We start from the raw sequence: 57,345 nt of genomic DNA, 5'->3' as shown, positions 1-57,345 counted from the left end.
GCTGCGGCAGGCCGATGTCCACGCAGTTCATGGACACCTGTGCCATGGCAAGATTGCCCAGAGTGCTGCCGCCGACCTTATCGGAACGGTTGGCAAAATACTGCAGCGGGACACCGGCGCGGGCGGCAAGTTCCTTTGCCACGGCCATGCTCATGCCGTCGCTGGTATACTTCTGGCCGGCGTGCACCTTGACCACAACGCCCTCGTTCATGTAGGTGCAGTTGTTCACATCGGTATATTCCGGGTGGTTGGGGTGCACGGCGTGGGCGTTGTCGGCGCTGAACATGAAGCTGGAGGCCACCGCACGGTGGAAGTCCTCATCGCCGGGGCAGACGTTCTGCGCGATGCGGTGCAGCACGTCGTACAGGAAGGTGGAAGCTGCGCCCTGCTTGGTGCCGGAACCCACTTCTTCGTTGTCGAAAAAGGCGGCAACATTGATGGACTGGGCGCTGTGTGCTTTCAGGAAACCCTTCAGGATGCCGAACACACACTGCTGGTCATCCAGACGGCCGGAGGAGATGAACTCCTCATTGCAGCCCCAGACGGCGGCCTTTTCGCGGATGCAGAGGAACAGGTCGCTGCCAAGGATCTGCTCTTCTGCGACCTGCAGCTCAGCGGCGACCAGCTTTTTCAGCACGCCTTCCTCGGCGGCACCGCCCAGCAGGGGCAGCATATCCACCTGCTTGTTGTAGGAAGCCCTGTCGTTGACCTCGCGATCCATGTGGATAGCTACGCTGGGGATCATCAGCAGGTCGCGGTCCAGCGTGAGCAGGCGGGAAGTGATGGCATTGTTCTCCTTTATCAGCACGCGGCCTGCCACCGACAGCGGCCTGTCCATCCATGTGGAGCAGATCATGCCGCCGTAGCCCTCGGTGTTCAGCTTGGTGTACTTCCGGCCCATGTGGATCTCGGCGTTTTCCTTGATGCGGAAGCAGGGGGAATCCGTGTGGGCAGCGGCCACGTTGAAGCTGTAGTTTTCCAGCTGTTCTCCCATGCGGAATGCAAGGATGCTGGAGCCGTTGCGGCAGACAAAATAGCTCCTGCCGGGTTCCAGCTGCCACCGGCGGCTCTCCAGCAGCTCGGAAAAGCCCTCCTTCAGCAGGATGTTCCGGACGGATGCAGTGGTGTGGTATGCGGTAGGATTGCCGTCAATGAAGGACAGCAGCTCCTGTACTTCTTTTTCGATCATAGGGAGACCCTCCATGGATTTATCGATTTGGATGCTCCTATTCTACTTCTGCTGTTTGCGCTTTGCAATAGCCGGTCCTGCGGGCGGGGAAGAATTTGTTTTACATTGCGCGAGTTCTATAGTATACTATTCCTGTTGGTAAATATCGAATCGACAGGAAAGGCAGGGAACCGTCATGGAACGCAGTGATCCGCGCTATCAGGCGTATGTAGAAATATTAAAGGAAGAACTGATCCCGGCAATGGGCTGCACCGAACCTATTGCGCTGGCTTATGCCGCAGCCAAAGCCCGCGAAGTGCTGGGCATGCTGCCCGAAAGCGTGCAGCTGCAGGTGAGCGGCAGCATTATTAAGAATGTGAAGAGCGTCATCGTGCCCAACACCGGCCACCTGAAAGGCATGGAAGCCGCTGTGGCAGCGGGCATCATTGCCGGTTCGGCAGACAGAGAGCTGGAAGTCATCTCCGAAGTCAGCGAGGATAAGAAGGCTGCCATCCGGGACTATCTGCAGACGGTGCCCATTTCCATCCAGCACATCGAGCAGGGGCATGTGTTCGATATCATCGTTACCGAGCGCAGTGGGGATTCCTACGCAAAGGTGCGCATTGCGGATTTTCACACCAACATCTGCCTGATCGAAAAAAACGGCCGGGCGCTCTACGAAAAGCCGCTGCTGAACGAGGAGGCCCGGCGGGACAGCCGGGCCGACCGCAGCCTGCTGAACATGAAGGACATCTGGGACTTTGCCGAGACGGCCGACCTGCAGGATGTGGCGGACCTGCTGGAACGCCAGATCCGCTATAATAACGCCATCGCAGAGGAGGGTCTTCTGGGCGACTATGGCGCGAACATCGGCCGGGTGCTGCTTTCTACTTACGGCAATGATGTGTCCATCCGGGCCAAGGCCAAGGCGGCCGCCGGTTCGGATGCCCGCATGAACGGCTGTGAGCTGCCGGTCATCATCAACTCCGGCAGCGGCAATCAGGGCATCACCTGCTCGGTGCCGCTCATTGAATATGCCAAGGAGCTGCACAGCGGCAAGGAAAAGCTTTACCGTGCCCTTATCATTTCCAATCTGGTGGCCATCCACGAAAAGACCGGCATCGGCACCCTGTCCGCCTACTGCGGCGCAGTCAGCGCCGGTGCGGGCGCTGGCGCGGGCATCGTATATCTGTGCGGCGACGGCTATCAGGCCGCCATCCACACGGTGGTCAATGCGCTGGCCATCGTGTCCGGCATCGTGTGCGACGGCGCAAAGGCCTCCTGCGCGGCAAAGATCGCTTCCTCGGTGGACGCGGCCTTGCTTGGCTACAACATGTACAAGTGCCATCAGGAGTTCAAGGGCGGCGACGGCATCGTGATGAAGGACATCGAGACCACCATCAAGGGCATCGGCCGTCTGGGCAAGGACGGCATGAAGGAGACCAATGAGGAGATCATCCGGCTGATGATCGAGTAATGAAGAACTGAAAACCAGCCTTTCGCAGATGGTAAATGTCTGCGGAAGGCTGGTCTCTTTTATAGCGCTTTTGGTGGTGTTGGGTCGTCTGTCCGGTTCAGAAGATAATCGGTCGATGTTTTGTAAAGGTCAGCCAGCTGAACGAGGGTAACGGTGGGAATGTCGCGCAGGCCTTGTTCGTAGCGGTTGTATTGCGGCTGCGGCATATGCAGGATGGCAGCCAGCTGGCGCTGGGTCAGGTCGTGATCCTCGCGCATATCACGGATGCGGCGATAATAGGCCATAAAAATATCCTCCTGATATCTGAATGGATATCTTGACAGTACCGCAGGAAGATGCTATTCTGAATGTATGATATCCAAATGGATATCAAAAACACTTGCGAGTGAACCCGTATAAGTCATAAACAGAGACAGGAGGACATTCAAATGAAGAAAGTTGTACGGCGTGAATTTTTGCGGATCGCGGCTGCCGCTGCATTGGTGTGTGCAGCAGCTTCGCTGACGGGATGCGGTCAAAATGTGGAAAAACTGGTGGTTGGTGACTGGTATCTGGAAGGCTCTGACCGGCTGAGATTTACGATTTATGATGACGGGACGGTCAATATCCCGGGTACTTATGGGACGGGAAAATGGTCGATCGTAAATGACAATCAACTGAAGATCTCTGATTTCTACGGGGAGTCTACGGTGCTCAAGATCGAGGACATCGACAAGGATTCCATGACCTGCCGGCAAATTTATGATGGTCGGGAAGATGAAGAGACGATCACCTATTGGCATAAAGCGGAAGATGCAGTGAAGCACTGAGAGTCAAAAAGGAGAACTGGATATGAAGTTTCCGAGAATGATTGCGGTACTGGGGCTGACATGCGCACTGCTTTTAAGCGGCTGCGGAAGCGAAGAAACCAGCAGCCTTTCAGAATTGATGGCATCCAAGAAAAACGGAACACAACAGTCGCCGCTTACAAAAATGCCTGAACATATGAAAGATATGTACGGGATGGGAGAAACGAGCGATAGTGCCCTCGAAAACGAAACTTACTCGACATTAAAGGAGGAAATAGGAGACTATAACGGCTGTAGTCTCCGTTACCCGAATTTTGAAGAACTGTCGGTTGGGATGCTTTACAAAGGAGAAGTGCATAAGTACTGCCTGTTCGATAAGGAAGGACGGGTGCATTGCATTTTTGATGATGACGTAAACATCGTGTCTGGATTCTATAATGGTATGTGCTTGACAAGTACTGGTGTGATGGCAAAAGAAGATGATACATTCTTTCGGCCGACCTATCTGTCGGATGACGAGACTATAGTTCGATATGCAAAAGACGATGATGGTGTACTTCTCTGGACAGTAAAAAGGGAAGACTCAATTAAAGGAACGACAGCCATTCTGACGGCTTGGGATGCGAATGGAGAAATTCGTTTTCAATGCGACACTACACGGGATGAATTCTCGGAGATGAATCCTGATACTGTATACAATGATCTGTCACAGAATCAGTACGAGTCGATTGGTATTTCACAGGCATTTGCATACTGTGGGGGGAGTGTATATCGGATCAGGAGCGATCTTTACTATGTGTTTATGAACATCGACACGGGAAAATTCTTTTCGGTGCGGGAACCCAATGCATATCTGGTGCAGGTGGAAGGAAACCAGATGATTCGAACACAACCGGGACTGAGAGCGCTTGATGGTGACTTTAATGAACTCCCAGAATGGAAAGCAATAAAATCAAGACGAAGCGGAACACCGGTATTAAGCGAAGGGCTGCTCTATCTGGATGTTAGAAGGGATGCAGATGATTTTGAAGATTATCCATCGGGATTTTATGATGTTCATTTAAACCGTATAATAGATCTCAGTGAATACGATGTTCGGCCGATCAATGAAAATTCTGAGCCGCGGTTTATGAACGGTTATGCCGTCCTCCAGTTGCGAAATCCCGATGGTGTACTTTTTTGGGGTGTTATGGACAAAAATGGAAATTGGACATCTCAACCTCAGAAAGGGACGATCAAATATGTTTTTCCGACAGCAGATGGTGTTTTGATCAGTACTTGTGAAGAAAACACAGACATGTATCAGACCTATAATCAGAATGGCGCAAAGCTGCAAAATTGGGATGGTCTGCAATTTAATGGTTACTATGGGTATGCAGACAAGAAAACAACGTATGGCAGTTACGAGGTTTATGATGGCTTCCTTTATACAGATTTGAGCGGACACATTGCAAAAATCAGCAGCGGTGGAACATTTGAAATGCTATCCTGATGAAATAAACATGTTCTAAAAGAAAATCAGTGAATGGAAAAGCAGACTTTCTCGGAAAAGAAAGCCTGCTTTTCCGCTTCAGAGCAAAAAATCATACAAATCCTTCTTTATTTTGTCATAACTCTTCCGTATAATAAGAAGTGGAATACTTTGCTGCTCTGCCCGCCCGGCGGGCATTCGATAAAATGGGAGGAAATCATTATGGCCAACGAAAAGATCCTCGTTGTGGACGACGATACCAATATCTGCGAGCTGCTGCGGCTGTACCTGACCAAGGAGGGCTATCAGGTCACGGTGGCAAACGATGGCGAAGAAGGTCTGGAAAAGTTCAATCAGGTCAAGCCTGATATGGTGCTGCTGGACGTGATGATGCCCAAGATGGACGGTCTGGAAGTGTGCCGCCGCATCCGCAAGGCGGGCAACACCCCGGTGATGATGCTCACGGCCAAGGGCGAGACCTTTGATAAGGTGCTGGGCTTGGAGCTGGGTGCAGACGATTACATGGTAAAGCCCTTTGATGCCAAGGAAGTGGTGGCCCGCATCAAGGCGGTGCTGCGCCGCTGCCAGACCACCACGGCTGCTGCCGTGAGCACCGAGGGCGTGATCGAATTCGACAACCTGCGTCTGGACATGAACAGCTATGAGCTGCGGGTCAAGGGCAAGGTGGTGGAGGCTCCCCCCAAGGAGCTGGAACTGCTGAACTGTCTGGCCTCCCACCCGAACCGCGTCTACACCCGCGACCAGCTGCTGGACGAGGTGTGGGGCTTTGAGTATTACGGCGACAGCCGCACCATTGATGTGCATGTCAAGCGCCTGCGTGAGAAGCTGGCCGGTGCTTCCGATAAATGGGAGCTGAAGACCGTATGGGGCGTTGGCTATAAGTTCGAGGTGCGTCAGTAATGCGCAAAAGTATCTCGGTGGCGTTCTTCTCGCTGGTGTCCACCCTGATGGTGCTGGGCATCGTGCTGATGGGAGCTTCGGAGTGGGTGCTGTTCAAGAACTACTTCGCCAAGGACCGCTACGAAACACTGGATCAGGTGGTGGGTGTCACCCAGCGCACGGCCCAGTATCTGGTCCAGCAGGCGGAGCTGCCGGAAGGCGATGAGCTGGACGCACTGAGCACCAAGCTGGAGATCATCGGCGAGAGCGCAGAGGCCTATTTGTTCTTTACCGACAACGACGGCCGGGTGATGATCGCCTCCAGCCCGGACAAGCTGGAGAGCCTGACCGTGCCGGAAGAAATGATGGAGAAGATCGACGCTTCCGATGCGGACTACTACCATGTGTTCGGCACGCTGGGCGGCATGCTGGACGGGAAAAGCTACATCACGGTCAGCGAAATGCGCAATGAGCACGGCCAGCCCAGCGGCTACCTGTTCCTGTGCTCTTCCGGCGAGCAGCTGACCCAGTTCAAGCAGCAGTTCTGGTCCAACTTCCTGCTGTCGGCCTGTGTGATGCTGCTGTGTGCCAGCATCCTGACCAAGATCCTGATGCGCCAGCTCACCGACCCGCTGCAGAAGGTGACGGATGCCGCCCAGCGCTTTGGCGGCGGTGATCTTTCCGTCCGTGTGGAGGGAGTGGAAGGCGAAGGCGAGGCAGCCGACCTTGCCCGCACCTTCAACCGCATGGCAGACAACATCCAGATGAACGACAACTCCCGCGGTCAGTTCATGGGCAACATCGCCCACGAGCTGCGCACCCCCATGACCACCATCAAGGGCTTTGTGGACGGCATTCTGGACGGCACCATCCCGCCGGATATGCAGAACCACTACCTGCAGCTGGTCAGTGAGGAAACGGGCCGTCTGGCACGGCTCATCCAGAACATGCTGGATCTTTCCAAGCTGGAAAGCGGCGAATATCAGGTGAATGCCCGGATGTTCAACATCTGGGAGACGATCACCGGCGTGGCGCTCTCGGCAGAGCAGCGCATCAACGACGGCATGATCGACATCGACGGCCTGACCATGGACGAAAAGGTGCTGGTCTACGCCGACCCCGACCTGATCCATCAGGTGGTGTATAACCTGCTGGACAACGCCATCAAGTTTACGCCTGCGGGCGGCACCATCCGCTTCGGGGTGGAAAAGCTTGGCCCGGAAGCCGAGATCTCCATCTGGAATTCCGGTCAGGGCATCAGCCCGGAAGCGCTGCCCTACGTGTTCCAGCGGTTCTACAAGGAGGACCGCTCCCGCGGCCTGCACGCCCGGGGCGCTGGCCTTGGCCTGAACATCTGCAAGGTGCTGGTGAACCTTTCCGGCGGGCAGATCCGGGTGGAGAGCCAGCAGGGCGAGTGGTGCCGGTTCGTGTTCACCCTGCCCACGGTGGCCCCGAACCCCGGCGGCATGAAGCGTCTGCCGGACGAAGCCGGCGGTGAACCCACCGTGGAAGACCCTGCAAGCATGAAGCCCGTAGAATGAACTTCCAGCCAGGCTGCCCCGGACCCGGGGTGGTCTGGCTGTTTTGGCGTGGGGAAACTTTGCCGCCGATGAAACTCCCCCAGTCATCTCGCTGCGCTCAATGCCAGCCCCCTCTGGGATGGGGCCCTTGGCATGGCGGTAAAGCTTCCGGTTAAAGTGCAAATCTTCCGGGCGTGCCAGAGGCTCCCTCTCCGAGGGAGCTGGCAAAGCCGTCAGGCTTTGACTGAGGAAGTTTACTTCGCAAATGGACAGATTTTTCCAAATACGTCATTTCCGTGAAAAAGCCGTTGGCGGGTTTGATTTTTTGCTCGTTTTCATGTAAACTAAAAGATAACCATGCCCATGCTGTTTTTGCGGTTTGAAACCGCCAGCACAATGGGACAAATGGGAATAAGAATTTATAAAATAACGGAGCGTAAAGATAGAATATGGCAATCGTAAGTCCCTCGATCCTTTCTGCTGATTTTGGCAAACTGGGTGCAGACTGCCGCATGGTGCTGGATGCCGGTGCACAGATGATGCATTACGACGTGATGGACGGCCACTTTGTGCCCAACATCAGCTTTGGCGTGCCGGTGCTCAAGAGCCTGCACAAAAATCTGCCGGATGCCTTTTATGATGTGCACCTGATGATCAGCCATCCGCTGCAGTATGCGGAAGCCTTCATCAAAGCCGGTGCCACCCTGTACAACTTCCACCTTGAGTGCGAGGACGATATCCAGGCCACCATCGATGCCGTCCGGGCGCTGGGCTGCAAGGTGGGGCTGACCATCAAGCCCGGCACCGAGCCGCAGGCGCTGGCACCCTATCTTGACCAGCTGGATCTTGTGCTGGTGATGAGCGTGGAGCCCGGCTTCGGCGGGCAGAAGTTCATGCCCTCGGCGCTGGACAAGCTGCGCTGGCTCAAGGCAGAGCGCGAAGCGCGCGGCGCACACTATCTGCTGGAAGTGGACGGCGGCGTGGACAATGCCACCGCGCCCCAGTGCGTGGAAGCGGGCGCTGATATTCTGGTGGCGGGCAGTGCGGTGTTCGGCGCAGCAGACCCTGCTGCAGCCGTGCAGCACCTCGCCAGCCTTTGAAAGGATAACCATTTATGGATGAATCTTTGATCCGGGAGCAGGAGGCACAGCTCCAGAAGACCGGCCGCTACTATAAGCATATCTGCTTTATGGCGGTGCCGGTGCTGTGCATGGCCTGTTTTCTGTACGGTGTGCGCCCGCTGCTGCTGTGCGGCATTGCGGTGCTTACCGGCAACCTGTGCGACCGTCTCGTTTCGCTGCTGCGCCGCCGCGTGTATCAGGGCGGTGACTTTTCCAACGAGAGCTTTGCGCTCGTCATTGCCCTGCTGATGCCGGTGACGGTGGATCTCTATGTTCTGATCGCCGCAGTGATTGCCGGTGTGCTGATCGGCAAGGAGATCTTTGGCGGCTACGGCAGCTACCCCTTCAACCCGGCTGCTGTGGGCTATGTGGTGGCGGCTGTGTCATGGCCGGAACAGGTGTTCCGCTATCCGCAGCCCTATACGAACATCCCTTTGTGGGACGCTTCCATGGTGCCGGTCTCCAGCGCCATTGAGGACACCCTGCGCAGCGGCGGCATGCTGAACATCGGCTCGCTGGCGCTGGGTCTGGGCGAATATGCTGCTCCCATGGGCACCGGCGCTGCGCTGGTGATCCTTGCCTGCGGCCTGTTTTTGTGGACCCAGAAGGATGCCCACATGTCTGCATCGATCAGCTTTCTTGTGACCTGTGCGGTCATTGCGTTCTTCTTCCCGCGGCAGGCGGGCCTTGCCGACAGTGCCGTGCTGTCAAATATCCTGCCCCGCCTGCAGTGTGTGCGGGATGAACTGCTGACTGGCGCGATCCTGTTCAGCGCGGTGTTCCTGATCAACGAGCCTTACACCTGCGTGCACCACCGCATGGGCCGTGTGCTGTACGGCGTGCTGGTGGGCGTTGTGAGCATGGGCTTCCGCTACTATGGCGTGTACGAAACCGGTGTGTGCTTTGCGCTGCTGGCGGTCAACAGTGTGTCGGCATGGATCGACCGCACCGAGGCAAAGCTGTATCACCTGACCCATCTGCAGGCAGATGCCGGAAAGGGGGCAGCACAATGAGACGCGCAACGGCTGAACTGATCGTAAAAGATCCCAACAAGTTTGCCCACCACGACCGTGTGTTCCTGAATAACCCGGTGGTCATGCAGGGCATGGGCCTTGCCCCGCTGGTGGTGCTTGCCACCAGCGGCCAGAATGCGGTGATGCTGGCGGTGGCGGTGGCGCTGCTGCTGGTGCCCTCCCGCGTGCTGGCCTGTCTGCTGAGCCGCCTTGTGCCCCTGCACGACGAGGACCCCGCCCCGGAAACGCTGCAGAAAAAGCTGCTGCCCCGTGCACTGGTGTACGGTTTCAGCACGGCGGTGGTGTATCTGGCGGTGTATCCCATCCTGAATATGCTGTTCAGCACCAGCCTGCTGAGCCTTGGCATCTATCTTCCCATGCTCACGGTGGAGCCGCTTCTGACCTACCGCTTTGGCCGCGTGCAGGAGACGGTGCGCAAGGCTGTCTCCAAGGGCCTGCGCATCACGGTGGGCTATGCGCTGCTGCTGGTGCTGCTGGGCTGCGTCCGTGAATGGCTGGCCGCAGGCACCATGTTCGGTGTGGTTGTCAGCCGCCCGGTGCTGCCCATGGCAAGCATGCCGGCAGGCGGCTTTATCGTGCTGGGCGTGCTGTGTGCCGTATGGCGTGCACTGGCCCAAAAGCGTAAGGCATATCTCACCAAAGAGGCACGCAACCTTGTGGATGTGCATTCCCAGAAGGAGGCGGACCGCGAACAATGAGAGATGTTGTAACAACAAGTGCAGTGTTCTTCAGCTATGCACTGCTGGCGGTGTTCGCGCAGAACGCCGTCTTTACCCGTGCACTGGGCGTTTCGCGTCTGGTGCAACTGGTGGGCGATGACCGCACCAGCAGCTGGCTGTTTGGTATGCAGCTGTGCATCACGCAGATGCTGGTAACGCCGTTTGCGTGGTATGCCGGCAGCCAGATCACGCCGCTGGCAAACCGTGCCCAGCTGCGCCCGCTGGTGTATATTTCCAGCATTGCCGTGGTGTGCGTTCTGGAGCACGCCGTGCTGTGGCTGGCGAAGGGCCTGCCGCACCGCAGCGCATTGCTGCGCATCGTGCCGCTGGCGGGCCTGAACAGCTGTGTGCTGGGCACTGTACTGGTGGAGCGCACCCAGAGCTTTACGCTGGGGCAGAGCCTTGGCTTTGGCCTTGGCAGCGGCCTTGGCTATGTGCTGGCGGTGCTGCTGGTAACGGAAGCCCGCCACCGCCTGCGCAGCAAGGCCATCCCGGAAGCATTCCGCGGCCTGCCCATCACGCTGGTGTATATCGGCGTGCTGGCACTGGCGATCTATGGTTTCACCGGACATTCTGTGATCCTGTAACATTGGCAGGGAGGAGAATCGACAATGGCAAAGTATAAACGTCAGAAGGTCAAGCGCTACCGCCGCAGCTTCTACAGTCGCGGTACACGCATCAAAAAAGGCATCGGCATCGTGGTGCTGGTGCTGGCGGTGCTGGGCGCAGCCTGGCTGGCAGCACCCCACGTGCTGGACTGGGCTACCCACACCTGGTATACTGTGGTGAAGAACCGTGATCTGGAAGCTGAATCGGCATCCCGCGCAGCCGCCTCGTCCGAAGCAGCTGCATCCTCGGCGGTACAGGAAGCGGCTTCGTCCCAGCCGGAGCCGGAACAGCCCAAGGAGCTGGACGGCAAGGCCATTACCGGCGGCAGCTGGGCCACAGTGGATGTGAGCACCCTTGCCGATGATGCGGCCATCCGTGCAGCGGCGCAGCAGCTCAAGGCGCAGGGAGCGGATTACGGCCTTGTGCCCCTGAAGGATGCCGACGGCAGCATCCATTATGCTTCGCAGGTGGCGGCGGCTTCCGGCAGCGTTGCCGGGACCACTGTGGACCCGGCCCGCATCGCGGCCATCTTCCGGGAGGAGGGCATCATCCCGGCGGCACAGCTTGCGGCCTTTACCGACCCGGTGTCCGGCTATACCGACCGCAGCATGGCCGTGCATTACAGCGGCACCCAGCTCTGGCTGGATAACGTCAGTGCCAAGGCCGGCGGCAAGTCCTGGCTGGACCCCAGCGCAGCATCCGCTGTGCAGTATGTGGGCGACCTGATCGACGAGCTGCACGGCATGGGCTTTGAGCAGGTGGTGCTCACTGGCGTGCAGTTCCCGAACATCATCACCCGCAAGCAGGAGTTTGCAGCGGCGGGCGGCAAGAGTCAGGAGGGCCGCGCTGCCCTGCTGGCTGCGGATATCAGCACATGGCAGGCCCGCTTTGACGGCAGCGTGGTACTGTGGCTGAGCTACCCGGCCCAGCAGTGCACCGACGCTTCCGATGCACTGGGTGCACCGGCTGTGAGCCTTGGAATGCACAACCTGATCGTCACGGCGGATACGCTGGACGCGGCGGCACGCGGACAGCTGCAGCAGTCTGCCGCCGAAGCCGGTGTGCAGAACGTTGTGATCTGCAGTACCGAGAGCTTCCAGTAAAAAGAACATGGATCGCTTTGGTTATTGTAAAAGGGAGAGATCTACTATGAACACGAAATCCTGCTTTGCACCGGCCCACATCCTTCTGCCTTCGGAGCAGATCCCGCTGGAAAAGTGGGGCTGCATCGCCTGCGACCAGTTCACCAGTGACCGGGATTACTGGCAGAAGGCCGAGGCCGTTGCAGCGGGCAGCCCAAGCACCCTGAACATGATCCTGCCGGAGGTCTATCTGGAGGACGGCGATGCCGATGCACGCATTGAGAAGATCCATGCCGCCATGGATGACTATGCCCGGAACGTGCTGACCCGCGCGGTGGACGGCTTTGTTTACGTGGAGCGCACCGAGCAGAGCGGCAAGGTGCGGCAGGGCCTTGTGGGCATGGTGGATCTGGAAGCCTACAGCTACCGCCGCGGCGCACCCTGCGCCGTGCGTCCCAGCGAAAGCACGGTGGAAAGCCGCATCCCGCCCCGCATGAAGGTGCGCACCGGTGCCGCGCTGGAAACGCCCCATATCATGATGCTGGCGGACGACCCCGGCTGCACCCTCATCGAGCCGGTGGCGGCGCATAAAGCCGAACTGCCCAAGGTATACGAGGGCGAATTGATGCTGGGCGGCGGCCACATTGCGGGCTGGGCTGTGGAAGACCCTGCCCTCATTGCGCAGATCGAAGATGCGCTGGCTGTGCTGGGCAGTCAGGAAGAATTCGACAAAAAGTATCCGGATGCCACCCGCCGCGACCCGCTGACGCTGGCCGTGGGCGACGGCAACCACTCGCTGGCCACTGCAAAGGCCTGCTGGGAGGAGCTGAAAAAGACACTCACACCGGAGCAGGCAGCAAACCATCCGGCCCGCTGGTGTCTGGCCGAGGTGTGCAATGTGCACTCGCCTGCGATCGAGATCGAGCCGATCCACCGCGTGCTGTTCAATGTGGACTGCGCAGCGGTGCTGCTGAGCCTGATCACGTGGAGCGATTCCAATATGGCCGGCTGCAGCTTTGGCGGCAGCAAGCAGCAGCCCTTCACGCTGGCCGGGCCGCACATGTCCAACGTGCTCAGCTTTGAGGACCCAACCGCACCGCTGACCGTGGGCACCATTGACGAATTTATCGAATACTATCTTGAGCACCACAAGGAAGCCCGCGTGGACTATGTGCACGACGAGCCTGCTGTGCGCGCCCTGTGCAAAAAAGGTGCTGTGGCATTCCTGATGCCGCCGTTTGCCAAGAGTGACCTGTTCAAAGGCGTTGTGATGGGCGGCGTGCTGCCGCGCAAGACCTTCAGCATGGGCCACGCAGAAGAAAAGCGGTACTATGTGGAGTGCCGGAAAATTACGGAATAATTATTGGAGAACCATGACATTTAAAGAATTGAATCTGTCCGCCCCGCTTCTGCGCGCTGTGCAGGAGGCAGGCTATGAGACCCCGTCGCCCATTCAGGCGGCGGCGATCCCGCCGGTGCTGTCCGGCCGGGATCTGATGGGCTGCGCCCAGACCGGTACCGGCAAGACGGCTGCTTTTGCGCTGCCCATGCTGGACCGGCTCACGGCCAATGCGCCCCGCAGAAAGGGTGCCATCCGCGCCCTGATCCTGACCCCTACCCGTGAGCTTGCTTTGCAGATCGGCGAAAGCTTTGATGCCTACGGCAAGTATCTCAAGCTGCGCAGCACCGTCATTTTTGGCGGCGTGGGCCAGGCACCGCAGGTGGAAGCGCTGAAAAAGGGCGTGGACATCCTGATCGCCTGCCCGGGACGGCTCAACGACCTGATCGGTCAGGGATTTATCGATCTCTCGAACCTTGAGATCTTTGTGCTGGACGAAGCCGACCGGATGCTGGATATGGGCTTTGTGCACGATGTGAAGAAGGTAATCGCAAAGCTGCCCGGGGAGCGCCAGAACCTGATGTTCAGCGCCACCATGCCAACCGAGATCGAACAGCTGGCGGCCGGCATCCTGCGCAAGCCCGCCTTCGTCAAGGTGGACCCGGTGTCCAGCACCGTGGACCGCATCCAGCAGAGCCTGTACCATGTGGAAAAGGGCAACAAGAAATTCCTGCTGCCGTGGCTCATCAAGAACCTGCAGCCCCCGGTGGTGAACGCGCTGGTGTTCAGCCGCACCAAGCACGGCGCGGATAAAATTGCAAAAGACCTCACCAAGCAGGGCATCCCGGCGGCGGCCATCCATGGCAACAAGAGCCAGACCGCCCGCGTGACCGCGCTGGAAAACTTCAAGGCCGGTAAGACCAAGGTGCTGGTAGCCACCGATATCGCCGCCCGCGGCATCGATATCAGCGAGCTGTCCCATGTGTTCAACTACGACCTGCCCGAGGTGCCGGAGACTTACGTGCACCGCATCGGCCGCACGGCCCGCGCCGGTGCCGACGGTACGGCGGTCAGCTTCTGTGCACCTGAGGAGCAGGAGTATCTGGCAGGCATCGAAAAGCTGAACCGCCGCAAAATTCCCGTGGTGAGCGGCCACCCGTGGGACGGCGTGCCCGCGCCGGTGCGCCCGGAGCCGCCGGTGCGCGGCAAAAAGCCCAAGGCAGCCGCCGCTGAACCGGCAGAAAAGCCTGCCGCAAAGCAGCCGAAGCCCGCAAAGGCCGAAGCAAAAAACGCAAAACCTGAAAAAAAGGCTGCACCCGCACCCAAGGTGCAGGCAAAGCCCGCAAAAACCGAAAAAGAGGAACCACTCATGGATGATACCAAGCGTACAACCGGCGGACGCAGCAATGACCGCCGTTCCAATAATAACAGCCGCCCGCGCCGGGAGCAGAATGCTCCTGCCCGCGGCAGCAATGCGCAGCCCAAGTTTGACCCGCATTTTGTGAGTGCCCCGGAGGCCACTCCGCTGCGCCCGGCCAAAAAGACTCCGGCTGCACCCGCCGCCCCGGCCATCCGCACGGCTGCACAGCCTGCTCAGCAGAACAGCAGCATGCAAGGCCAGAAGAGCCGTCGCAATGACCGCAGCGACCGTCCGGCCCGCCAGAACAGCCAGCCTGCCGCCCAGAGCCAGAGTGCAGAGCAGGGCCGCGGTGCAAACAACGGCCAGCGCGGCCGTCAGAATGCGTCCCGCAATGCACAGCCCGCACCGGCCCGTGCCCCCAGAGCGGAGAGCAGCCGCCGCGGCCGTGCCGCTGCTGCAAGGGACGAAGACCCGGGCCTTGTGCTCATCAGCCGTCGTCCGCCGCAGCAGAAGTTCACGAACTTTGAGGAGTATATGAACGCCCACGGCGGTGCAACTGCACCCATTGAGGACCACAGCGACGAAGTATGAGCAAAAATGAACCGTTTGCCCCATGGCAGTGCCCGCTGTGCGGGGAAAAACTGACCGGCGACAGCACCCTGAAATGCACAAAAGGCCACTGCTTTGACCGCGCCAAGGAGGGCTACTGGCATCTGCTGCCGGTGCAGAGCATGCGCACCAAGGCTCCCGGCGACAGCAAGGAGATGGTGGCCGCCCGCCGCGCGTTCCTGAATGCCGGATACTACGGCATCTTTGGCAAAGCGGTGGGTGAGCTGTGCGCAGAGTACGGCCAGCCTGCCAGCCCGGAGACGGCGCTGCATCTGCTGGATGCAGGCTGCGGCGAGGGCTGGTACGACCGCTGCATCGCGCAGGCGCTTGCCGAAAAAGGCCGCCGGGTGCAGCTGGCGGGTTTTGATATCGCAAAGCCTGCGGTGCGTCTTGCGGCCAAGGCCCTGCCCACGGCACAGTATGCGGTGGCATCCAGCTTCAGCCAGCCGGTGCGCACCGGCTGGGCCGACCTGCTGCTGAACTGCTTTTCGCCCTTTGCACAGGAGGAATTCCTGCGGGTGCTGCGCCCGGGCGGACGGATGATCTATGTGGTGCCCGGTGCCGAACATCTGTACCAGATGAAGGCCGTGCTCTACGAAAAGCCCTATAAAAACCCGGTGCAGCAGATCGCCTATGACGGTTTTGCCGCCATTGGGGAACGGGAAGTGACCGGCCGAGTCACGGTGCCCCACGAACAGCTGGAAGCGCTGTTCGCCATGACACCCTATTACTGGAAAACGCCGCGCGGCGGGGCGGAGCGCCTTGCTGCGCTGTCCCAGCTGGAAACCGATATCTCGTTCCGGTTCCTTGTATTTGAAAAGCTGTAATGATAGCAGTCTGCGTTTTTAATGCACAAGCAACATCCGCAAACTGCATATCGCAAATATGCCGTTTTAATAGGCACTATTTTTGAAAATTGCGATAAAAAGAAAAAAACGCTCGTCATGCAGAATTGTGTGACGAGCGCTTTTTGCTTCAGTTTCTGTCAAAAGCCCCGTCCCCGAGGGGGCTGTCGAGCGAATGCGAGACTGGAGGAGTTCCGTGTGACAGGTCGTCCACGAAAAACACCACTGCCCCACCGCCGGAGGATAGGAGAAGTCCGGCAGGTGAGGGCAGCAGTGCTGTATCAGGATAGAGAGATCGCTTAGTGTTTTTCGCCCTTGGGCAGCAGACCGGCACGCTCCAGGGCCGGACGCAGGGCGAGGTACAGGATGACAGCACACACGGTGGAGGCCACGCTGTTTACAAAGGTGACGCCGCCTGCAATTTTGGTCAGCGCCTGTGCCACGGTGTATTCCTGACCAAAGATGTACACATTGCGGAAGTAGCCCAGGAACGGGTCGGTCAGCACGTTCAGCAGCAGGCCGGAACCGGCAGAAACGATCACCTTGACGAGATAGCCGGAGCTGTGGTTGTCGAGGTCGCGCAGCTTGAATGCCTTGTGCGCCACGGCACCGCAGGTGATGCCGATGATGAACTTGAGCACAAAGGTGGTGACGGCGTAGCCCGGGTCACCGGCCAGAATATCGGCCAGCGCCAGACCAATGGCACCGGCCAGACCGCCGGACACACCGTCCAGCAGCAGGGCGGTCAGGGCGGTGAAGGTGTTGCCCAGATGGAACGAAGAGCCGCCGTAGAACGGCACACGGAAGAACAGATAAGCCACAAGGCTTAAAGCGGCCATGACACCGGTCAGGGCCAGCTCCTTGGTGGTGAAGGTGCGCTTGTACAGCACACTTGCAAACAGAATGACGATGACAACGACTGCCAGAAGCAGCCACATTGCAGTAGTAGACATGATTTTACTTTCCCTCCAAATTTCCAAAATACCAGCCAAAACCCATGCGAACTTGTCAGGGCGAGGCCCTTCCATCTTGCCTGTGGCAAGACCGTTCGGTCGCTTAAAGTCCCCACTGGGGACTTTATTGTTCCGCTTCGCTTCACAAACGCGAACTTGTCAGGGCGAGGCCCTTCCGTCTTGCCCGCGGCAAGACCGTTCGGTCGCTTAAAGTCCCCACTGGGGACTTTATTGTTCCGCTTCGCTTCACAAACGCGAACTTGTCAGGGCGAGGCCCTTCCATCTTGCCTGCGGCAAGACCGTTCGCCGCTTCAAAGCCCCACTGGGGCTTTGATTGCTTCGCAACCACTTACCTACAATCCTACTTGACATTTGGGTGTCCAGCGGGTATGCTCCTATTATACGCAGAACTGACACCATGAAAATACCCAGAATAAAGTTTTTTAATGGGGTCAGTTTGATGCAATATCCAGACAGGAGGGATAATTTATGGTCCATCTGACCACGGCGCTGGATGCTTCTTCTGGCGTGCCGCTGTACGAACAGCTGTACCGCAGCCTTGCCGGAGAGATGCGAAGCGGCACCCTTGCGGCGGGCACCCGGATGCCCGGCAAGCGGCGGCTGGCGGCAGAGCTGTCCGTCTCGGTGAATACGGTGGATGCCGCCTATCAGATCCTGGCGGCGGAAGGGTATCTGGAATCGCGGGAGCGCAGCGGCTTTTATGTACAGGAATATCTGGCCCTGCCGTTCCGGCCTGCCGGCGGGCCGGAACAGCCCGCACCGCCAAAACCGGAACCGCCTGAGCTGCCGGTGCGGTACGACCTTTCCACCCGCGGGGTAGACCCGGAGCTGTTCCCGTTCCGCACATGGGCGCGGCTGCAAAAGGAGCTGCTCTATTCCTCGCCCCAGCTGCTCACCCACGGCGATGCACAGGGCGACCCGGCCCTGCGGCAGGCGCTGGCGGAATATCTTTCCGAATACCGGGGTGTGCAGTGCGGGCCGCATCAGATCGTGGTGGGCGCGGGATTGGAATATCTGCTGGGCCTGCTGGCACCGCTGCTGCCCGGCCCTGCAGCGGTGGAAACGCCGGGCTACCCCCGTGCTTTGCAGGTGCTGCAGAACAACGGTGTGCACTGCTGCTGCCTACCGGTGGACGAGGACGGCCTTTCGGTGGAAGCACTGAACCGGTCGGATGCAGCGGTGTGCTACGTCACGCCCAGCCACCAGTTCCCCACAGGTGTTACCATGCCTGCGGGCCGCAGGGCCGAGCTTCTGCACTGGGCAGCCCGCAGGCCGGGCGGGCGGTATATTATAGAAGATGATTACGATTCGGAGTTCCGTTTTGATACCCGGCCTCTGCCCAGCCTGCAGGGCATGGCGGGTGCAGACGGCCCGGTGGTGTACCTCTCCACCTGCTCCCGCAGTCTGGCTCCCAGCATCCGTATCGCCTATATGGTGCTGCCGGAGCATCTTCTGCCTGCATGGCGGAAAAAATACCGCCTGTACTCCGGCACGGTGAGCCGGTTCGAGCAGCAGACGCTGGCCCGCTTTATCACCGAGGGCTACTTCACCCGGCATCTGGCCCGGGAACGGGTGGCCTACAAGGCCCGGCGGGACGCGCTGGCGGCAGCATTGAACACTGCCTTTGCTCCCGGCGAGCTGACCCTTGCGGGCCTGCACACCGGCCTGCACCTGCTGGCAAAGCTCAAAGACCCGCCGCCGGATGCTGCGCTGCGCTGCGCGGCGGAAGCCGAAGGCGTGCAGCTGAGCCTGCTGAGCGATTACGACCTGACCGGAGAAGCACCCTCAGCGGCGGGCACGCTGGTGCTGGGTTATGGCTCGCTGAAGGACGAGGCCTGCGCCTCGGTGGGCGAAACATTGAAAAAGGTCTGCATGGCAGCGCGGGAAACATCCGTGACCGTGTAAGTGCCGCTGGCGGCATCCCACTGGCCGGGCAGGGCCTGCGCCGCCACAGCGGCGCTGTTGTTGGCAAGAAATTCCAGAGTGCGCTCCAAAGCGTCATAGTCCAGCGCGGTCAGGTCGGTGAGCAGGGCCGAACTGCTGGCACGCAGGGCATCCGGCAGGGTGGCGGGCAGCAGGTCCAGATCCTGCCGAAAAAAAGCATCCCACACGGCAGCGCGGGCCGCTGCGGTGCGTACTGGTGAAAAGGCTTCGTCGGCCTGCAGCTGGCATAAGAATTCGTGCGCGTCCCCGGCGGAAATGCCCTGCACGGCCCGGCTGCGGCCATAGCGGGCAAGCTCTTCCTCGGTCAGTGCGCCGGTAAAGCCTACCCGCACCGGCCCGTACCGGCTGGTAATGCGCTCCAGCACATCGGGAGAAAAGGCCAGATACCTTGTGCCCTCCGGCAGGGCCAGCACCTGTGCCAGCGCTTCGCGGCAGCGGGCCGGGCCAGCGGCGGCATAGCAGCGGGCAAGGGATGTTTCTTCTTCTGCAAAAGGCACGGTGAGCACGGCAGGCACGCTGAGCAGATGCACGCAGTTCTGACTGGCGTTCAGGTAGGCCAGCACAAAGCCGGGCTGTTCGCCGGAGACGCACAGCAGCACAGTGAGCTGGTCGGTGGTCTTAGGCAGCTGGATGGGCACACCGCTCTCGCTGCGGGCAGCCTGCCGCAGCTGGGTGCGCAGCTGCTGACGGGAAAGCAGCACCGTGCCGCCCACCAGCGGCACCAGCACCAGCAGCGAAGCAAACAGTGCTGCCCAAAAGGGCTTCCAACCTCCACTGCGCATGGGATACACCGCCTTTCTTTTGCATAAAGCTTTGGCCTGCAGGCAAGACTTTATGCAGCAAAGGAGGCGTTTGCAGATGAAAAACAAAAAAGAAACCGCACCGACCACAGAGAAAGAACGGGAGGACTTCTGGCTGGAGATCGGCCCCGCCAGCGCCTATTACGGCACAGATTCTTACGAGACCGCGAAAGAAAACGGCGATGCCAGCCCGGATGGCAAAGCCCGGGGGTTTGAAGGCGCAGAGCCGAAAGAAAAGTAAAATAAATTTATGGCAGCGCTATGATGAGGGGAGGACAAAAGTAATACCAAAACAAAATTCATCTATCTGCATAACAGATGAAAAAACAGCATATGATATACAAAATGTCTTGCGCACAAGGACAGAATATGGTATAGTCTTTCTATCGCGCACAACTGTGCGCCAGAAGAACTGAAAAAGACGTGCACGGCGGGGAAAGACCGTGCACTCTGGAGAAGCCCGCTTGTAAAGTGGGTGCCGAAGGTGTAAGGCCGCAGGGAAAGCGGCTGTATCTCTCAGGCAAAAGGACAGAGCCGTCGTCTTTGCGCAATGGGGCGCAGCCGGGAATGCGGCGCACTCCGGCTGCGGAAAATGAGAGCGCTCCGAATTTTGCGGGCAGAGCCTTTGGTGGGTTCTGTCCGCTTTTGTTTTGTGTATAGGGGGAAAGAGAGAATGGTCGAGATGATCACGCAGGTGAACAATGCCATCAATGGCGTGGTGTGGGGGCCGTTTGGTCTGGCACTGCTGTTCTGCACCGGCTTCTGGATGAGCGCCCGCACGGGCTTTTTCCAGTTCCGCAAAATGGGCTACTGGCTCCGGCACACCATCGGCGCGATCTTCACCAACAAGGACATCACCGCGCACACCAGCAAGGAGGATATGGCCATCAGCCAGTTCCAGAGCATGTGCACGGCGCTGGCGGGAACCATCGGCACCGGCAACATCGTGGGTGTGGCAACGGCTATCGTTTCCGGTGGGCCGGGAGCCATCTTCTGGATGTGGGTCATGGCATTGCTTGGCATGATGACCAGCTTTTCGGAGAATGTGCTGGGCGTGTACTACCGCCGCAAAAACGAAAAAGGCGAGTGGTCGGGCGGTGCCATGTACTACCTCACCGATGGTCTTGGCGCAAAGAAGGGCTGCAAACAGCTGGGCAAGGTGCTGGCAGTGCTGTTTGCCTGCTTCTGCATTCTGGCTTCCTTCGGCATTGGAAACATGAGCCAGATCAATTCCATCGCGGGCAACATGAACGCTGCTTTTGGCGTACCGACCCTCGTCACCGGCCTGTGCCTGATGGTGGTCACGGCCCTTATCGTCATTGGCGGTTTGAAGCGCGTTGCCGCTGTTACCGAAAAGCTGGTGCCGCTCATGGCCCTGTTCTACATTGCAGGCGCGCTCATCATCGTAGTGCTGCACGCGGGCAATATCCCGGCGGCATTTGCGGCTATTTTCAAGGGTGCGTTCAACCTGAATGCGGCAGGCGGCGGTGCGCTGGGCTACGGCATCAGCCAGACCATCACATGGGGCTTCAAGCGCGGTGCTTTTTCCAACGAAGCGGGCCTCGGTTCCGCTGTCATGGTCAACTCCGCTTCCAACGTCAAGGAGCCGGTGCATCAGGGCATGTGGGGTGTGTTTGAGGTGTTTGCCGATACCATCGTGGTCTGCACGCTCACTGCTCTGGTCATCCTGACCACCGGCGTGGTGGACCTGCAGAGCGGCGCTGTACTGGCCGGTGTGCAGGACAACGCATTGGTGGGTCAGGCCTTCACCGCCGCATTTGGCAGCTTTGGCCCCAAGTTCATTGCCATCTCCATTCTGCTGTTTGCCTACTCCACTACGCTGGGCTGGAGCCACTACGGCACCAAGGCCGTGGAGTATCTCTTCGGCACCACCGGCAGCCGCATCTACAAGGTGGTCTTTGTGTGCATGACCGTGGTGGGTGCCACCATGAAGCTGGGCCTTGCGTGGGATCTTTCCGACACGTTCAACGGTCTGATGATGATCCCGAACCTGATCGGCGTGCTGGTGCTGTCCGGCACTGTGGTGGACATCACTCGCAACTACTTCGACCGCAGGGTGAAGGGCAAGGACATCGAACCCATGTGGTCGGCTTTCCTGGAGTACCAGAAGCAGGAGGAGGCCGAAGCCGCCGCAGAGGAAGCGGAGCTGGAAAAGGCCGCAAACGAATAAAATACCCAAAAGCAAGGGCTGTCTGTGAATGAGGACGGCCCTTGCTTTTGTCTGCTGCCCTGCCTTATAATAAATTAAAAAACAGGGGAGGGAGCAACCATGAGCGAATTTTCCCATCTGAAAAACAAACTCCTTGCCGAACAGGTGGAGGACGAAATTTACCATTATATTCTGGACACGCCGCTGGAGCCGGGCACCAAGCTGCCCAATGAATTTGAGCTGGGCGAAAAATTCGGTGTGGGCCGCAGCACGGTGCGCGAAGCCGTGAAGCTGCTTTCCAGCAAGGGCATCGTGGAGGTGCGGCGCGGCTCCGGCACCTATGTGGTCACGACTGCCAAGGGCCTTTCGGACCCACTGAACCTGCGCAGCGTGCAGGACAAGAACGCACTGGCGCTGGATCTGGTGAACGTGCGCCTGCTGCTGGAACCGGGCATGGCCGAGATGGCAGCGCTGAACGCTTCCGACGAGGACATTGAGCGCATCCAGCGCCTGTGCGACCGGGTGGAGAGCAAGATCCACAGCGGTGATCTGTACATTGAGGACGACATCGCATTCCATACCTGCATCGCAGAGAGCAGCAAGAACATGGTGGTGGAGCAGCTGATCCCCATTATCGATACGGCGGTCATGATGTTCGTGAATGTTACCCACAAAAAGCTGACGGAGGAGACCATCCTGACCCACCGCATGATCACCGAAGCCATTGCCCGGCATGACCCCATTGGTGCCCGGTCTGCCATGGTGATGCACCTGAACTTCAACCGCAACTGCATCCGAAAGCTTTACGACGGCGAATGGGAAACCTGACGCCGCCGCATTTTACGTCCCCGCACAGCGCAAGGGCTGTGCGGGGACTTTTTATGCCTAAAGTTGTCTGATGACTTTTTAAGACGAATGAAACAGAAAAGTCGAAAAACTGGTTAGATTCTATGATGTGTCCAAGATTTCAGAGCAATGTGCACGAAAAACTGGGCTGGTTATTGTTATAAAGTGGGTTCTGACTGCGACAACTTGCAAACGAGGCGGGATTCGATTAAAATGAACATGTAAGATGTCCGACAGTCAAAAGGACGATTTGCAAAGCAGAAAAAAGAGTATTTTGGAGGTACGATCATGGAACTGCGTTCTCAGGCAGTGCGTAAACTGGCACCGGAAAACGATCCGCTGAAGATCGGCATGGGCTGGAAGGTGGATGACCTTGCAAAGCCCCAGATCATGGTGGAGAGCACCTTTGGCGACAGCCACCCCGGCAGCGCCCATCTGGATCAGTTCGTGAAGGAGGCTGTACAGGCAGTCAACACCCACGGCGGCAAGGCTGCACGCTATTTTGCAACCGATATGTGCGACGGCATCGCACAGGGCCACGACGGCATCAACTACTCGCTGCCCCACCGTGATGCCATCGTGAATCTGGTGGAGGCTCAGGCCAACGCAACCGTGTACGACGGCGGTGTATTCATCGCCAGCTGCGACAAGTCCATGCCCGCCATGCTGATGAGCATTGGCCGCCTGAAGGATATGAGCGCCATCGTGGTCACCGGCGGCGTGATGGAAGCCCACACCCTGCCCAAGAAGTACGTGGTCAACGACCCCGCCTGCGCCATCAACGACCTGCTGACGCTGGAACAGATCGGCAAGTTCGACGCATGGGAAAAGACGGGCGTGATCCCCAACGAGCAGCTGGACTACTACAAGCACAATGCCTGCCCCAGCTGCGGTGCCTGCTCCTTTATGGGCACCGCTTCTACCATGCAGATCATGGCCGAGGCTCTGGGCCTGATGCTGCCGGGCACCGCCCTGATGCCCGCCACCGCCCCGGAGCTGAAGCAGGCCGCCTATGACGCCGGCGTTCAGGTGATGAAGCTGGTGGCCGAGGGCATCAAGGCCAAGGACATCGTCACCATGAAGAGCTTTGAAAACGCCATCATGGTGCACGCCGCCATCTCCGGCTCCACCAATGCCACCATGCACCTGCCCGCCATCGCCCACGAGTTCGGCTTTGAGATCGATGCCGACACCTTTGACCGGATGCACCGCGGCGCACACTATCTGCTGAACATCCGTCCTTCCGGCGACTGGCCCGCACAGTACTTCTACTATGCAGGCGGCGTGCCCCGCGTGATGGAAGAGATCAAGTCCATGCTGCATCTGGACGTGATGACTGTCACCGGCAAGACGCTGGGCGAAAACCTGGAAGACCTGAAGAAGAACGGCTTCTACGAGCACTGCGACGAGATCCTGCAGGAAAAGACCAAGGATCTGGGCATCAAAGTCACCCGCGAGGATATCATCCACAGCTTTGACAACGCCAAGGGCACCGACGGCAGCATCGCTATCCTGAAGGGCAATCTGGCCCCGGAGGGCAGTGTCATCAAGCACACCGCCTGTCCCAAGAACATGTTCCACGCCACCCTGCGCGCAAAGCCCTTTGACAGCGAGGAAGAGTGCATCAGCGCCGTTCTGAACAAGCAGGTCCAGCCCGGAGATGCCATCTTCATCCGTTACGAAGGCCCCCGCGGCAGCGGCATGCCCGAGATGTTCTACACCGGCGAGGCCATCTGCGCCGACCCGAAGCTGGCTTCCAGCGTGGCGCTCATCACCGACGGCCGCTTCTCCGGCGCAAGCCGCGGCCCGGTCATCGGCCATGTCAGCCCGGAGGCTGCAGTGGGCGGCCCCATCGCTCTGGTGGAAGAGGGCGATCTCATCCGCATCGATGTGCCGAACCGCCAGCTTGCCATCGTGGGCGTGAACGGTGAGGAAAAGACCCCCGAAGAGATGGAGGCCATCCTTGCCCAGCGCCGTGCCAACTGGAAGCCCAAGGCTCCCAAGTACACCAAGGGCCTGCTGAAGCTCTACTCTCAGCACGCCGTCAGCCCCATGAAGGGTGCATATATGGAGTAAAAACGCTTCGTTTGCGATAAAAAACTCAAAACAAAAAATCAACTGGTCAGCGTTGTTTTGCTGAACGGTCTGGATGAAGTTGCGCCAAAAACAAAAAAGCGGATATTGCTTCGTCTATAAAAACCATCGGGATCCGGTGTCCGTCTGCGGGGACGGCGCTGAAATAAGACCCAAAGCACACAAAACATCAAAAATGGAGGAAACGTTTATGACAGCTGTTGCAACCCCGGATGCCGCACGGCTCGTGTTCGCCGCGGTGGCGGGCCTGATCCTTTTGCTCATCCTCATCATCAAGTTCAAAGTCCACGCCATGATCTCCATCCTGATCGGTGCGGTGGGCATCGGCCTGATGGCCGGTATGCCCCTGTCTGACATCATCGGCTCGGTCAACGAAGGCATCGGCAACACCTTAAAGGGTATCGCTCTTCTGGTGGGCCTTGGCTCCATGTTCGGTGCCATTTTGGAAGAATCCGGCGGCGCACAGACGCTGGCCGTGACCATGGTGCGCAGGTTCGGCGACGAAAAAGCCGCATGGGCGCTGGGCATCACGGGTCTGGTGGTGGCCATGCCGGTGTTCTTTGATGCCGGTCTGATCATCCTGATCCCGCTGGCCTTCTCTCTGGCAAAGCGCACCAAGCGCTCGGTCCTGTACTATGTCATCCCTCTGCTGGCCGGTCTGGCTGTCGGCCACGCCTTCATCCCTCCCACGCCGGGCCCCGTTCTGGTGGCCAGCATGCTGGGCGTTGATCTGGGCTGGGTCATCCTCATCGGCATCTTCTGCGGCATCTTCGCCATGATCGCTGCCGGTCCCATCTGGGGCTCCATTTGCGGCAAGAAGTATATGATCGAGGTGCCCGAGCACGTTGCACAGCAGGCAGACATCGACGAGAGCAAGCTGCCCAAGTTCGGCACCATCGTGGGCATCATCCTGATCCCGCTGGTCCTCATCATTGCAAACTCTGTGGCAAAAGTGGTGCCCGCTCTGGCTGGCATCCAGCCCGTTCTGGCCTTCCTCGGTGAGCCCTTCATGGCTCTGCTGCTGGCTACCATCGCTGCTATGTATCTGCTGGGTACCCGTCACGGCTATAACAATGCCCAGCTGGAAAAGATCATGACCAAGTCCCTTGAGCCCACCGGCATGATCCTGCTGGTCACTGCCTGCGGCGGCGTGCTGCGCTACATGCTGCAGAACTCCGGTCTGGGCGATGTCATCGGCAACGCCGTGGCAAACGCCAGCCTGCCGCTGGTTCTGGTGGCCTTCATCGTGGCTGCTCTGGTGCGCATCTCCGTTGGTTCCTCTACCGTGGCTATGACCATGGCAGCAGGCATCATCTCCGCCATGCCCGGCATCAGCGAACTCAGCCCGCTGTATCTGGCCTGCGTCACCGCTGCCATCGCCGGCGGCTCCACCGTGTGCTCCCACTTCAACGACTCCGGCTTCTGGCTGGTGAAGAGCCTTGTGGGCATGGACGAAAAGACCACCCTCAAGACCTGGACCATCATGGAAACTCTGGTTGGCGGTGTGGGCTTCCTGGTAGCACTCATCATCTCCTTCTTTGCCTGATCATCCTCATCTGCGGGGCTGTGCCTGCACACAGTCTGCGCAATGCTTTGCAAATTCCTGAAATCTCCTCAGCACAGCAGCCCCCCGGGCGGTGAACCGCCCGGGGGGCTGCTGCTTTCTGTATTATCTGTATTATAAAAGCGGAAGGTCCGGCCCGGAGGCCAGCTGGATGAAGGCGTCCATTTCCCGGGTGCAGCATTTATCCTTGTGGTAGAACATCTGGCGGTACATGGTCAGCCGGAAGTCTGACACCTCCAGAATGCGCAGATCTCCTCTGGACGCAGGCTCGGCCACAGCGAAGCGCGGCAGCAGGGAAATGCCGGAGGAGCGCTCCAGCATCTTGATGATAAAGGAGGTATCGCTGATCTCAAGGCTGGGGGTCAGCTCGATCTGGCGGGAAGCCAGAAACCGGTCAAAGGTGCGGCGGTAGTTGGCGTTGCGTTCGGTGAGGAAGAAGGGCTTGTCCAGAAGCTCTGCTACCCGGTACGGGCCGGGGTGGCCGAGGTTGATGTCCGGGGAAGCCACGAACACCACCTCCTCCGGCACCTCGTTGCACTTGTGCCAGCTGTTGGAGTAGCGCGGCTCGTCCAGAATGCAGATGAGGTCCACCTCGCCGCGTTCCATCTTTTCGATCAGCTCTTCCGGGGAGCCGGTAGTGACCCGAAGGCTGACTTTGGGGTGTTCCACCCGGAACTGATGCATCAGGCCGGGCAGACGGAAAAAGCAGAGAGATTCCAGCGTGCCGATGTGCAGGCAGCCCTCCAGCTCGGCATCCTCGCTCAGGGCGCGGCGGGCATTGTGGATGGTATCCAGAATGCTGTTGGCGTATTCCAGAAAGCACTGGCCCTGTGCGGTCAGGATCACCCGCTTGCCCATGCGGTCGAACAGGCGCACACCCAGCTCTTCTTCCAGCGCTTTGATCTGCACGGTAACGGCAGACTGGGAATAGCCCAGACTTTCCGCTGCCTTGGAAAAGCTCTGGAACTGGGCGGCACGGATCAGGGTGTTCAGCTGGCGCACTTCCATGGCAAAGCTCCTTTGCTATTAATATTTTTAAACTATAACTTTAGTTTTATGAATTTGAATCATGCATATGTCTATGTTAAACTAAATGTGTCAACACGTCAAGTGAAAATTTGACGTTTCGTGAAAGGCTGGCCGTGCGGGCTGCGGCGGAGAGAGCGCTGTCAGGTGCCGCACAAAGGTCAGGATAGGAAAAGGAGGATTTTATTCTTATGGAAAAGAAAAAATTCAAGCTCGGACTGCTGCCGAAGCTGCTCATCGCCATCGTGCTGGGCATCATCATCGGCCAGTTCTTCCCGGTGTGGTTCTGCCGGGTCGTCGTCACGGCATCCAGCATCTTCAGCTCGTTCCTGAAGTTCGTCATCCCGCTGATGATCGTGGCCTACGTCACCATGGGCATTGCCGACCTGAAGAGCGGCGCAGGCAAGCTGCTGCTCATCACGGTGGCTCTGGCCTACGGCTCCACTCTGATCGCAGGCTCGGCATCCTATCTGGTGTCTGCAAACCTGTTCCCCAGCTTCATGAGCGAAGGCGCTCTGGAACAGATCGCCGCCACGGCTGACAACTCTCTGGCCAGCTACATCTCCATCTCCATCCCGCCCATTCTGGACACCCTCTCTGCCGTGGTGCTGGCCTTTGTGCTGGGCCTGTGCATGTCCACCTTGCGCGGCAAGACCATCGGTGATACACTTTACAACGGCATGAAGGACTTCTCCGGCATCATCGATCAGGTGCTGCACAGCGTCATCATCCCGCTGCTGCCCCTGTACGTCTGCGGTACCTTCATCGACATGACCAAGTCCGGCAAGACCTTTGCCATTCTGGGCATCCTGTGGAAGGTGTTCCTGGTGGTCATCATCATGCATCTGGTCTGCATCTTCCTGCAGTTCTGCGTTGCAGGCGCTGTGAGCCACAAGAGCCCCTTCAAGATGATCCGCAACCAGATCCCCGGCTACACCACCGCTCTGGGCACCCAGTCCTCTGCAGCCACCATCCCGGTCAACCTGCAGTGCGCTGCGGCTGACGGCATCAGCGAGCAGATCCGCAACTTCGTGGTGCCTCTGTGCGCAAACATCCACATGGCAGGCTCCATGATCACCATTACCGCCTGCGCAACTGCCGTCTGCCTGATGAACCAGCTGCCCATCAGTCTTGCTACCGTGGTGCCCTTCATCATGACTCTGGGCGTTGCCATGGTGGCTTCTCCCGGTGCTCCCGGCGGTTCCATCATGACCGCTCTGCCCTTCCTGTACATGATCTTCGGCGCTGAGGCCGGCGACCCCAATGGCTCCATCTGCGCCATCATGGTGGCTCTGTACATCACCCAGGACTCTTTCGGCACTGCCTGCAACGTCTCCGGCGACAACGCCATCGGTGTCATCGTGGAGACCATCTACCAGAAGTTCATCAACAAGAGCAGCACAAGCGTCTGATGCGCCCTGCGCGGTTCTTGACCTGACAGGAGTGACACCCCATGGCATTTATCAGTGTTTTTGATGTTCTGGGCCCGAACATGATCGGCCCTTCCAGCTCCCACACCGCAGGTGCGGAGATCATCGCCTTTCTGGCACAGAAGATGATCGCCCCGCCGCTGAAGCGGGTGGACTTTACCCTCTACGGTTCCTTTGCCAAGACCTACCACGGCCATGGCACCGACCGCGCCCTGCTGGGCGGCATCATGGGCTTTTCGGCCGATGATACCCGCATCCGGGATTCCTTTGCCATTGCCACCGACCGCGGCCTTGGCTACAGCTTCACCCCCAATGAGGTGGAGACCGATATCCACCCCAACACGGTGGATATCCGCATGGAGAATGCGGCCGGTCAGGTGATGACCGTGCGCGGTGAATCGCTTGGCGGCGGCAAGGTGCGCATCGTGCGGATCAACGGCGTGGAGGTGGACTTTACCGGCGAGTACAATGCCCTCATCGTGGTGCAGAAGGACAAGCCCGGCGTGGTGGCCCACATCACCAAGATCCTCAGCGACCGCAGCGTGAACATCGCGTTCATGCGTCTGTTCCGCGAGGAAAAGGGCCACACGGCTTACACCATCGTGGAGTCGGATGAGCGCCTGCCCGAGGGTGTGGATCAGCTGCTGCTGGCAAACCCGAACATCAACGATGTAATGGTCGTGCAGCCGTAAGGAGGGACAAGCGATGAACATGGATTTCAAGTCCGCCAAGGAGCTGCTGGACCTGTGCGAGGAAAATCAACTGCCCATTTCGGAAGTGATGCGCCAGCGGGAATGCATTCTGGGCGAAGTGCCCCGGGATGCTGTGGATCACCGCATGGCAAAGGCATGGGAGATCATGCGCGCTTCTGCCACCCAGCCGCTGAAAAAGCCCATCAAATCCATGGGCGGGCTCATTGGCGGCGAGGCCAAAAAGCTGGAAACACATTATAATAAGAAGAAAAACATCTGCGGCGATGTGCTGCAGAAGGCCATGACCTACGCCATGGCCGTGCTGGAAGTGAACGCTTCCATGGGCCTGATCGTGGCTGCACCCACCGCAGGCTCTGCAGGCGTGGTGCCGGGCATGATGCTGGCCCTGCAGGAGTGCTACCGCATCTCCGACCAGCGCATCGTGGATGCCTTGTTCAACGCCGGTGCCGTGGGCTATCTTGCCATGCGCAACGCCACCGTGGCCGGTGCCGTGGGCGGCTGTCAGGCCGAGGTGGGCATTGCGTCTGCCATGGCTGCTTCTGCCGCCGTGGAGCTGATGGGCGGCGACCCGCAGCAGTGTCTGGATGCAGCTTCCACCGTGCTGATGAACATGCTGGGCCTTGTGTGCGACCCCGTAGGCGGGCTGGTGGAGTATCCCTGCCAGAATCGCAACGCTGCCGGTGTGGCCAACGCCCTCATTGCAGCAGAACTGTCCCTGAGCGGCATCCGCCAGCTGATCCCCTTCGACCAGATGCTGGATGCCATGTACGCCGTGGGCAAGCGCCTGCCCGCCGAGCTGCGCGAGACCGCCCTTGGCGGCTGTGCCGCCACCCCCGCCGCCTGTTCCGTCTGCGGCCTGTGCAGCGGGAACTGATCTTTCAACATGCAGCGCCGCCGGTGTGGAAACGCCCGGCGGCGTTTTTGCGCGTTTGTGACCGGAAATGCCGGCCCGAACGTCGGGACTTTGCATCTTTTTGTGCAAACACGCCGAAAAGATGGCCGGGATGACTGGCGCTTGTCTGCGAAATGTGATAAACTAAATGCAGAAGTGCTCTGCGCAGCCCGTGCAGAGCGGCAAAAAAGATGATAAGTGAGGTCGTTTGTAATGAAGATCATTCGTGCAAAGGATTATGCGGATATGTCCCGCAAGGCAGCCAATATCATTTCGGCACAGGTCATTATGAAGCCCAACTGCGTGCTGGGTCTGGCGACCGGCGGCACCCCTGTGGGCGCGTATGCACAGCTGGTGGACTGGTACAACAAGGGCGACATCGATTTTTCTGAGGTGACCACCGTCAATCTGGACGAGTACCGCGGCCTGCCCAAGGAGCACCCGGAAAGCTACTGGAGCTTCATGCACCGCAACCTGTTCGACAAGGTGAACATCGACCCTGCAAAGATCAACCTGCCGGACGGCACCAACCCCGATGCAGAGGATGCCTGCGCAAAGTACAACCAGATCATCCACGCTGTGGGCGGCATCGACCTGCAGCTGCTGGGCATCGGCCACGACGGCCACATCGGCTTCAACGAGCCGGGCGAAGCCTTTGAGCTGGAGACCCACTGCGTGGATCTGACCCCCGAGACCATTGAGGCAAACAAGCGCTTCTTTGACGGCAATGTGGATCTGGTGCCCAAGCAGGCCTATACCATGGGCATCAAGACCATCATGCAGGCACGTAAGGTGCTCATGGTGGCAAACGGCGCAGGCAAGGCCGAGATCATCAAGAAGGCATTCTTCGGCCCCGTCACTCCGGAGGTGCCCGCAAGCATTCTGCAGATGCATCCGGACTTCACGCTGGTGGGCGACGAGGAAGCTCTGAGCCTGATCTGATCGTTCCGCGCTCTGACTGCCGCACGGTGCAATGCTGTGCGGCAGTTTTTTGCTGCCAACGGCTTTACAATCGCGCAAAAAGGCGGTATTCTTTTATATATGACACTTTTCTCAGGGAGGAAACCATGGATATCCGCCAGCTGCACTACTTTCTGGTATTGTGCGATGAAATGAATTACAGCCGCGCGGCACAGCGGCTGTTTTTGTCACGGCAGGCACTGCGGCAGAGCATCTCTGCGCTGGAAGCCGAGCTGTGCGGGCCGCTGTTCCTCAGCGCCCACCACAAGCTCACCCTTACCGACCGCGGCATGAGCCTGCAGCGCCATGCCGCGCCGGTAGTGGAGCAGTTCCAGCAGATGCAGGCATCCCTGCGGGCCGAGATCCAGTCGGCGCAGCCGGTGCGCATCGGCATCAGCGTGTCGCTGGTGCCGGACTACCTGCCCGGATTGGAGACCCAGCTGGACAAGTTCCGCCAGCAGTATCCCCATGTGGAGATGCGCTTCCGCATGATGGACAACGATGCGGTGGCGGACGATGTGGAGCAGGGGGAGCTGGACGCGGGTCTGGTCATCGATCTGGGCTGTGCTGCGCCGGTACTGGCCCGCACCACCCTGCGGGCAGACCCTGCCTGCCTGCTGGTGCCCCGGGGGCACGCGTTCTGGGATAAGGAGAGCATCCCGCTGGCAGAGCTGCGCGGTCAGCGGGTGCTGCTGCCCAGCTTGCGGCAGGATCTGTTCAGCCCGCTGTGGTCGGCCTGCGCCCGGTTGGGCTTTGCGCCGAATGCGGAGATCGGCCCCAGCTTTTATCAGGCCTATTATCTTGTGCAGGAGCAGCTTTGCACCTGTCTGACCCGCTATGAACCGGGAGCCAGACGGGAACTGGACCGTGTGCGGGATGTGCTGCTGGAAGATCTGCCCCCGCTGTGCGTCTCACTGGTGCAGCGGCGGGATCATTCCTCTGCCTACATCGACCTGCTGCGCAGCTACCTGATGGAGGTGCTGGGCGGTTCGGCCAGCCTGCCGCCCCGCCGCGGACGGCCCGCAAAGCCGTTCTACAATTTCCCGGTGCTGTCCAGTGCTGCGGCAAAGGCTGCACCGGCCCACCCGGTGCCCGGCACCCAGCTGGATTTTGCCGGCGGCACCAACTTCCGGGAGCTGGGCGGTTACGAAGCCGACGAGGGCAAGCATATCAAGTGGGGCCAGATCTGGCGCGGCATCCCTACCTGCAAGCTCACCGGTGAAGCCGACCGCGCGAAGCTGGACGCGCTGGGCCTGCGCCTGATTCTTGATCTGCGCAGCAGCGGGGAAGTGCAGAAAGAACCGGACTACGTACCGGACGGTGCACGTCTGGTGCAGATCTGCGGCCTGTGCGCCGAGGACGGCCACGAGATCTCCTTTGCGCCGGATGGTATCGCCGCCCTGATGAAGGGCCATGAAGAAAGCGCCGACGGCAGCACCTTCATGCAGGCGATGTACGAGCGGATGCTGTTTGGCAACAAGGCCTTCAAGGAGCTGTTCCGTGCGCTGGAAGCAGGCGAGACCCCCATCCTGTTCCACTGCTCGGCCGGCAAGGACCGCACCGGCGTGGCGGCCATGCTCATTCTGCTGGCACTGGGCGCTTCGGATGAGACGATCTGTGCGGACTATGAGCGCACGAACCTCTGCCGCAAGGCTGAGATCGACGCAGTGCTGGCGGAGCACGCCGAAGAGATCGCGGCAAACCCGGCCTGCCGGATGCGCTATTACCGCAAGGCGGGCGTGGACCCGGCAGCCGCACCCTTTGTGCTGCGCACCATCCGCGCAAAATACGGCAGCGCCGAGAACTATCTGGAAGCCGAATACGGCCTGACCCCTGCGCGCCTGATGCGCCTGCGCAGGATGTATCTGGAATAAACGGGAACGGGGACGGCATCCGGTGCGGATACTGTCCCTGTTTTCTGCACAAAATGTTCTGCGGAGCAGGGTTTTCCTCTTGACAAGCGGGCAAATGTTTCGTACTATAAATAGTAGTATGGAATAAAAGACGCTGTGTGCAGGTCGTTCCCGTGACCCGTGTCCCTTACAGGCAGAGCCTGCCTGTTTTTATATAAGATAGAACCGTAGATAGAAAAGCTTGCAGCCTGTTCGTGCGGCATTGGCCGTGCGTGTGGTTTTGTTGCCACTTTTTGCATTGAAAGCTCGCTTATAAAAATGTTTGCAGCCTACACCTGCCCTACAGCGTCTCCTGCTTATGATTCAGAATTTTGAATTCTAACAAAGGAGAGTGAAACGCGATGACCGCGATTGGAGTGATCGTGGCCCTGATCGCTGCTGTGATCGGCGTTGGTGCGGGCTATTTTATTGGCTACAACAACCGTAAAAAGACCGCCGAAGCCCAGATCGGCAGCGCAGAAGCCGAGGCGACCCGCCTTGTGAACGAAGCGATCAAGACCGCAGAACAGAAACGCAAGGAAGCGGTTCTGGAAGCAAAGGACGAGGCCTTCAAGCTGAAGGCCGAGGTGGATGCCCAGAAGGCAGAAGCCGATAAGGAGATCAAGCAGCGCCGTGCGGAGATCAGCCGTCAGGAGAACCGCATCGACCAGAAGGAAACTGCCCTCGACCGCAAGACCGAGGCGCTGGAACGCAAGGAAGAAGAGCTGAAAAAGCGCGCCGCTGAGGCCGAGGAGCGTCTGGCTGAGATCGATGCCCTGCGTGCCAAGGAGATGGAGCGGCTGGAAACGCTGGCCGGCCTGAGTCAGGAGGATGCCCGCGAAGTGCTGCTGCACAAGGTGGACGAGGAACTGACCCACGAAAAGGCTGTGCGCGTTGCCGCCTATGAGACCGACCTGAAGGAAAACTGCGACAACATTGCCCGCAACCTGATCGGTCAGGCCGTCAGCCGCTGCGCTGCCGACCACTGCAGCGAGACCACCGTGAGCGTGGTGCCGCTGCCCAGCGACGAAATGAAGGGCCGCATCATCGGCCGCGAAGGCCGCAACATCCGCGCCTTGGAGACTGCTACCGGCGTGGACCTGATCATCGACGATACCCCGGAGGCCATTACGCTGTCCTCCTTCGACCAGACCCGCCGCGAGGTGGCCCGCATGACGCTGGAACGCCTGATCGGTGATGGCCGCATCCACCCCGCCCGCATTGAGGAAACGGTGGAAAAGTGCCGCCACGAGCTGGAGCTGCAGATGAAGCGCGAGGGCGAGCGCGCCGTGATGGAGCTGGGCATCCATGGCCTGCACCCGGACCTCATCAAACTGATCGGCCGGCTCAAGTACCGCACCAGCTTTGGCCAGAACGCTCTGAACCACAGCATGGAGGTGGCATGGGTGGCCGGTCTGCTGGCAGGCGAAATGGGTGTGAATGTGACCATGGCACGCCGTGCCGGTCTGCTGCATGATATCGGCAAGGCGCTGGATCACGAGATCGAGGGCAGCCATGTGCAGATCGGTGTGGACATCTGCCGCAAGTACAAGGAAAATACCCAGATCATCCATGCCATTGAGGCTCACCACGGCGATGTGGAGCCTAAGACTCCGCTGGCCTTCATCATTCAGGCTGCCGACGCCATCAGCGCTGCACGCCCGGGTGCCCGCCGCGAGAACGTGGAAAGCTACGTCAAGCGTCTGGAAAATCTGGAGGAGATCTCTTCCAGCTTTGAGGGCGTGGAGCAGGCCTTTGCCGTGCAGGCAGGCCGCGAAGTGCGCATCATGGTCAAGCCCGATGTCATCAGCGACGATCAGGTGATCCTGCTGGCACGCTCCATTGCCAAGAAGATCGAGGACACGCTGGATTACCCCGGCCAGATCAAGGTCAATGTGATCCGCGAGAGCCGCGCTGTGGAGTACGCAAAATAAAGTTTTGCCCAAAAAGCTGCCGTGCAGATGCACAGCAGCTTTTTTCTGCTTGTAATCCGGCGGCAAAAAAGGTATCATGGAGAAAAACAGACCGAAAGGGGAGAACCACTCTATGAAACATGCAAGAAAATGGCTGGCCTGCCTGCTGGCGGGTGCACTGGCACTGGCGGTGCTGGCCGGATGCAGTGCACTGATGGACGGCACGGTGCAGAAGGATACAGAACAGGCCAAGGCCCTGATGAAAGAGGTAGACTCCAGCCTGACCTATAATACCGATCTGGAAGATGCAGCCAGCCGTCTGGCAGACTGGCTGGTGGAGGACTCCACCCAGCTGACCACCCAGTCCGGCCTGCTGACACGCAAGGTGCCCATGACCACCGGCTCCGGTGCCATGCTGGACAAGAATGTGTACGAGTTTATCGATCATTCCACCAGCTTTCTGTTCCTGCCAAAAGGCGTGGTGATCGGCCTTGCAATGAACAACGAATGGGGCTTTACCGGCTACCTGTATGCTCCGCCGCTGAGCGAGGCGGGCAGTGCACTGCGCAGCTATGCGGCAGGCCGCACACAGATGGGCGCGGTGTTCATTGAATACGGCGGCGAGATTTACGTAGTGGCGATGTTTGCCTGAAAAACGAAAAAACGGTGTTTCCCTGCTGAGAACGGTGCGTTTTCAGCAGGGATTTTTTGAGTCTGGTATGTGCACAAAAAACGGGTTGAAAGTACGACTTATGCACAAAAAATGAAAATACACAGGTGAAATCTCTTCATCTGTTTCCGGGAAAAACACAAAAAACTCATGTTTTCGTGAAACTGTATTTTGCGAAAATACAGTACATCTTCAAATCTGCACAAAAATAAAAACATATTTTTCACTGACCATTGGTCAAAGCACAGAAAAACAGCCGGAAGCCTTTCTTTTTTAGGTGGAACAGCGTATAATGCGGATATCGCACAAAGGTGTGCAGTGCTCCAGAGGAGGAGCAAAAAACCTTTGTGCATTTTTCACCATTCAATGCTTTACTTTAATAAAGCATTGAGGCAAGAGAGAGGGAAAAAATATGAAATTCGATCGTCGTATTTCTCGCCGCAGCTTCCTGGCTGCTGCAGGCGTATCGGCTGCTGCACTGGCTCTGACTGCCTGCGGCGGCTCTTCCAGCACCGCTGCTTCCGGCTCCACCGCTGCTTCTGGTGCAGCCGCCTCTGCTGAGGGCGGTGTGCTGAACGTCATGCTGGAGACCGAAGTCCAGTCTCTGGACCCCCAGCTGGCTACCGACGGCACCTCCTTTGAGGTCATCGCATGCTACACCGACGGCCTGATGCAGATGGATGCGAACGGTGCAGCCGTGGAGGCTCTGGCAGAGAGCTATGAGCTGAGCGAGGACGGCAAGACCTACACCTTCCACCTGAAGGATGCAAAGTGGTCCAATGGCGATGCCGTTACCGCAGCCGACTTCGTGTTTGGCTGGCAGCGTGCTGTTGACCCCGCAAACGCATCCGAGTATGCCTACATGCTGAGCGATATCGGTCAGGTGGTCAACGCCGCCGAGATCATTGCAGGCGACAAGCCCGTCACCGATCTGGGCGTCACCGCAGTGGACGACAAGACCCTGAAGGTGGAGCTGAATGTTCCGGTCAGCTACTTCCTGAGCCTGATGTACTTCCCCACCTTCTACCCCATGAACCAGAAGTTCTTTGAGAGCTGCGGCGATACCTACGGCACCAGCGCAGACACCGTGCTGTCCAACGGTGCATTCGTGCTGACCAGCTATGAGCCGGCTGCCACCGCTTTTGAGCTGGTGAAGAACGCCGATTACTACGATGCCGACCGCATTGCGCTGGACGGCCTGAACTATCAGGTCATCAAGGACAGCCAGCAGGCTCTGATGAGCTATCAGAACGGCGATCTGGATATCACCCTGCTGAACGGCGAGCAGGTCGAGCAGGTCAAGGACGACCCCGAGTTCACCAGCGTGGGCGCCGGCTACCTGTGGTACATCAGCCCCAACATGGACGCTGTGCCGGAGCTGGCAAACCTGAACCTGCGCCGTGCCATCACCTTTGCACTGGATCGTGATTCCATCACCAATGACGTGCTGAAGGACGGCTCTTCTCCCGCCTACACCGCAGTGCCCGCACAGTTCGCCACCGGCCCGGACGGCAGCGATTTCAGCGCCGACCAGACCAAGTTTGCAGAGTTCTGCGCATACGATCCCGACAAGGCTGCAGAGTACTACGAGCAGGCCAAGGCTGAGCTGGGCAAGGATTCCTTCTCCTTCACCATGGTCGTCGATGCCGACGATGCTCCTCAGAAGGTCGCTCAGGTCGTTCAGGAGCAGCTGCAGACCACCCTGCCCGGCTTTACTCTGGAGCTGAAGGTAGAGCCCAAGAAGCAGCGCGTGCAGGATATGCAGGACGGCAACTTTGAGATCGGCCTGACCCGCTGGGGCCCCGACTACGCCGATCCCATGACCTATCTGGGCATGTGGGTCACCGGCAACTCCAACAACTACGGTCTGTGGAGCGACGCTGACTACGATGCCATCATCGCAGAGTGCACCACCGGTGATCTGTGCACCGATCCCGAGGGTCGCTGGGAAGCCATGTATGACGCTGAGTCCATCGTGCTGGAGCAGGCCGCCATCTTCCCGCTGTATGGTCAGTGCAACGCCGAGATGATCTCTTCTGCCGTGACCGGCGTGGACTTCCACCCGGTTGCTCTGAACCGCGTCTACAAGGACGCAAAGAAGAGCGTCTGATCCTGATCGAGAACTGAAATGCCGCACAGTGGCAGCGAAAATGCCGCTGTGCGACTTTTTGGCTTTTGCACTGTCCGCGTGCGGTGCACGGCTGACCGCGGCAGGCGGGAGCCGTTCTGCCCCGTGCAGGGCGGAGAAGAAACTTTAAGGGGGTCTACCCAACGTGAAAAAATACACGCTCAAGCGTATTATCACTTCGTTGTTTACGCTGCTGGCCATCCTGCTGGTGTTGTTCATCCTCATGCAGCTGATGCCCGGTTCGCCCTTCAACGATGAAAAGCTGACACCGGAAATGCGCGCATCCCTGTACGCAAAGTACGGTCTGGATCAGCCCATCTATGTGCAGTTCTTCCGCTATGTGACCAACATGCTGCGCGGTGACTTCGGCGTAAGCTACAATATTTCCAAGAACACGCCCATCTCCCAGCTGATCCAGTCCCGTCTGCCCATTTCCATCCGTGTGGGCGGCATGGCTGTTACACTGGGTGCCATCGTGGGCCTTGTGCTCGGCATCATTGCAGCCCTCAAGCGGGACACCATCTTCGACACTCTGGCCACCATCATCTCGGTCATCGGCGTGTCGGTGCCGTCTTACGTGATCGCACTGGCCTTGAGCTATACCTTTGGTTTCAAGCTCAAGTGGTTCCCCATGCTGTTCAGCGCAAAGGACGTGTTCGGCTCCAGTGTGCTGCCCAGCATCTCGCTGTCCATGTTCACCATGGCTTCCATTGCCCGCTTTACCCGCAGTGAAATGATCGAAGTTCTGGACTCCGATTATATGCTGCTGGCCGAGAGCAAGGGCATTTCCGGCCCGGCGCTGATCTTCCGCCACGCGCTGCGCAATGCGCTGATCCCCATTATCACCGTGCTGGCCCCGCTGATCGTGGACCTGATGACCGGCTCGCTGGTGGTGGAGAAGATCTTCGCCATTCCCGGTGTGGGCAGCCTGCTGGTGACGGCCATCCAGTCCAACGACTACAATGTGGTCATCAGTCTGAGCTTCATCTACAGCGCCATGTACATTGGCATCATGCTGGTCGTTGACCTGCTGTACGGCATCATCGACCCGCGCATCCGCTTGGCAAAGGGGGACGACTGATATGGCAGAAAAAGCGATTCACCTGGGCGGCGAAGCCACGGCTGATGCCATCGTCAGCGCAGTGGATACCATGTATTCCGAGCACACCTTCAACGAGAAGGACTTTGTGCTCAAGCATAACGACGCAGAGATCGCAATGGACTCGAACTTTGCCGCACAGAGCTTCTGGAAGGATGTGCGGGTGCGCTTCTTCCGCAAAAAGAGCGCAGTGCTCGGCCTGATCCTCGTTGTCTTTATCGTGCTGCTGGCGGCATTTGGCCCCGGCATGAACGAGTATACCTACTCCGGTCAGGAGCTGAGCCAGAAAAACTTTGCGCCCCGCGTGCAGGTGCTGGAGAACTTCGGCATCTTCAACGGTGACGAGAAAATGAGCACCACCACCGGTTCCAAGACAGTGAATGCCTATGTGGAAAAGGGCAAGGAGGATGTCTACTACTGGTTCGGCAGCGACACCTATGGCCGCGATATCTGGACCCGTACCTGGGAGGGTGCCCGCGTGTCCCTGATCATCGCGGTTGCCGCCGCCATCATCGATATGGTCATCGGCATGAGCTACGGCCTGATCTCCGGCTACTTTGGCGGCAAGGTGGATATGATGATGCAGCGTTTTCTGGAAGTTGCCAACGGCATCCCCCGTCTGGTGATCGTCACGCTGCTTCTGCTGGTGCTCAAGCCCGGCATGATCACCATTATCTTTGCCCTGATGCTGACCGAGTGGGTGGGCATGAGCCGCATTGCCCGCGCTGAGATGCTCAAGCTGAAGGATCAGGAGTTCGTGCTGGCCTCCCGCACGCTGGGCGCAGGCAGCTTCTTCATCATCTTCAAGGAAGTGCTGCCCAACATCATCGGACCCATCATCACGCAGGTCATGTTCAGCATCCCCACCGCAATTTTCACCGAGGCATTCCTGTCCTTTGTGGGTCTGGGCATCCCGGTGCCGCAGTGCTCGCTGGGTTCTCTGATCAGCGAGTTGTACAACAGCTTCACCACCCATCCTTATCAGATCATCCCGCCGATGGTGGTCATGAGCCTGCTGATGATGAGCTTCAACCTCGTGGCCGACGGCCTGCGCGAGGCTCTGGACCCCAAGATGAAGAGTATGTAAGGAGGAACACCCCATGCCTGAAAAGAAAAAAGAACAGGTCTTGTCGGTGCGAGACCTTGATATCACCTTTAAGACCACCGCAGGCCCGGTGCACGCCATCCGCGGCGTGAACATTGACCTGTACAAGGGCGAAACGGTGGCGCTGGTGGGCGAATCCGGCTCCGGCAAGTCCGTTACCATGAAGGCCGCCATGGGCATTCTGGCCCAGAACGCTACCGTGAACAGCGGTTCCATCCAGTTCAGCTACCATCACGCTGATGGCAGCCCCGAGACGGTGGATCTGCTGCAGAAGGACAAAAAGTGGATCCGCCGCCACATCAACGGCAAGCGCATCGCCATGGTGTTTCAGGACCCCATGACCAGCCTTGACCCCACCATGCCCATCGGCAAGCAGATCATGGAGGGCATGCTGTGGCACTACAAGATGCCCAAGGATGCCGCCTACAAAAAGGCTGTGCAGCTGCTGGAAGAGGTGGGCATCACCGATGCCGAAAAGCGCATGAAGAGCTACCCGCACCAGCTGTCCGGCGGTATGCGCCAGCGTGTGGTCATTGCCATTGCACTGGCCTGCGACCCCGACCTGCTGATCTGTGACGAGCCCACCACGGCACTGGATGTGACCATTCAGGCCAAGATCCTGGAGCTGATCCGCAGCATCCAGCGTGAGCGCGGCATCTCTGTCATTTACATCACCCATGATCTGGGCGTTGTGGCAAAGGTGGCCGATTATGTGGACGTGATGTACGCAGGCAAGATCGTGGAGACCGGCACCATCGACGAGATCTTCTACGAGCCGCGCCACCCCTACACATGGGGCCTGCTTTCCGCCATGCCCGATCTGGACACCGCAGACGACCGTCTGTACACCATTCCGGGTTCGCCGCCGAACCTGCTGCATGAGAAGCAGGGCGATGCCTTTGCGCCGCGCAACCACTTTGCCCTGAACATCGACGACGAAGTGGACCCGCCCATGTTCAAGATCAGCGACACCCACTATGCAGCTACATGGCTGCTGGACCCCCGCGCACCCAAGGTGGACATGCCGCCTGAGCTTGCTCAGCGCATTGCCCGCATGCGTGCCGAGGCAGAAAAGATCAAGGAGGCGGAATAAATGGCAGAACAGAATGCTGCTCCGCTGCTGAAGGTCGAGGGCCTGAAGCAGTATTTCCGCGTGAGCAAGAGCTATACCGTCAAGGCTGTGGACAATGTCAGCTTTGAGATCTATCCCGGCGAGACCTATGGTCTGGTGGGCGAGTCCGGTTCCGGCAAGTCCACCATCGGCCGCAGCGTCATCCGCCTGTATGACCCCACTGCCGGCAAGATCACCTTTGACGGGCAGGATATCAGCGGCAGGCTGAACCACAGCCAGAACAACACCCTGCGCACCCAGATGCAGATGATCTTTCAGGACCCTATGGCATCCCTGAACCCCCGCAAAAAGGTGGAGGATATCATCGGCGAGGGTCTGGACATCCACCACATGTACAAGACCCGCGAAGAGCGCCGCGAAAAGGTGGAGAAAATTCTGGCCAAGGTGGGCCTTGCGCCCGAACATGCCGAGCGTTATCCCCACCAGTTCTCTGGCGGCCAGCGCCAGCGCGTGGGCATTGCCCGCGCCCTCATCATGAACCCCAAGCTCATCATCGCAGATGAGTGCATCTCGGCGCTGGATGTGTCCATTCAGGCACAGGTGGTCAACCTGATGAAGGATATCCAGCAGGAGACCGGCACGGCCTACCTGTTCATTGCGCATGACCTTTCCATGGTCAAGTACATCTCGGACCGCATCGGCGTGCTGCATCTGGGCCACCTGCTGGAGACGGGTACGACCGAAGAGATCTTCGAGAATCCCATCCACCCCTACACCCGCAGCCTGCTGTCGGCCATCCCGCTGCCGAATCCGGTGGTGGAAAAACGCCGCGTGGCTGAGACCTACGACTATGCATCTTCCGGCATCGACTACAATAAGGGCACCGATCACCTTGTGAGCGGCAGCCACTATGTCAAGTGCACCGACGAAGAGTTTGCAAAATGGTGCAGATAAGAACAAAATGAGAAAGGCATCTGCGACGCTGTTTCGTTGACCGAAACCGCTGCAGATGCCTTTTGTTTGTCATGAACTGCATCCGACACCTTTTGACATTCCTATGCGCTGGGACCCGCAAAGGGAACTGACGGTTAGGGCCTTACGGGTTGCGTTTGCTGATTTTTCCGCAGCCCCTTGGCAGGGCTTTGAAAAATCAGAACGCTGTCCCAACAACTCCTCCCTGTTTCGGCCGCAGGCCGCGGTCGTCGTCGTTGCTGTTCAAGTCTTGGCTGGCCCTCAGAACGGCATCCGACACCTTTTGACATTCCTATGCGCTGGGACCCGCGCACTAAACAACAGCCCACCGGGCTGTTGTTTGCCCCGCCCATGGCGGTGCTGTGCTGTTCAAGTCTTGGCTGGCAACAAAAAAGAGCACCCCGATGGGTGCTCTTTTTTGTTATGGGCCAGCCAGGACTTGAACCCGGGACCAAGCGGTTATGAGCCGCCAGCTCTGACCAACTGAGCTACTAGCCCGCATATTCTGCGCTGCGGCACTTACAAGTATACCAAAAACAGCGCAAAATGAAAAGCATTTACACAAAACTTTATTTGGTGCGGTGGGCATCCAGCTTTTGCTGCATAAAACGATCAAGCATTTCCTGCGGGAACAGCGGCTCCTTGTAGCCAAAGGCCTCGCGGATGAAGATCAGGGTCACTACGGTCTGACGACCGGGGTCCAGCCGGAGGGTATACAGGGTGTCCAGCGGCTGCTGGGTGGGCTGGTGCAGGGTGAGATGCATCAGAAAGCCGCCGTCCTTTTCCCGGCAGCACTCGTACACGAACTCGTCGGTGTCCCTGTGCTCGTCCAGCCGGTCGAAGCACTCGTCCAGCGGCAGGTCGGTGCGGAACTCCGAAAGGCCGGCGGGGCCGTACTGGCTGCGGCGGGTATTCTCGCGCCGGGACAAAAGAAAAACGATCACGCCAAGCACGGCGGCAAGCAGGACAATGGAAACTGCGGCGTTCATGAAGATCCTCCTGAAGAGTTTTTCTTATTGTAACACAACCCGCATACTTTTGTGCTATAATATTTTTAATTCTTTGAAAATTTTGTCAGGAGCCTGCGCACTGCTGCAGGCGGGAGGAACACAATGAAGCTCAAATTTACACGCAAGACCTGGTACTTTTTCCTGCTGGCGGCAGCGGCAATGTCCATGCTGGGCGGCTTTGCCGTGCTGGGCGGCATGGATTTTTCGGGGCTGGAACTGATCGTGTTCTGCATCACCGGCATTGCAGTGCTGTTTTTGGCCGCACAGAAGGGTGCTCCCGCCAAGGATAAGCGCAGCTACACGCTGGTGTTCGTGCTGCTGATGCTCAGCAAGCTGGCTGCAGGCGGCTGGGCGGGCGACCTGTGCTCGGCACTGGTGTGGCCGGGCCTGCTTGCCATCGAGTACGGCCACGGCAGGCCCATCCAGCGCCCGCTGCAGCTGGTGTGCATCTCGGAAGCGCTGCGCCTTTTGTTCTGGCTGCTGACGAAGTATGCGGGCATGAGCGCCCTTGCCTTCTGGACGAACATCATGTTCGTGCTGCTGGCCTGCGCCCGCGGCTGGGCAGCGCTTGTGCTGTATAAGACCCAGGAGGAGACCCTGTGACTCAGCGGCGCAAGTCCAAAAAAACGGAAGCGGAACCGCGCCGTGTGAACCGGCGCACCTTTCTGGCGGGGGCCGGTGCTGCTGCCTGTGTGGGTGCGGGGCTGTGGCTGCGCAGAAAAATGTTTTCCAAACGGGACAAAACGAAAGCGGAAAAACAGTCTGTTGAGAATCCTGCCCTGCCTGCAGGCGAGTGGCGGGCCGTATGGGTGAGCTATCTGGAATGGACAGCAATGGATTTTTCCTCGGCGGATGCCTTCCGCGCCGGGTGCGTGCAAATGCTGGAAAACTGCGCGGGCCTTGGGCTGAACACGGTGCTTGCGCAGGTGCGGCCCTTCGGGGATGCACTTTACAAAAGCCAGCTGTTCCCGTGGAGCCACCTGTGCACCGGCGTGCAGGGGCAGGACCCCGGTTTTGACCCGCTGGACATCCTTTTGCAGGAGGCCCACGGGCGCGGCCTTTCGGTGGAAGCGTGGCTGAATCCCTACCGGCTGCGGTCCTCTGCAGCCATGCCGCCGAATCTGGCAGAGAACAACCTTGCCAACACCCACCCGGAATGGGTGTGTGCAGTGGGCGACGGGCTGTATCTGAACCCGGCCGAGCCTGCAGCGGCGGACTATGTGGTGCAGGGCGTGGCCGAGCTTTTGCGGAACTACGCGGTGGATGGCATCCACTTTGACGATTATTTTTACCCTACGACCGAAGAAAGCATCGATGCGGCGCAGTTTGCGGCCAGCGGTGCGGCAGACCTTGCAGCATGGCGGCGGCAGAACGTGACCGCCTTGGTCAAGAAAGTGTACGACACGGTGAAGGCTGCAGACCCGACGCTGCGCTTTGGCATCGCTCCGCAGGGGAATCCCGACAACGACCTCAACAGCCAGTACAGCGATGTGACGACGTGGCTGGCTGCGGGCGGGGAAGAACAGGTGGTGGATTATCTCTGCCCGCAGATCTACTGGGGCTATGGCTACACGCTGCAGAGCGGCAGCATCCGCTTTGCCTTTGAGAACATCGTGCCCGCGTGGCTGGCGTACCCGCGCGCAGAGGGCGTGGCGCTCTATTTTGGCTTGGGCGCGTACCGCGTGGGCGCAGGTGACGGCGGCGCAAACCCGGACAGCGTGAGCGGCTGGAGCACCGGCGATGTGCTGGCCCGGCAGGTGCAGGACCTGCGCAGTCAGAACGCGGGCGGCTGGGCGCTGTACCGATACGGCAGTCTGTTTGGTGCAGGTGCGCCGGAGCAGGCCGCTGCCGAGTGTGCTGCCCTGCGGACGGTCACTGGCAAAGAAACGTAAAATCAGGCGGCAAACCGCACAAAAAGAAAAGCCCCGGCGGGGCTTTTCTTGCAGTACGGCACAGGACAAACGTCTTGTACAGCGCCGGAAAATGCGGTATACTATATCTGTATCTGCTCTGTACAAGAACAGGGCGGAGGGATGAAAAACAAAGAGAAGCGCATTGCTTCGTGAGGAAACGTATGAAGATGAAAAAAAGGATCGTTGTGCTGCTGATGGCGCTGGTGCTTGCAGTGGGCCTGACCGGCTGCAAGGACACCCTGAAGAGCATCGTGCACAAGGCAGCGGGCACTTCGGACGAAGTGCAGGAAGAGGACACTACCCGCTGGGCCGACCAGACCAGTGATCCGCTGATCATTCAGGGCATTGCAGACTCCTCGGCCAAGTTTGCCACGGCCACGGCGGATGGCTGCCTGTATGCAGTGTTCAACGGCATCTGGAGCCGCCAGACCAGCTACTTTACCGTGCCCTCCGGCACGCTGAGCATTATGGGCTGCGGCACGGCTGAGGGTACCCAGCGGTTCAAGGTGGCCGTGTGGAAAAAGGTGGACGGCGGCGCAGAGTATATGACCGACAGCACCTATTATATCTGCACCGACGGCACCAACTACCGCTGCACCATCTCCGGGCTGGATCCGGCGGCGCAGTACCGTGTGACCATCTCCTATGACTCCAGCAAGTACTACCTGTACGGCCTGCTGAAGGTGGAGGGCATTGGCTGATGAACACACAAACCAAGAACTCTCTGCTTTTGCTGCTGTGCTCCTTTATTTGGGGCACGGCCTTTGTGGCTCAGAGCGCCGGTTCCGGCATGGGAGCCTACAGCTTTCTGGCCGGGCGCAGCTGGCTGGCTGTACTGGTGCTGATCCCTACGGTGATGGTGTTTGATGCCATCCGCCGCAAAAGCGGCACCGATGCAAAGCCCAAGACCGCTGCCGAGAAGAAAAAGCTGCTGGCGGCAGGCCTTGTGTGCGGCACCCTTCTGTTTACTGCTTCCGCTGCACAGCAGATCGGCATTACCATCAATCCGTCCACGGCAAAGGCCGGCTTCCTGACCGCCATGTACGTGGTGCTGGTGCCGGTGTTCGGCCTGTTTCTGGGCCGCAAGGGAAGCGCGCAGCTGTGGGTGAGCATGGCGGTGGCCGTGTTGGGCCTGTACCTGCTGTGCATGAAAAACGGCTTTGGTAGCATCGAGTCCAGCGACTGGCTCCTGCTGAGCTGTGCGGTGCTGTTCAGCTTCCAGATCATTGCGGTGGACCACTTTTCCCCGCAGGTGGACGGCGTGCGGCTGAGCCTTGCCGAATTTCTGGTGGTGTCGGTGGAAAGCACCGCTGCGGCTCTGCTGTTCGAGACACCTTCCGCAGCGCAGTTCGCGGAGAATGCGCTGCCGATCCTCTACTGCGGCATCATGTCCAGCGGCGTGGCCTACACCCTGCAGATCCTGGGCCAGCGGGATCTGAACCCTGCCATTGCCAGCCTGATCATGTGTCTGGAGAGCGTGTTCAGCGCACTGGGCGGCTGGCTGCTGCTCGGCCAGAGCCTTTCCGCGCGGGAAGTCTTTGGCTGCGTGCTGATCTTTGCTGCCGTGGTGCTGGCCCAGCTGCCGCTGGAAATGCTGCACCGGGCAAAAAAGACTACCTGACCTCATGGCGGGCAGAAAGCAGGAGACACAGCTGCGCACGGCAGGCGGCATCCAATACGAGCTGACCCGCAAACGGGTCAAGAACCTGAACATCCGTGTGCGGGAGGATGGCACCGTGGCGGTGAGCATCCCCCTGCGGACAAGTGCAGAAGCGGCAGATTGTTTTGTGGCCGCACGCGCCGACTGGGTGCAGCAGGCCCGGGAACGTGCCATGCGGCGCGCAGCGCAGGAAGCGTGGCCTCTGCCGGATAAGGAAACAGCGCTGGCCTATTTTACGGCCATGAGCGATAAGGTCTACCCGGCCTTTGCCGGAGTGCTGGGCGGGCACAAGCCTGTTATCAAAGTGCGCAGCATGACCAGCCGGTGGGGCGTGTGCTTTATGGCAAAGCGGCAGATCACCTTTGCGCTGCAGCTGTATCATATGCCCCCGGCGGCGCAGATCTATGTGGTAGTGCATGAGTACTGCCACTTTTTGCAGCCCAACCACAGCCCGGCGTTCTGGGCCGAGGTGGCAAAGCTGCTGCCGGACTGGAAAGCCCGGCAGCAGCTTTTAAAGTGACTAAATAGTGGGAAAGCGGATGCGGGCGGTCACAGACCGGCCCGCATCCGAATTGTAAAACAGGAGGGAAGTTCCCTTGGAAAACGAAAAAAAGTCCGGCGATAAATATTCAAAGCTTGCCGGCAACACATTGATCTTTGCAATTTCCAGCTTCTCGTCAAAGCTGCTCACCCTAATCGTCCAGCCGTTCCTGACCTATGCAATGGCGGAGATCTCCGATCTGGGCCTTTCCAAGATCCTGAGCCAGTACGCGAACCTGCTCATCCCGTTCGTGTCCATGGGCATGTCCAACGCCATCATCCGCTTTGGTCTGGACAAGGGCAACAGCGAAAAACAGGTGTTCACCAACGGCCTGCTGACCATTCTGGGCGGCTTTGGCATTCTGGTGCTGTGCTGGCCCATTGCGCAGTTCCTGCCCGATATGGCACAGTACGGCCTGCTCATTTACATCTATGTGCTCATGAGCTGCCTGCGCACCCTGTGCACCCAGTTCGTGCGCAGCCGCCAGTGGAACAAGCTGGTGGCCGTGGACGGCGTGCTGTGCACCGTGGCCACCATGGCTTTCTACGTGCTGTATCTTGTGGGCTTCAAGTGGGGTGCCAACGGCTACCTGCTGGCCATCATCAGCGGCGACCTTTCCAGTGTGCTGTTCCTGATGTTCACCGGCAAGCTGTGGAACTATGTGGAGCTGAAGGGCATCAACAAGGATCTGTGGAAGCAGATGCTGCGCTTCTCGCTGCCCATGATCCCGGCACAGATCAGCTTCTGGATCATCAACGCATCCGACCTGTTCTTTGTGCGTGAGATGTGCAACGGCCTGGACGGCCGCGACGGCAATGCATGGAGCGGCCTGCTTTCAACCGGCTATTTCCTGCCCACCATCCTTACTACGCTGGGCCTGATCTTCTACGATGCATGGCAGCTCTCCGCTGTGACCGAGGAAGAGGGCCGCGCAAAGTTCTTTACCAAAATTTTCCGCACCTATTCCAGTGTGCTGTTCTGCTGCGCAGCCGGTATCATCTGGCTGTGCCGCCCGGTGATGCACATTATGAAGTCCAACTACTACTACGCATGGCACTTTGTGCCCTTCCTTGTCATGGCTTCCACCTGCAGCTGCTTCAACCAGTTCATGAACAGCGTGTATGTGGTGAATAAAAAGTCCACCCGCAGCATGATCACCATGATGGCGGGTGCTGTGAGCAACTGCATCATGAACTACTTCTTCATCAAGTGGTGGGGGCCTGTGGGCGCTACCTATGCGTCCTTCCTTGGCCTTGCGCTGGTGTTCACCCTGCGCGCCATCGATGCCCACCGCATGATCGGGATGCAGGTGCATCCGGGCCGCGTGCTGGTGAACGCCGCCGCGCTGGTGATCGAAGCCTTTGTGCTGCTGGCCGAAACGCCGCTCTATGGCCTGTGGACCGGCATCATCACGGCGCTGATCATCCTGTACAACTTTGCAGGCGTGTGGGCCATGGCCCGTGTCCTGCTGCCCAAGCTTCTGGGCCGCCGCGGCAAGGCACTGGTAAATGTGATCGACGGCTGGATCGCACCCAAGAAAGCATAATAGCATAACTGAAAATAAACGCAGAAAGTCCCCAGAACGCTGGTTCCGGGGACTTTTTCAGCAATCGGGAAAACTTTCAGTGCCGGGCATTTTTGCCGGTCAGGCTGGCAAAAGCGCCGCCAGCCATTAGGGCAAAAAGTACCGCCATTCCTCAGAATGACGGTAAAACGGATGCGGCAGATCAGGCAAGATGCTTTTCCAGCCAGCTGCCGATATCTTCAAACACTTCCTGATGGTTCGTTTCCACCAGCAGTTCATGCCGGGCACCGGGGTACAGCTTGCACTCAATGTTCTGCACACCGGCATCTTTCAGGCTCTGGATGGCGCGCTGCACGCCCTTGCCCTGTTCGCCCACCGGGTCGGCGTCACCGGCCAAGAACAGCAGCGGCAGGCCTTTGGGCATCTTTGCAAGGAACGCCGGGTCGTGCAGGCGCAGGATGCCGCTGAACATGCTGTAGTAGGCGTTCAGCGTAAAGGTAAAGGTGCAGCGTTCGTCAGCCAGATATTTGTCCACCTCGGCCTGATCGCGGTTGAGCCAGTCGTGGGTGGTGCGGCCCTCCAGCCCTTTGTTGTAGCCCATAAAGGACATGTTGGCCACGAACTTGCTGCGGTACTGCCAGCCATGAAAGACCGCCAGCACCCGGCAGAGGGTCTTGGCAAACTGCACCAGCGCTTTGGGCTGGAAGCCGGTGCCCATGATGATGGCTCCGTCCAGCTCATGGCCGTATTCGCACAAATACTGCCGGGCATAGAACGAACCCATGCTGTGCCCCAGCAGAAAATAAGGCACGCCCGGGTACAGCTCTTTGGTGCGCACGGTCATGGCGTGCAGGTCGGCCAGAACGGCGCGGTTGCCGTCCGGCTCGGCAAAGTAGCCGTAGTCCGCTTTGGTGCGGATGGAGCCGCCGTGGCCCAAATGGTCGTGGCCGGTAACAAGGATGCCCCGCCCGGCCAGATATTCCGCCAGCGGCTTGTAGCGGTCAATAAATTCCACCATGCCGTGGGACAGCTGCAGAACCGCCTTTACTTCACCCTCCGGCACACAGCGGAAGGCATGCAAAGTCCGCCCCGGCACAGTGGACGGGACGGTGAAATCGATCATCTGGCTCATAGCAGAGCCTCCTTTTTGTGTGTTTTACAGTGCACCGATCTTGCGGCGGCAGGCCGGGCAGATGCAGTAGCCCGCAAACTGCACCGAAGACTCATCCACCTCGCCGCAGAAATCGCAGCTGCCGGCGGGCCGATGCTTTTTGAGCACGATGGAGTCGCCATCCACAAAGATCTCCAGCTTGGTGTCAGTGTCCAGATGCATACTGGTGCGCAGCTCCTTGGGCAGAACGATGCGGCCCAGCGCGTCGATGCCGCGGACGATACCGGTACTTTTCATAGTATACCAATCTCCTTCATTCATTTTCCTGTAGCAGCCAATCCATGACACAACAGGAAAATTGTTCCAATCTCGATATACTCAGTATACAAAAAATAACATGGTTCGTCAATGATTGCGTGACATTTCGACAAAAAACACCCTTTTATGCAACTTCTTCCGGCTTGTTCTCCACACGGGCGCTGGTGCGTCCCTCGGGACGGATCTCTCCAGCGGCAGTCAGTGCGATCTTGGTCAGCGTGGGGCCTGCCAGCTCATACACCAGCACCGAGAACAGCACCACTATACTATCCGCCCAGATAAAAAGCAACCGGAATATGGAGACCCGGCAAAGAGTTCCGGTCGGGCAAATAAAAGAAACTCCTTCCGTCATCGCTGCGCGATGCCACCTCCCTCACGGAGGGAGGCTCTGGCGAGAAGGAGAAGTGTTCCATTCTGCCAAAGGCTCCCTCTTTGAGGGAACTGGCACGGCGTAAGACGTGACGGAAGGAGTAAATTCCAAAGAATCAGTTGAACTTGAAGATCTTGCGCAGCTGGCGGTACACGCCCAGCGTGAGCTTGTCGCCGCCGGGGAACTTCAGGTCGGTCAGACCGCCCAGATTGTAGCGCACGGCGCGGTAAACGCCGGTGCTTACGTGATCCTTGAGGTACTGCCACAGCCCGGTGCGCTTGGCCTTTGCCTCGTCGCTGCCGTCCAGCAGCAGGAAGATGTCGCTCACGGCCATCATCACGGACAGATAGTGCACCATGTAGGCGTGCAGACGTTTCTGATCCTTCAGCTCATCCAGATCCTGACAGTCGATCATGTGCCTGGTGACCCGCAGCTGCTGATCCACCCGCTTTACCATGATGCTCTCGTTCACGCTCTGGTCGGCACGGCCGATGAAGTAGCGGTACAGATCCAGATCCATGTAGTACATGCTCTTGACATAGGGCAGGGGCTGGTAGACAAAGATGTTGTCCACATAGAAGGTGTGCTTGGGCAGCACCATGCCGCACTTGCGCAGCACCTCGGTGCGGTACATCACCGAGTGCATCAGGATGTTCTGGTCCGGGCGGAAGTGGCCCACATGGGTCCAGTTGAACAGGCGGTTCTGCGGGAACACGTTGGTGTAGCGCACGGTCAGGGTGGTGTTGTCCTCCACATGCTCGTACACGTAGTTGCAAATCATCATGTCAGGCGCGGTGCCGCGGGCCACCAGAGTGGTCAGGCGGGCCAGAACCTTTTTCAGGGCATCAGTGTCCAGCCAGTCATCGCTGTCCACTACCTTATAGTACAGGCCGGTGGCGTTGCGGATGCCCTGATTGACGCCCTCACCGTGGCCGCCGTTCTCCTGATGGATGGCCTTGACAATGGTGGGATATTTGGCGGCGTACTCGTCGCAGATGGCCGGGGTATCGTCCTTCACGGAACCGTCGTCCACAAGGATGATCTCGGCCTGCTCTCCGGCAGAAAGCAGGGTCTCGACGCAATGGCGCATATATGCCGCCGAGTTGTAGCACGGAACGGCAAAGGTGATGAGTTTCTGCTGCATAAGATGATTGCTCCTTTTTCTATCAACAGTCGGCGCATAAAAACGCCGGACATGGAGTTATGTGCTCCTATTATATCATTTTCGCGCCTGAAAAGCTATCATTTGCAAAAAAATTACCTTTGACATTTCGTGCTTTTTGCCGAAAAAACGGCTCTGCACCTGCGCAAAAGCCCGGCTTTTGTGGTATACTGATATGGTTTTGAAGACATTGCGCAGAAAAAAACCTATTCTATGATACGGAGGAACCCATGGAAAACCCGCACTCGATCTTAAAAAAGGTATTCGGCTACGACAGTTTCCGCCCGGGGCAGGAGGAGATCGTCCGGCGGCTGCTGGACGGGCAGGATGTGCTGGCGGTGATGCCCACCGGTGCGGGTAAATCCATCTGCTATCAGGTGCCGGCGCTGCTGCTGCCGGGCATTACCATCGTGGTGTCGCCGCTGGTCAGCCTGATGAAGGATCAAGTGGGGGCGCTGGTGCAGGCGGGCGTGGCGGCGGCGTTTCTGAACAACAGCCTCACCGACAACCAGAAGGCCCTGATGCTGCGCCGCGCCCGGGAGGGCTGGTACAAGATCATCTATGTGGCACCGGAGCGGCTGGAAATGCCCGGCTTCCAGCGGTTTGCGCAGGAACGGCCCATCAGCATGGTGACGGTGGACGAGGCCCATTGCATCAGCCAGTGGGGACAGGACTTCCGGCCCAGCTACCTGCGCATCAAAGCCTTTGTGGACAGCCTGCCCAGCCGTCCGGTGGTGGGCGCGTTCACAGCCACGGCTACTGCCCATGTGCGGGATGACATCCGGGAACAGCTGGCCTTGCAGAAGCCCTATGAGGTGACCACCAGCTTTGACCGTCCCAACCTCTATTTTGAGACCCGGCGCGCTCTGCCCAGCCAGAAGCCGAAGGAGCTGCTGGACCTTGTGCTGAAAGAGGGCGACAACGCGGGCATCGTCTACTGCAGCACCACAAAGCAGGTGGATGAGACTGCCCGCCTGCTGCAGAGCCGCGGTATCCGGGCTGCGGCCTACCATGCCAAGCTGGATGCGGATACCCGGCGGAAGAATCAGGACGATTTCCTCTATGACCGGGTGCAGATCATGGTAGCCACCAATGCCTTCGGCATGGGCATCGACAAGCCCAACGTACGGTTCGTGATCCACTATAACATGCCCAAGGATGTGGAAAGCTATTATCAGGAGGCCGGGCGTGCAGGCCGCGATGGACAGCCCGCCCGGTGCACGCTGCTCTATTCCGGCACCGATGTGCGCACCATCCGCTTCTTTATTGAAAAGGAGATGGAGGCAGACAACGGCCTGCCCGCCGATGTAAAGGCCGAAGCTGCCCGCAAGGCCGAGGAACGGCTCAAGTACATGACATTTTATTCCACCACGCAGGACTGTCTGCGTGGCTTTCTGCTGCATTACTTCGGCGAAGCTGCACCAAAGAAATGTGGCAACTGCTCCTGCTGTCTGGCCGCAGAGCAGGAAGCGCAGCTGCAGGTGGAGTATTCCCGGCGGCGCGCGGCGGATAATGCCCGCCGCCTGACCGAGAAGCCGCGCCGCACAAAGGCGGTGGCAGGCGAGCTGAGCGAGTTTGACGAAAAGCTGCTGAATGCCCTCTATGCGCAGCGCAAGCGGCTGGCCGGAAAGCAGAATATCCCGGCCTTTATGGTGTTCAGCGATGCCACCCTGCGGGAAATGGTGGAGAAGAAGCCGCTGAGCACCGATGAACTGCTGAATATCAGCGGTGTGGGCGAGAAGAAAGCCGCCCGCTACGGCAATGCCTTCCTGCGCATCATCGAGGATGCGGTGGGCAGCAGAGAGTAAAACAAAAAAGAAAGCGTCCAGTTTTCCACACGTTCCGTTCAGGAAGTGGAAAACCGGACGCTCTTTTCTGTTATGTTTATTTTTCCATAGTATGGGTGGCGAACACCTTTTCGTCCTCCCACCACACGGGCTGACCGGCGGCAAGGGTCTTTTTCACATCCAGCAGACGCTGGTTGCTGCTGCCGCGGAACCGCAGGGAGATATCGTGTTTTGCCTGCACGAACTCGCCGTCCACCAGCACATCCAGCAGGCTCAGCAGCTCGTCGGTGACTTCACACCGGGCAAGGTTTGGCTCTTTGCCGGTCAGCTGTTCCCAGGTGTAGCCGGAATAGCACCATACCGTTTTATTCGGGTACAGGGCCTTGAAGTTGCGCACGAAGGGCAGCAGCTCCCGCTGATTTTCCGGCTCCATGGGTTCGCCGCCCAGCAGCGATAGGCCCGCGATATAGTCCGGCTGGCAGGAAGCAAACACTTCGTTGCGGGTGGCTTTATCGAAGGGCTGGCCGTAATGAAAATCCCACGCCACGGCGTTGAAGCACCCCGGGCAGTGGTGGCGGCAGCCGGACACGAACACGCTGGTGCGCACCCCCGGGCCGTTGGCAATGTCATAGTATTTGATGGTTGCATAGTTCATAGCTTCATTTCAAGCTGGCTCGCCCTCTCCGTCACCTGCGGTGCCACCTCTCCCAAAGGGAGAGGCCTTGGCAAATCGGCAAAGTTTGCCGTACTGCCAAAGGCTCCCACTTTGGAGGAGCTGGCAAAACCGCAAGGTTTTGACTGAGAGGGCGAGGGCGCTTTCCTTTATGCAAAAATTACAGATGCAGCACGCGGTCCTTGATCTCCTGCGTGCGGCCCTGATTCCAGAATTGGGTGCCGATATAGCCACAGGTGCGGCGGGCAACGTTCAGCTTGTTCTGGTCGCGGTTGCCGCACTTGGGGCACTCCCACACCAGCTTGCCGTCATCCTCCACGATTTTGATCTCGCCGTCATAGCCGCACACCTGACAGTAATCCGACTTGGTGTTCAACTCCGCATACATGATGTTGTCGTAGATGAACTGCAGCACGCTCATGACGGCTTCCAGATTGTCCTGCATGTTGGGCACTTCCACATAGCTGATGGCACCGCCCGGAGACAGGCGCTGGAAGTCGGATTCAAACTTCAGCTTGGTGAAGGCATCAATCTGCTCCGACACATGCACATGGTAGCTGTTGGTGATATAATTCTTGTCGGTAATACCGGGCACGATGCCAAAACGCTTCTGCAGACACTTGGCGAACTTGTAGGTGGTAGATTCCAGCGGGGTGCCGTAGAGGGAGTAGTCGATGTTCTCGGCCTTTTTCCACGCGTTGCACTTGTCGTTCATGTGCTGCATCACGCTCAGAGCAAAGGGCTTTGCACCGGCATCGGTGTGGCTCTTGCCGGTCATATACTTCACGCACTCATACAGACCGGCATAGCCCAGACTGATGGTGGAGTAGCCGCCGAACAGCAGCTTGTCGATCTTTTCGCCCTTCTTCAGTCGGGCCAGTGCGCCGTACTGCCACAGGATGGGTGCGGCATCGCTGGGAGTGCCCAGCAGCCGCTTGTGCCGTGCCTGCAGTGCGCGGTGGCACAGGGCCAGACGCTCGTCGAAGATCTTCCAGAACTTCTCAAAGTTGCCCTTGGAGGAGAGTGCCACATCCACCAGATTGATGGTGACAACGCCCTGATTGAACCGGCCGTAGTACTTGGGCTTGCCGGTCTCGGGGTCCACATAGGGGGTCAGGAAGCTGCGGCAGCCCATGCAGGTGTAGCAGTGGCCTTCGCCGTTTTTGTCCACCTTGAGCTCCAGCATCTTCTTTTCGGAGATATAGTCGGGCACCATGCGCTTTGCAGTGCACTTTGCGGCCAGCTCGGTCAGATAATAGTAGGGAGTGCCGGGGCGGATGTTGTCCTCTTCCAGCACATAGATCAGCTTGGGGAAGGCGGGGGTGATCCACACACCGGCCTCGTTCTTCACGCCCTGATAGCGCTGGCGGATGGTCTCCTCAATGATGATGGCGAGGTCGGCTTTCTCCTGCGCGTTGCGGGCTTCACCCAGATACATGAACACGGTGATGAAGGGGGCCTGACCATTGGTGGTCATCAGCGTGACCACCTGATACTGGATAGTCTGCACACCGCGGTTGATCTCGCTGCGCAGGCGGCGCTCTACGATCTCCTTCTTGCGCTCAGCAGAAACGTCCAGACCGGCCATTTCCACTTCTACCTCAGCGGCGATCTTCTTGCGGGAGACATCCACAAAGGGGGCGAGGTGGGTCAGGCTGATGCTCTGGCCGCCGTACTGGTTGGATGCCACCTGTGCAATGATCTGGGTGGCGATGTTGCAGGCGGTGGAGAAGCTGTGAGGCTTTTCAATATAGGTGCCGGAAATGACGGTGCCGTTCTGCAGCATGTCCTCCAGATTCACCAGATCGCAGTTGTGCATGTGCTGGGCAAAGTAGTCGGAATCGTGGAAGTGGATCAGGCCCTCCTGATGGGCCTTGACGATCTCCGGGTCCAGCAGCAGACGGGCGGTCAGATCTTTGGAGATCTCACCGGCCATATAGTCACGCTGTACGCTGTTCACGGTGGGGTTCTTGTTGGCGTTCTCCTGCTTGACCTCTTCGTTCTGACACTCGATCAGGCTCAGGATGCGCTCATCGGTGGTGTTGGTCTGGCGCTTCAGGCTCTGCACATAGCGGTAGGTGATGTAGTGCCGGGCCACATCATGTGCCTTGATGTCCATGAGCTGGTTCTCCACCATATCCTGCACTTCTTCCACGCTGACGGCGCGGTTCAGCGCCTGACACTGGTCGGTAACAGCAGCGGCGATCTGGGTGATCTGGTCCTTGGTCAGACGGCTCTGGCCGCTCACAGAATCACTGGCCTTAGTAACAGCGGTGATGATCTTGGTGATATCAAAGGGGACCTCTGCACCGTTGCGTTTGATGATCTTCATCGGCTCTCCTCCTTAACAAATAAAGCACAGTGTGAACGGGTATCTCTTACAATAAGAGATACCCGTTTTGCGCACACGATATCCAACAAACTGAATGTAGCTCTATTCTATCACTATCTAGTGGCAAGTCAAGGAAAATACCACTACATTTTGCGTTTTGGAGTTTTAGCCAAAATTCATGGATAATTTTCAGGATAAAATCTGAGCCAAGACCTCTTGACAACGCACACCCGTTTCCGAGGTGTAATATCGCAAAATATTATACGGCGAAAGCTTATAATACATTATATAAGCACAGAGAAAAGGCATTCGTGCCAAGCTGCACCAAAGCAGCTGCGGCGCATATACCTCACGGTCAGATGCCGTTTCCGGTCATGCACAAAAAAGAATGGAAAAAAGTTGTCAAAAAGTGTTGACAAGGAGGCGGGGGTGTGGTATTATACTTGAGCGCCAAGCGCTGAGGCAAAAGAATGACTTCCGAAGCCTCAGCGGGAAGCCCTTGAAAAGAACCAATAGACGCGGAAAACACCGGTTGACACTGAGATGCTTGAAGCGCTCCAAGTTCAGAAAGTTCAAAAGCTTCTAAAAATAAGGCTTGACAAAAAACCACTTCGGTGGTAAAATAAACAGGTCGTCA

Annotated in this window: 50 protein-coding genes, 1 tRNA gene and 1 riboswitch (1 of these 52 only partly in view); of the genes, 38 read left to right on the top strand and 13 right to left on the bottom strand. The window is 58.5% G+C overall.

Features of this window, described 5'->3' with window-relative positions; all coding sequences use genetic code 11:
* Positions 1–1,189, bottom strand: partial view of a M18 family aminopeptidase gene (locus tag DW937_RS11495; protein WP_120120993.1) — the 5' portion only. Its footprint begins 128 nt before the window's first position; only the first 1,189 of its 1,317 coding nucleotides appear in the window; the start codon lies at positions 1,187–1,189; its stop codon lies off the left edge, out of view.
* Positions 1,190–1,364: 175 nt separating this feature from the next.
* On the opposite strand from DW937_RS11495, the gene DW937_RS11490 reads away from it, so the two are divergent.
* On the top strand, positions 1,365–2,645 hold the full coding sequence (locus DW937_RS11490; RefSeq protein ID WP_120120992.1) for an L-serine ammonia-lyase, iron-sulfur-dependent, subunit alpha: 1,281 nt from the start codon (positions 1,365–1,367) through the stop codon (positions 2,643–2,645).
* A 59-nt stretch (positions 2,646–2,704) separates the two neighbouring features.
* On the opposite strand, the gene DW937_RS11485 is transcribed toward DW937_RS11490, so the two are convergent.
* Positions 2,705–2,929, bottom strand: a complete 225-nt coding sequence (locus tag DW937_RS11485) for a helix-turn-helix transcriptional regulator (protein ID WP_097777061.1) — start codon at positions 2,927–2,929, stop codon at positions 2,705–2,707.
* A gap of 144 nt (positions 2,930–3,073) precedes the next feature.
* On the opposite strand from DW937_RS11485, the gene DW937_RS11480 reads away from it, so the two are divergent.
* The 12 genes from DW937_RS11480 (at position 3,074) to DW937_RS11425 (ending at position 16,024) form a co-directional block, all read left to right on the top strand.
* Positions 3,074–3,454: a hypothetical protein gene (locus DW937_RS11480; protein ID WP_097777060.1), complete on the top strand. Its 381-nt coding sequence runs from the start codon at positions 3,074–3,076 to the stop codon at positions 3,452–3,454.
* A gap of 22 nt (positions 3,455–3,476) precedes the next feature.
* Positions 3,477–4,925, top strand: a complete 1,449-nt coding sequence (locus DW937_RS11475; RefSeq protein ID WP_097777059.1) for a hypothetical protein — start codon at positions 3,477–3,479, stop codon at positions 4,923–4,925.
* Between the two features lie 201 nt (positions 4,926–5,126).
* A complete protein-coding gene (locus DW937_RS11470; protein WP_120120991.1) occupies positions 5,127–5,825 on the top strand; it encodes a response regulator transcription factor in 699 nt (232 codons plus the stop codon).
* Positions 5,825–7,345 carry a HAMP domain-containing sensor histidine kinase gene (locus tag DW937_RS11465; protein WP_120120990.1) on the top strand — a complete coding sequence of 507 codons (1,521 nt, stop codon included), beginning with the start codon at positions 5,825–5,827 and terminating at the stop codon, positions 7,343–7,345. The genes DW937_RS11470 and DW937_RS11465 overlap by 1 nt, the downstream gene beginning before the upstream one ends.
* 428 nt (positions 7,346–7,773) lie before the next feature.
* Positions 7,774–8,424 carry a ribulose-phosphate 3-epimerase gene (gene rpe, locus DW937_RS11460; protein ID WP_120120989.1) on the top strand — a complete coding sequence of 217 codons (651 nt, stop codon included), beginning with the start codon at positions 7,774–7,776 and terminating at the stop codon, positions 8,422–8,424.
* Positions 8,425–8,438: 14 nt separating this feature from the next.
* Positions 8,439–9,458 (top strand): RnfABCDGE type electron transport complex subunit D, encoded by a 1,020-nt coding sequence (locus DW937_RS11455; protein ID WP_120120988.1) that lies wholly within the window; start codon positions 8,439–8,441, stop codon positions 9,456–9,458.
* The gene (locus DW937_RS11450; protein WP_120081332.1) at positions 9,455–10,177 is read left to right on the top strand and encodes an Rnf-Nqr domain containing protein; all 723 of its coding nucleotides are present in this window, start codon (positions 9,455–9,457) and stop codon (positions 10,175–10,177) included. The genes DW937_RS11455 and DW937_RS11450 overlap by 4 nt, the downstream gene beginning before the upstream one ends.
* Positions 10,174–10,785 carry an Rnf-Nqr domain containing protein gene (locus DW937_RS11445; RefSeq protein ID WP_118528456.1) on the top strand — a complete coding sequence of 204 codons (612 nt, stop codon included), beginning with the start codon at positions 10,174–10,176 and terminating at the stop codon, positions 10,783–10,785. Before DW937_RS11450 ends, DW937_RS11445 begins: the two co-directional genes overlap by 4 nt.
* A 24-nt stretch (positions 10,786–10,809) precedes the next feature.
* Positions 10,810–11,910, top strand: a complete 1,101-nt coding sequence (locus DW937_RS11440) for a putative glycoside hydrolase (protein ID WP_120120987.1) — start codon at positions 10,810–10,812, stop codon at positions 11,908–11,910.
* A 46-nt stretch (positions 11,911–11,956) separates the two neighbouring features.
* Positions 11,957–13,249 carry a DUF1015 domain-containing protein gene (locus tag DW937_RS11435; RefSeq protein WP_120120986.1) on the top strand — a complete coding sequence of 431 codons (1,293 nt, stop codon included), beginning with the start codon at positions 11,957–11,959 and terminating at the stop codon, positions 13,247–13,249.
* Between the two features lie 13 nt (positions 13,250–13,262).
* Positions 13,263–15,179: a DEAD/DEAH box helicase gene (locus DW937_RS11430; RefSeq protein ID WP_120120985.1), complete on the top strand. Its 1,917-nt coding sequence runs from the start codon at positions 13,263–13,265 to the stop codon at positions 15,177–15,179.
* The gene (locus DW937_RS11425) at positions 15,176–16,024 is read left to right on the top strand and encodes a putative RNA methyltransferase (protein WP_120120984.1); all 849 of its coding nucleotides are present in this window, start codon (positions 15,176–15,178) and stop codon (positions 16,022–16,024) included. Before DW937_RS11430 ends, DW937_RS11425 begins: the two co-directional genes overlap by 4 nt.
* Positions 16,025–16,341: 317 nt before the next feature.
* Here the strand turns inward: DW937_RS11425 and DW937_RS11420 are convergent, their stop codons facing one another.
* Positions 16,342–16,995 (bottom strand): ECF transporter S component, encoded by a 654-nt coding sequence (locus DW937_RS11420; RefSeq protein WP_118528448.1) that lies wholly within the window; start codon positions 16,993–16,995, stop codon positions 16,342–16,344.
* 489 nt (positions 16,996–17,484) lie between these two features.
* Between DW937_RS11420 and DW937_RS11415 the strand changes: the two genes are divergently transcribed.
* Positions 17,485–18,921, top strand: a complete 1,437-nt coding sequence (locus DW937_RS11415; protein ID WP_120120983.1) for a PLP-dependent aminotransferase family protein — start codon at positions 17,485–17,487, stop codon at positions 18,919–18,921.
* On the opposite strand, the gene DW937_RS11410 is transcribed toward DW937_RS11415, so the two are convergent.
* Positions 18,828–19,742: a hypothetical protein gene (locus tag DW937_RS11410; RefSeq protein ID WP_120120982.1), complete on the bottom strand. Its 915-nt coding sequence runs from the start codon at positions 19,740–19,742 to the stop codon at positions 18,828–18,830. The two genes, DW937_RS11415 and DW937_RS11410, sit on opposite strands and share 94 nt — an antisense overlap.
* Before the next feature lie 76 nt (positions 19,743–19,818).
* On the opposite strand from DW937_RS11410, the gene DW937_RS11405 reads away from it, so the two are divergent.
* The 5 genes from DW937_RS11405 (at position 19,819) to DW937_RS11385 (ending at position 26,416) form a co-directional block, all read left to right on the top strand.
* Positions 19,819–20,001 (top strand): hypothetical protein, encoded by a 183-nt coding sequence (locus tag DW937_RS11405; RefSeq protein WP_118528442.1) that lies wholly within the window; start codon positions 19,819–19,821, stop codon positions 19,999–20,001.
* Positions 20,002–20,200: 199 nt separating this feature from the next.
* Positions 20,201–20,302, top strand: a riboswitch (glycine riboswitch).
* Positions 20,303–20,433: 131 nt separating this feature from the next.
* Positions 20,434–21,951 (top strand): sodium:alanine symporter family protein, encoded by a 1,518-nt coding sequence (locus tag DW937_RS11400; protein WP_118528440.1) that lies wholly within the window; start codon positions 20,434–20,436, stop codon positions 21,949–21,951.
* 99 nt (positions 21,952–22,050) lie between these two features.
* Positions 22,051–22,758, top strand: a complete 708-nt coding sequence (locus DW937_RS11395; protein ID WP_097774155.1) for a FadR/GntR family transcriptional regulator — start codon at positions 22,051–22,053, stop codon at positions 22,756–22,758.
* Between the two features lie 306 nt (positions 22,759–23,064).
* Positions 23,065–24,852, top strand: coding sequence for a dihydroxy-acid dehydratase (gene ilvD / locus DW937_RS11390; protein WP_120120981.1), 1,788 nt, complete (start codon positions 23,065–23,067; stop codon positions 24,850–24,852).
* 208 nt (positions 24,853–25,060) lie between these two features.
* Positions 25,061–26,416, top strand: coding sequence for a gluconate:H+ symporter (locus DW937_RS11385; RefSeq protein ID WP_120120980.1), 1,356 nt, complete (start codon positions 25,061–25,063; stop codon positions 26,414–26,416).
* 132 nt (positions 26,417–26,548) lie between these two features.
* On the opposite strand, the gene DW937_RS11380 is transcribed toward DW937_RS11385, so the two are convergent.
* Positions 26,549–27,442 carry a LysR family transcriptional regulator gene (locus tag DW937_RS11380; RefSeq protein ID WP_120120979.1) on the bottom strand — a complete coding sequence of 298 codons (894 nt, stop codon included), beginning with the start codon at positions 27,440–27,442 and terminating at the stop codon, positions 26,549–26,551.
* Between the two features lie 209 nt (positions 27,443–27,651).
* Here DW937_RS11380 and DW937_RS11375 point away from each other — a divergent pair, with 209 nt between their 5' ends.
* The 12 genes from DW937_RS11375 to DW937_RS11320 all read left to right on the top strand — a co-directional run bounded on the left by DW937_RS11375 (position 27,652) and on the right by DW937_RS11320 (position 42,288).
* Positions 27,652–28,872: a dicarboxylate/amino acid:cation symporter gene (locus DW937_RS11375; RefSeq protein WP_120120978.1), complete on the top strand. Its 1,221-nt coding sequence runs from the start codon at positions 27,652–27,654 to the stop codon at positions 28,870–28,872.
* 41 nt (positions 28,873–28,913) lie between these two features.
* On the top strand, positions 28,914–29,582 hold the full coding sequence (sdaAB, locus tag DW937_RS11370) for an L-serine ammonia-lyase, iron-sulfur-dependent subunit beta (protein WP_120120977.1): 669 nt from the start codon (positions 28,914–28,916) through the stop codon (positions 29,580–29,582).
* 19 nt (positions 29,583–29,601) lie between these two features.
* Positions 29,602–30,477: an L-serine ammonia-lyase, iron-sulfur-dependent, subunit alpha gene (sdaAA, locus tag DW937_RS11365; RefSeq protein WP_120020692.1), complete on the top strand. Its 876-nt coding sequence runs from the start codon at positions 29,602–29,604 to the stop codon at positions 30,475–30,477.
* Between the two features lie 231 nt (positions 30,478–30,708).
* Positions 30,709–31,437 (top strand): glucosamine-6-phosphate deaminase, encoded by a 729-nt coding sequence (gene nagB / locus DW937_RS11360; protein ID WP_097777043.1) that lies wholly within the window; start codon positions 30,709–30,711, stop codon positions 31,435–31,437.
* A 125-nt stretch (positions 31,438–31,562) separates the two neighbouring features.
* Entirely contained in the window at positions 31,563–33,329 is a 1,767-nt protein-coding gene (locus DW937_RS11355) for a tyrosine-protein phosphatase (RefSeq protein WP_120120976.1), read from the top strand.
* A 380-nt stretch (positions 33,330–33,709) separates the two neighbouring features.
* Positions 33,710–35,281, top strand: a complete 1,572-nt coding sequence (rny, locus tag DW937_RS11350) for a ribonuclease Y (RefSeq protein ID WP_120120975.1) — start codon at positions 33,710–33,712, stop codon at positions 35,279–35,281.
* 112 nt (positions 35,282–35,393) lie between these two features.
* Complete coding sequence (locus DW937_RS11345) at positions 35,394–35,912, top strand: hypothetical protein (protein WP_120120974.1); 519 nt, start codon at positions 35,394–35,396, stop codon at positions 35,910–35,912.
* Between the two features lie 430 nt (positions 35,913–36,342).
* Positions 36,343–38,040, top strand: coding sequence for a peptide ABC transporter substrate-binding protein (locus DW937_RS11340; RefSeq protein ID WP_120020672.1), 1,698 nt, complete (start codon positions 36,343–36,345; stop codon positions 38,038–38,040).
* A gap of 163 nt (positions 38,041–38,203) precedes the next feature.
* Entirely contained in the window at positions 38,204–39,139 is a 936-nt protein-coding gene (locus DW937_RS11335; RefSeq protein WP_005936865.1) for an ABC transporter permease, read from the top strand.
* Position 39,140: 1 nt separating this feature from the next.
* On the top strand, positions 39,141–40,244 hold the full coding sequence (locus DW937_RS11330) for an ABC transporter permease (protein WP_097774146.1): 1,104 nt from the start codon (positions 39,141–39,143) through the stop codon (positions 40,242–40,244).
* A 13-nt stretch (positions 40,245–40,257) separates the two neighbouring features.
* A complete protein-coding gene (locus DW937_RS11325) occupies positions 40,258–41,355 on the top strand; it encodes an ABC transporter ATP-binding protein (protein ID WP_120120973.1) in 1,098 nt (365 codons plus the stop codon).
* Positions 41,356–42,288, top strand: a complete 933-nt coding sequence (locus DW937_RS11320) for an ATP-binding cassette domain-containing protein (protein WP_120120972.1) — start codon at positions 41,356–41,358, stop codon at positions 42,286–42,288.
* Positions 42,289–42,730: 442 nt separating this feature from the next.
* Here the strand turns inward: DW937_RS11320 and DW937_RS11315 are convergent.
* Positions 42,731–42,804 (bottom strand) — tRNA-Ile (locus tag DW937_RS11315).
* A 71-nt stretch (positions 42,805–42,875) separates the two neighbouring features.
* Complete coding sequence (locus tag DW937_RS11310) at positions 42,876–43,295, bottom strand: hypothetical protein (protein ID WP_120120971.1); 420 nt, start codon at positions 43,293–43,295, stop codon at positions 42,876–42,878.
* A gap of 123 nt (positions 43,296–43,418) precedes the next feature.
* Between DW937_RS11310 and DW937_RS11305 the strand changes: the two genes are divergently transcribed.
* From DW937_RS11305 to DW937_RS11280, 6 genes are all read left to right on the top strand, one after another.
* Positions 43,419–43,919 (top strand): hypothetical protein, encoded by a 501-nt coding sequence (locus DW937_RS11305; protein ID WP_005938897.1) that lies wholly within the window; start codon positions 43,419–43,421, stop codon positions 43,917–43,919.
* Entirely contained in the window at positions 43,916–45,208 is a 1,293-nt protein-coding gene (locus DW937_RS11300) for a family 10 glycosylhydrolase (RefSeq protein ID WP_120120970.1), read from the top strand. The genes DW937_RS11305 and DW937_RS11300 overlap by 4 nt, the downstream gene beginning before the upstream one ends.
* 188 nt (positions 45,209–45,396) lie before the next feature.
* Complete coding sequence (locus DW937_RS11295) at positions 45,397–45,930, top strand: hypothetical protein (protein WP_243111474.1); 534 nt, start codon at positions 45,397–45,399, stop codon at positions 45,928–45,930.
* Positions 45,930–46,850, top strand: a complete 921-nt coding sequence (locus DW937_RS11290; RefSeq protein WP_120120968.1) for a DMT family transporter — start codon at positions 45,930–45,932, stop codon at positions 46,848–46,850. The genes DW937_RS11295 and DW937_RS11290 overlap by 1 nt, the downstream gene beginning before the upstream one ends.
* 4 nt (positions 46,851–46,854) lie before the next feature.
* Positions 46,855–47,409 (top strand): M48 family metallopeptidase, encoded by a 555-nt coding sequence (locus DW937_RS11285; RefSeq protein WP_120120967.1) that lies wholly within the window; start codon positions 46,855–46,857, stop codon positions 47,407–47,409.
* A gap of 76 nt (positions 47,410–47,485) precedes the next feature.
* Positions 47,486–48,976, top strand: a complete 1,491-nt coding sequence (locus DW937_RS11280; RefSeq protein WP_120120966.1) for a lipopolysaccharide biosynthesis protein — start codon at positions 47,486–47,488, stop codon at positions 48,974–48,976.
* A 181-nt stretch (positions 48,977–49,157) separates the two neighbouring features.
* Here the strand turns inward: DW937_RS11280 and DW937_RS11275 are convergent, their stop codons facing one another.
* The 4 genes from DW937_RS11275 to DW937_RS11260 all read right to left on the bottom strand — a co-directional run bounded on the left by DW937_RS11275 (position 49,158) and on the right by DW937_RS11260 (position 51,898).
* The gene (locus tag DW937_RS11275; RefSeq protein ID WP_097774136.1) at positions 49,158–50,087 is read right to left on the bottom strand and encodes an alpha/beta fold hydrolase; all 930 of its coding nucleotides are present in this window, start codon (positions 50,085–50,087) and stop codon (positions 49,158–49,160) included.
* Between the two features lie 24 nt (positions 50,088–50,111).
* The gene (locus tag DW937_RS11270; RefSeq protein ID WP_005938917.1) at positions 50,112–50,363 is read right to left on the bottom strand and encodes an AbrB/MazE/SpoVT family DNA-binding domain-containing protein; all 252 of its coding nucleotides are present in this window, start codon (positions 50,361–50,363) and stop codon (positions 50,112–50,114) included.
* Positions 50,364–50,508: 145 nt separating this feature from the next.
* Positions 50,509–50,646, bottom strand: coding sequence for a hypothetical protein (locus DW937_RS11265; RefSeq protein ID WP_243111473.1), 138 nt, complete (start codon positions 50,644–50,646; stop codon positions 50,509–50,511).
* Positions 50,647–50,869: 223 nt separating this feature from the next.
* Positions 50,870–51,898: a glycosyltransferase family 2 protein gene (locus tag DW937_RS11260; RefSeq protein WP_120120965.1), complete on the bottom strand. Its 1,029-nt coding sequence runs from the start codon at positions 51,896–51,898 to the stop codon at positions 50,870–50,872.
* A 248-nt stretch (positions 51,899–52,146) separates the two neighbouring features.
* Here DW937_RS11260 and DW937_RS11255 point away from each other — a divergent pair, with 248 nt between their 5' ends.
* On the top strand, positions 52,147–53,724 hold the full coding sequence (locus DW937_RS11255; RefSeq protein WP_120120964.1) for a RecQ family ATP-dependent DNA helicase: 1,578 nt from the start codon (positions 52,147–52,149) through the stop codon (positions 53,722–53,724).
* Between the two features lie 76 nt (positions 53,725–53,800).
* Here the strand turns inward: DW937_RS11255 and nrdG are convergent, their stop codons facing one another.
* Both nrdG and nrdD read right to left on the bottom strand, forming a co-directional pair.
* Positions 53,801–54,358: an anaerobic ribonucleoside-triphosphate reductase activating protein gene (gene nrdG / locus DW937_RS11250; protein WP_120120963.1), complete on the bottom strand. Its 558-nt coding sequence runs from the start codon at positions 54,356–54,358 to the stop codon at positions 53,801–53,803.
* A 178-nt stretch (positions 54,359–54,536) separates the two neighbouring features.
* Positions 54,537–56,708: an anaerobic ribonucleoside-triphosphate reductase gene (gene nrdD, locus DW937_RS11245; RefSeq protein ID WP_120120962.1), complete on the bottom strand. Its 2,172-nt coding sequence runs from the start codon at positions 56,706–56,708 to the stop codon at positions 54,537–54,539.
* Positions 56,709–57,345 lie beyond the last annotated feature (637 nt).

It is taken from the genome of Faecalibacterium sp. AM43-5AT, from assembly GCF_003603345.1.
In the GTDB taxonomy this organism is placed as follows: domain Bacteria; phylum Bacillota; class Clostridia; order Oscillospirales; family Ruminococcaceae; genus Faecalibacterium; species Faecalibacterium taiwanense.
The sequence above is the reverse complement of the archived record's forward strand: the minus strand, read 5'-3'. Positions and strand labels throughout refer to the sequence as shown.

What these genes read in the sequence shown, in the direction of transcription:
- DW937_RS11490 (WP_120120992.1), top strand. Translation starts at nt 1,365, where the DNA reads ATGGAACGCAGTGATCCGCGCTATCAGGCGTATGTAGAAATATTAAAG.
- DW937_RS11485 (WP_097777061.1), bottom strand. Translation starts at nt 2,929, where the DNA reads ATGGCCTATTATCGCCGCATCCGTGATATGCGCGAGGATCACGACCTG.
- DW937_RS11480 (WP_097777060.1), top strand. Translation starts at nt 3,074, where the DNA reads ATGAAGAAAGTTGTACGGCGTGAATTTTTGCGGATCGCGGCTGCCGCT.
- DW937_RS11475 (WP_097777059.1), top strand. Translation starts at nt 3,477, where the DNA reads ATGAAGTTTCCGAGAATGATTGCGGTACTGGGGCTGACATGCGCACTG.
- DW937_RS11470 (WP_120120991.1), top strand. Translation starts at nt 5,127, where the DNA reads ATGGCCAACGAAAAGATCCTCGTTGTGGACGACGATACCAATATCTGC.
- DW937_RS11465 (WP_120120990.1), top strand. Translation starts at nt 5,825, where the DNA reads ATGCGCAAAAGTATCTCGGTGGCGTTCTTCTCGCTGGTGTCCACCCTG.
- rpe (WP_120120989.1), top strand. Translation starts at nt 7,774, where the DNA reads ATGGCAATCGTAAGTCCCTCGATCCTTTCTGCTGATTTTGGCAAACTG.
- DW937_RS11455 (WP_120120988.1), top strand. Translation starts at nt 8,439, where the DNA reads ATGGATGAATCTTTGATCCGGGAGCAGGAGGCACAGCTCCAGAAGACC.
- DW937_RS11450 (WP_120081332.1), top strand. Translation starts at nt 9,455, where the DNA reads ATGAGACGCGCAACGGCTGAACTGATCGTAAAAGATCCCAACAAGTTT.
- DW937_RS11445 (WP_118528456.1), top strand. Translation starts at nt 10,174, where the DNA reads ATGAGAGATGTTGTAACAACAAGTGCAGTGTTCTTCAGCTATGCACTG.
- DW937_RS11440 (WP_120120987.1), top strand. Translation starts at nt 10,810, where the DNA reads ATGGCAAAGTATAAACGTCAGAAGGTCAAGCGCTACCGCCGCAGCTTC.
- DW937_RS11435 (WP_120120986.1), top strand. Translation starts at nt 11,957, where the DNA reads ATGAACACGAAATCCTGCTTTGCACCGGCCCACATCCTTCTGCCTTCG.
- DW937_RS11430 (WP_120120985.1), top strand. Translation starts at nt 13,263, where the DNA reads ATGACATTTAAAGAATTGAATCTGTCCGCCCCGCTTCTGCGCGCTGTG.
- DW937_RS11425 (WP_120120984.1), top strand. Translation starts at nt 15,176, where the DNA reads ATGAGCAAAAATGAACCGTTTGCCCCATGGCAGTGCCCGCTGTGCGGG.
- DW937_RS11420 (WP_118528448.1), bottom strand. Translation starts at nt 16,995, where the DNA reads ATGTCTACTACTGCAATGTGGCTGCTTCTGGCAGTCGTTGTCATCGTC.
- DW937_RS11415 (WP_120120983.1), top strand. Translation starts at nt 17,485, where the DNA reads ATGGTCCATCTGACCACGGCGCTGGATGCTTCTTCTGGCGTGCCGCTG.
- DW937_RS11410 (WP_120120982.1), bottom strand. Translation starts at nt 19,742, where the DNA reads ATGCGCAGTGGAGGTTGGAAGCCCTTTTGGGCAGCACTGTTTGCTTCG.
- DW937_RS11405 (WP_118528442.1), top strand. Translation starts at nt 19,819, where the DNA reads ATGAAAAACAAAAAAGAAACCGCACCGACCACAGAGAAAGAACGGGAG.
- DW937_RS11400 (WP_118528440.1), top strand. Translation starts at nt 20,434, where the DNA reads ATGGTCGAGATGATCACGCAGGTGAACAATGCCATCAATGGCGTGGTG.
- DW937_RS11395 (WP_097774155.1), top strand. Translation starts at nt 22,051, where the DNA reads ATGAGCGAATTTTCCCATCTGAAAAACAAACTCCTTGCCGAACAGGTG.
- ilvD (WP_120120981.1), top strand. Translation starts at nt 23,065, where the DNA reads ATGGAACTGCGTTCTCAGGCAGTGCGTAAACTGGCACCGGAAAACGAT.
- DW937_RS11385 (WP_120120980.1), top strand. Translation starts at nt 25,061, where the DNA reads ATGACAGCTGTTGCAACCCCGGATGCCGCACGGCTCGTGTTCGCCGCG.
- DW937_RS11380 (WP_120120979.1), bottom strand. Translation starts at nt 27,442, where the DNA reads ATGGAAGTGCGCCAGCTGAACACCCTGATCCGTGCCGCCCAGTTCCAG.
- DW937_RS11375 (WP_120120978.1), top strand. Translation starts at nt 27,652, where the DNA reads ATGGAAAAGAAAAAATTCAAGCTCGGACTGCTGCCGAAGCTGCTCATC.
- sdaAB (WP_120120977.1), top strand. Translation starts at nt 28,914, where the DNA reads ATGGCATTTATCAGTGTTTTTGATGTTCTGGGCCCGAACATGATCGGC.
- sdaAA (WP_120020692.1), top strand. Translation starts at nt 29,602, where the DNA reads ATGGATTTCAAGTCCGCCAAGGAGCTGCTGGACCTGTGCGAGGAAAAT.
- nagB (WP_097777043.1), top strand. Translation starts at nt 30,709, where the DNA reads ATGAAGATCATTCGTGCAAAGGATTATGCGGATATGTCCCGCAAGGCA.
- DW937_RS11355 (WP_120120976.1), top strand. Translation starts at nt 31,563, where the DNA reads ATGGATATCCGCCAGCTGCACTACTTTCTGGTATTGTGCGATGAAATG.
- rny (WP_120120975.1), top strand. Translation starts at nt 33,710, where the DNA reads ATGACCGCGATTGGAGTGATCGTGGCCCTGATCGCTGCTGTGATCGGC.
- DW937_RS11345 (WP_120120974.1), top strand. Translation starts at nt 35,394, where the DNA reads ATGAAACATGCAAGAAAATGGCTGGCCTGCCTGCTGGCGGGTGCACTG.
- DW937_RS11340 (WP_120020672.1), top strand. Translation starts at nt 36,343, where the DNA reads ATGAAATTCGATCGTCGTATTTCTCGCCGCAGCTTCCTGGCTGCTGCA.
- DW937_RS11330 (WP_097774146.1), top strand. Translation starts at nt 39,141, where the DNA reads ATGGCAGAAAAAGCGATTCACCTGGGCGGCGAAGCCACGGCTGATGCC.
- DW937_RS11325 (WP_120120973.1), top strand. Translation starts at nt 40,258, where the DNA reads ATGCCTGAAAAGAAAAAAGAACAGGTCTTGTCGGTGCGAGACCTTGAT.
- DW937_RS11320 (WP_120120972.1), top strand. Translation starts at nt 41,356, where the DNA reads ATGGCAGAACAGAATGCTGCTCCGCTGCTGAAGGTCGAGGGCCTGAAG.
- DW937_RS11310 (WP_120120971.1), bottom strand. Translation starts at nt 43,295, where the DNA reads ATGAACGCCGCAGTTTCCATTGTCCTGCTTGCCGCCGTGCTTGGCGTG.
- DW937_RS11305 (WP_005938897.1), top strand. Translation starts at nt 43,419, where the DNA reads ATGAAGCTCAAATTTACACGCAAGACCTGGTACTTTTTCCTGCTGGCG.
- DW937_RS11295 (WP_243111474.1), top strand. Translation starts at nt 45,397, where the DNA reads ATGAAAAAAAGGATCGTTGTGCTGCTGATGGCGCTGGTGCTTGCAGTG.
- DW937_RS11290 (WP_120120968.1), top strand. Translation starts at nt 45,930, where the DNA reads ATGAACACACAAACCAAGAACTCTCTGCTTTTGCTGCTGTGCTCCTTT.
- DW937_RS11285 (WP_120120967.1), top strand. Translation starts at nt 46,855, where the DNA reads ATGGCGGGCAGAAAGCAGGAGACACAGCTGCGCACGGCAGGCGGCATC.
- DW937_RS11275 (WP_097774136.1), bottom strand. Translation starts at nt 50,087, where the DNA reads ATGAGCCAGATGATCGATTTCACCGTCCCGTCCACTGTGCCGGGGCGG.
- DW937_RS11270 (WP_005938917.1), bottom strand. Translation starts at nt 50,363, where the DNA reads ATGAAAAGTACCGGTATCGTCCGCGGCATCGACGCGCTGGGCCGCATC.
- DW937_RS11260 (WP_120120965.1), bottom strand. Translation starts at nt 51,898, where the DNA reads ATGCAGCAGAAACTCATCACCTTTGCCGTTCCGTGCTACAACTCGGCG.
- DW937_RS11255 (WP_120120964.1), top strand. Translation starts at nt 52,147, where the DNA reads ATGGAAAACCCGCACTCGATCTTAAAAAAGGTATTCGGCTACGACAGT.
- nrdG (WP_120120963.1), bottom strand. Translation starts at nt 54,358, where the DNA reads ATGAACTATGCAACCATCAAATACTATGACATTGCCAACGGCCCGGGG.
- nrdD (WP_120120962.1), bottom strand. Translation starts at nt 56,708, where the DNA reads ATGAAGATCATCAAACGCAACGGTGCAGAGGTCCCCTTTGATATCACC.